Below are 53,458 nucleotides of genomic sequence, written 5' to 3'. Positions count from 1 at the left end.
AGGCGCCGTACTCAGCGCCGATGTCCAGTGTTTGACGATGCCGACGACGCGGTAGTCACCATTCGGACTCATCGCCTCTCCTGCCAGGAGGAGGTTGTTGTCCCGGTCCTCATCGGCGAGAATTTCGTCCGCACGTCGGAGCATGGCCGGGGTGTTCTGCGAGTGGACAACGACGAGGTAAGGGCCCAGAAGCGGCCCCAGCTCAGCATCAACGCGATCGACATCAGTGGCCGCGACAACGACTGCGAAATGCTCGGCGTCGTCCACCACGACGAAATGCAATGCTGCTTCTTTCTCGACCAGCTCCCCAGCGACCGACCGAGCGAGGGAGAGATCGATCCCGGCCCGGCTGCCAGCAGCGGAAGGCAAAGACAGAAGAGCCTGCGTACCCAATGACGGCGGCGGCGTAAGGACTGCGGCATCCTCAGCTACCGGAATGATGTCCCGGACCGCGACAGCTCCCTCGCGGACCCACACTCCTCGCACCTCGACGTGGCCGTGGGCCAAGCGACCGAGATCTGAAGTTGCTTCCAGGTGAATCCTGGCATCGTCCATAGCAAGGCGGGTCTCGGGTGATAGCGAGACCACCGGAATCAACCACGAGTTGGGTTCGTCTTGCCGGACGAGTCCGCGGACTGCAATGGTGTCCCCCACTGTCGCCTCTCTCGACATGTCTGACATCGTCACCATCTCCTTTCCTCGCACCGACGCTGGTGCAAGACCCTCCCAAGGTCCCACCGCTACCGTTCGGAGACGAGTTCTGGTCTTATTGACCACGCCCGAATGAAACACTGACGGCAACGAGCCTTCATCCTCCACGCCCACCGCGAGATCGTCTGTAGGCCATCTGGGGGACAGGATTCTCGCGAGCCGGCCTCATCGGCTCGTGCGCCACTGAATACACCAGTACCGTCCTTCGATGGAGGAGAACCAGCCGACGACGTATGCCGGTATGTAGCGCTGCTGGCCGAGATGTCGGTGCTCGGGCACGAGACTCAGCAGGTGCGTCGGGCTTCGGTTTCCCTCTTCCGAAACGAAAGAACCGGACAGTCGTGCGGAGCGCCTTTCAGCGCGCGGCTGCAGCTCAGGGCACGGCGACGAACCGCACCAGCGCCGGGTCGACCCGCAACCGGATCCGGTCGCCGACCGCCAGCCCTCCGGCAGCATCCAGCGACAGGTCGACCGCACCGGCATCCGTGTGCACGCGCGCGCCGCCCAGCGTGGGCTCGATGCGCGTCACCTCGGCCGGCCATGACTCCGGGCCCGCCTCGGCGACCCGCACATCGCCCGGCCGGAAGACCGCGGCAAGCCCAGCACCATCCGTCGCAGCGAGAGCACGCGACGCCGGATCGTCACTGGTCAGCAGCACCTCACGGCAGCGCCACGCACCCTCGCTCGCGATGCCCACCAGACGGTTGACCCCGGCGATCGAGGCGACGAAACCGGATGCCGGGGCGGCGAGCACCTCGCGCACCGGCCCCGACTGGGTGACGCGGCCCGCCTCGACGACGAGCAGCCGGTCGGCGAGGGCGACGGCATCCGCAGCATCGTGCGTGACCGCGACGGTCGTGGTCGAGGCGAGCTGGTCGCGCAGCATCCGCCTGATGTCTCCGGCCGTCTCGGGGTCGAGGGCGACGAGCGGCTCGTCGAGCAGCACGACGCGAGGCGATGCGGCGAGCGCCCGAGCGACGGCGACGCGCTGCTGCTCCCCTCCGGACAGCTCGTGCGGCATCCGCCCTCCGGAGCCGGGGAGCCCGACCCGCGCGAGCCAGTCGTCGGCACCGGCTCGCGCCGCACGAGCCTCGACGCCCGCGGCACGCGGCCCGAACGCCACGTTCTCGCGCACCGACAGATGGGGGAACAGCCGCGGCTTCTGCCCCAGCAGCACGACACCGCGGCGCATCGGCTCGGTGCGCACCCGTGGCTTCGCGACGCGGTCGACGACTCGACCTTCGACCGAGATCTCTCCGCCGCCCAGCGGCTCGAGCCCGGCGAGCGCCTGCAGCAGCGTCGACTTGCCCGCGCCGCTCGGCCCCATCACCGCGACCGTCTCCCCCGTCTGCACCTGCAGCGAGACATCGACCGTGAAGTGCTCCCGAGGCACGACCACCTGGGCGCGCAGGCCCTCCACGGCGCTCATCGCGCGGCCCCCGGACGCCAGCCGCGCACCAGCAGCAGCACGAGGATCGCGGTGGCGAGCAGCAGCAGCGCGAGGGCGACCGCCGCGCCCTGGGTGACTCCCGCGCCGTTGAAGGCCGTGTAGATCGCCAGGGGCATCGTCTGGGTGACACCCGGGCGGTTGCCCGCGAACAGCGCGGTCGCTCCGAACTCGCCGATGGCCCTGGCGAAGCACAGCACCACACCGGCGACGATCCCCGGTGCGGCGAGCGGCAGGGTGATGCGGCGCAGGATCGTCCAGCGCCCGGCGCCGAGGGCGGCTGCGGTGCGCTCGTAGTCGACACCCGACGTGCGAACGGCCCCCTCGACCGCGAGCACCAGGAACGGCAGCGCCACGAAGGTCTGTGCGAGGATGACGGCCGTCGTGCTGAACGACAGTCCGAGCCCGCCGAGCCATCCCGCCCGCCCGAACAGGTAGAGCAGGGCGATGCCGCCGACCATGGGCGGCAGGACGAGGGGGATCGTGACGGCCGCGCGCAGCACCGCGGCGAGGCGCGGGCCCGAACGAGCGATCGTCAGCGCCAGGGGAACGCCGATCGCGATGCACAGCAGGGTGGCGATGAGACCGGTGCCCAGCGACAGCAGCAGCGCCGAGCGCGCGGACTCCGACGTGACGTCGGCGATGAACGTCGACCACTCGACACGGGCGACCAGGGCCGCGAGCGGGAGGATGAGGAACGCGAGACCGATCAGGGCGGGGATGGCCAGGGCACGCGGCGCGTATCCGCGCGCTCCGGCGGCGCTCACGGTGCGCCGAACCCGAAGTCTGCCAGGATGCGCTGACCCTCGTCGGAGAGCACGAAGGCGACGAACGCCTCGGCGGCCGCGGGGTTCTGCGCCTCGGACAGCGCGGCGATCGGATAGTGGTTGACGACCTCGCCTGCACCGTCGGGCACGATCACCTCGACATCGTCGCGGTCGATCACATCGGTCGCGTACACGAGGCCCGCGTCCGCTTCGCCGGCCGCGACCTTGGTGAGCACGGCAGTGACGTTCTGCTCGAGGCTCGACGCCTCGACCGCGACACCGGCGTTCGAGAGCAGCGTGGCGGATGCGGCCCCGCACGGCACCTCGGGGGCGCACAGCACGGTGGTGACGTCGGCCAGGTCGGCGAGCGTCTCGACGCCGCCGGGGTTGCCCGTCGACACGGCGATCACGAGCGTGTTGGACGCGAACAGCGTCGGATCGACCGCGGCATCCTCGAGCTTCTGCATGTTGGCCTCGTCGGCCGACGCGAACACGTCGGCCGGGGCGCCCTCGCGCAGCTGCGTGACCAGCGTGGAGGAGCCGTCGTACACACCGCTGACGTCCACGTCGGGGTTCGCCTCGGTGAACGCCGCACCGATCTCGTCGAACGCGCCCGAGAGCGACGCCGCCGCGTAGACCGTGAGCTTGCCGTTCACGGTGCTCCCGGATGCGTCGGCGGTGGCGGTCGGCGTCGGCGACTCCGCACCGGCAGCGCACCCCGTGAGGGTGAGAGCCGCGGCGGTCAGGGCGACCATGACGATACGGCGGAGACGGCGGTTCATGGGTCAGCCCTTCGGCACTTCGACGACGACGTTCGTCGCCTTCACGGATGCGGTGGCGAGCGAGCCCACCTCGAGCTGCAGTTCGCGGGCGGCCTCGGCCGACATGAGCGACACGACGCGGTGGGGTCCGGACTGCAGGTCGACCTGTGCCATGACCCCGTCGATCTGCACACGGGTCACGATGCCGACGAAGCGATTGCGAGCGCTCGAGAGCGCATGGTTCGACTCCTGCGCCTCCTCGGCGAGCGCCACGGCGCGTGCGGCGAGCGCGTCTCCGGGGATCTCGGCCGGAACGGCGTCGGTCGTGGGCAGCAGACCCTGATCGATCCAGCGCCGCACCGTGTCGTCGCTCACGCCGAGCAGCTGTGCCGCGCGCGCGATCCGAAAGTTCTGCATGCGTGAACAGTACCGCAGAAGCGGATGCTCAGACAGTAAACAACCGCATTCGCGGAGGCGCGATGCTCGCCGAGCATCAGCCGCCTCCGAACTCCCAGCGAATCCCCGTGCGTCCGCTGCAACGGCGAGTCCCGGGCATAGCCTGGGGGCATGCAGCCGCTTGTCGCCCCCGCGCCCGCTCTCGACCCGGCCGAACTGGTCCGCACCGCCCGGCACGCGGTGCTCGCCGGCATCGGAGAAGAGGGACAGCGCCGCCTCGCCGCCGCCCACGTGACCGTCGTCGGCGCGGGCGGCATCGGCTCCCCCGTGCTCCTCGCACTGGCCGCCGCAGGGGTGGGCAGCATCACGGTGATCGACGACGACATCGTGGAACTGACGAATCTGCAGCGCCAGCTCGCCCACCGCGTCGAAGACATCGGCAGACCCAAGACCACCTCGGCGGCGCGCGCGATCACCGCGCTGTCGCCCGGGGCAGAGGTCGTCACCGCAGCCGAGCGGCTCGACTCCGAGAACGCCGAGCGCCTGTTCGCCGGGGCGGACATCGTGGTCGACACGAGCGACTCCTTCGCGACCCGACGCGATGTCGCCGCCGCGACCGAAGCCCTCGGCATCCCCCTCGTGTGGGGCGCCGTGCAGGAGTGGCACGCACAGGCGACCGTGTTCTGGTCGGATCCGCCGACAGCGGCGCCGGTGGTCCTGACCGACCTCTTCCCCCTCGGCACAGAGGGCGAGCCGCCGAGCTGCGCACAGGTCGGCGTGCTCGGGGCCCTGTGCGTGCAGGTGGGCGGGATGCTGGCGGGCGAGGTCGTGAAGCTCATCACCGGCGCCGGGGAGCCGCTGCTCGGTCGCCTCGCGATGATCGACGCCCTCACGGCGCGACAGCACGAGATCGCGATCCGTTCGTCGGTGGCGGCATGAGCGCCGCGAACGGCAGCCGCCGGACGGTCGAGGAGCAGCTCGCCCTGGTTCTCGATGCCGCGCTCGTCCTCCCGACCGAGACCCGTGCCGTGCGAGAGGCCGCACGGCGCACCCTCGCGGAACCCGCGACGGCGGCGCACGACATCCCGCTCTTCGACAACTCGGCGATGGACGGCTTCGCGGTGCGCGCAGCCGACGTCGCCGCAGCATCCGCCGAGAACCCGGTGGTGCTGCGCGTGGTCGCCGATCTGCCCGCCGGGGTCTCCGACGATCCGCCTCTGGATGCCGGTGACGCGGCGCGGATCATGACGGGCTCCCCGACGCCGAGCGCCGCTGATGCGATCGTGCCGTTCGAGGACACCGCCGGAGGACTCGCCGACTCGCTCGGCGAGGTGCGAGTGCTGCGCGCACCGGCGACACCGGGAGCCTTCGTGCGCCGTCGCGGCGCCGACCTGCACGCGGGGGACGCCGTCGTTCTCGCGGGCGAGCGCCTCGGAGCGTTCCAGCTCGCGGCCGCCGTCGCCGCCGGTGTGGACACCGTCTCGGTGACGCGGGCACCGCGCGTGGCCGTGGTCTCGACGGGCAGCGAACTGCTGTCACCGGGTGAGCCCGCCGCGCGTGGCCGCATCCCCGACTCGAACGGCCCCCTGCTCGAACTGCTCGTCGCGGATGCCGATTCCGAGGTCGTCCTCGTGACGCGTGTCGCCGACGACGCCGACGCCGTGCGCGCCGTCACCGCGACCGCCGTCGAACGCGGCGCCGATGTGATCGTCTTCACGGGCGGCGTCAGCGCCGGGGCCTACGAACCGGTGCGCGGCGCCTTCGACGGACGGGGGGCCGTCGAGTTCGCGAGCGTCGCGATGCAGCCGGGCAAACCGCAGGCGTTCGGGGCGCTCGACTCCGGGACGCTCGTGTTCGGGCTGCCCGGCAATCCGGTCAGCGTCGCCGTCTCCTTCGAGGTGTTCGTGCGGCCCGCTCTGCTCGCGCTGCAGGGGCGCACCGAGATCCATCGCGCCCGCGCATCCTTCACGGCGGATGCGGCGTGGACGACCCCGCCCGGACGCCGCCAGTACCTTCCCGCCGTCGTCGACCTCGCGACCCGCACCGTGCGCCCTGCCACCGCCGGCGGCTCGGGATCGCACCTCGCCGGCGGTCTCGCCAGGGCGCACGCGTTCGCGATCGTGCCGGCCGAGGTCGAGGCCGTCGCCGTGGGCGACGTGATCGATGTCATGCTGGTCGAATGAGTTTCACGCACCTCGACTCGTCCGGCCACGCGCACATGGTCGACGTGACCGGCAAGCAGCCGACCGTCCGCACCGCGACCGCGCGAGGATTCGTGCGCTGCAGTCCAGAGGTCATCGCGGCGCTGCGTGACGGCACCGCTCCCAAGGGCGACGTGCTCGCGGTCGCCCGCATCGCCGGCATCCAGGCGGCGAAGTCGACCCCGACGCTGCTGCCGCTCGCTCACGTGATCGGGGTGCACCGAGCCGGCGTCGAGCTCGACGTCGTCGACGACGGCGTGCACGTCGAGGCGACGGTCGGCACCGCCGACCGCACCGGCGTCGAGATGGAGGCCCTCACGGCCGTGTCGGTGAGCGCCCTGGCGATCGTCGACATGATCAAGGGGATGGACCGCTCGGTGGTCATCGAGGATGTGCGCATCGTCGCCAAGTCGGGCGGGCGCTCCGGCGACTGGGTGCGCGAGGGAGAGACCCGATGACCGCGATCCGGGTGCGCTACTTCGCCGCCGCCGCCGAGGCCGCGGGTGTCGACTCCGAGGAACGCGGCGAGCGCTCGCTGGCAGAGCTCCGCCTGGCGGTCATGGCCGAGCATCCGGATCTCGCCGACATCCTGCCGCGCTGTGCGGTCATGGTCGACGGCGTGCGTCGCGACGATGACCACGCCCTCGACGACGCCCAGCTGATCGACGTGCTCCCGCCCTTCGCCGGCGGCTGAGCGTCGCGCGAAGCTCGCGCAGCGCCGCGCCACACGGCGTGCGCACGGCGTGCGCACGGCTCCGGCTCAGCCGCCGATGCCCTTCCACGACGTGGTGCCGTCGGATTCGACCTGACGCTTCCACACCGGCAACGACGTCTTGATGTCCTCGATGACCGCGCGGCAGACGGCGAACGCCTCGGCCCGGTGCTCGGCGGCGACGGCGATCACGACGGCCGCGTCGCCCACATCGAGCCGGCCGATGCGGTGACTCACGGCGACGACGACCCTCGCGTCGCCGACGGCATCCGCTGCGGCATTCTGCGCGATCGTCTGCAGCGCCGTCTCGGCGTCGGGGTGCGAGCTGTACTCGAGCCCCACGACCGGGGTCTGCGCATCCGGGTCGTTGTCGCGCACCCGGCCGATGAACGTCGTGACTCCGCCGAGCGCGGGGTCGTCCACCGCCGCCAGGTGCGTCTCGACATCGAGCGGCTCGGTGGAGATGGCGGCGATCCGTACCTCGTTCACGAGTGGTCACCGCCCTCGACCTGGTCGACGACGTGTCTCGCGACGGTCAGCACCACGGGTACACCGGATGCCACGGCCCGCGTGGATCCGGGGAGGTTCACGACCAGCGTCCCGGCCGGATCGACGACACCGGCCAGCCCTCGGGACAGCACGGACAGCGGGGTGTCGGCGAGGCCGCTGCGTCGCAGCTCCTCGGCGATGCCGGGGACCTCGCGCGTGATCACGCGTCGGGTGCCCTCGGGCGTCTCGTCGCGGGGTCCGACCCCGGTTCCGCCGGTGGTCACGATCAGGCGCACCCCCCGCGCGACCGCACGCCGCAGCGCATCGGCCACGGATGTCTCGCCGTCGGCGATGACCTCGGCGTCGGGACAGTGCCAGCCCGCCTCGCGGAGCAGCCCGACGGCGATCGGTCCGCCGCGGTCCTCGCGCTCTCCGGAGAACGAGCGGTCCGAGACGGTGATCACACACGCGGGTAGCGACGTCATGGCTCCACGATAGGGGCTGGCCGAACCGGCCGCACCGGCATCAGTTCACCCGGACCAGAGAACGCTGCCATCCCGATGAGCCGTTCGGCGCGATCGGCGCCCGCTCCTCGATCTGCGTGTCGCCGTTCTTGTTGATCGCGCGCACGGCCACGTAGTGGGTGCCGGGGGTGGCATCCCACTCCATGAACCACTGCACCCAGGTGTTCTCGTTGATCGGCGCCGACAGCGTCGCCGGCATCCAGTCACCCTCGTCGATCTTCACCTCGACGCGCTCAATGCCCACGGTCTGCGCCCACGCGACGCCCGCGATCGGGATGCGCCCGGCATCGACGGCCTGCCCGACCTTCGGAGTGTCGACGCGCGAGGCGAACTTGATCGGCGCCTCGGCGCTGTATCCGCGGGGTGTCCAGTAGGCCTCGTCCTTCTCGAACGTGGTGACCTTGAGCTCGGTGAGCCACTTGGTCGCCGAGACGTAGCCGTAGAGCCCCGGTACCACCATCCGCACCGGGAAGCCGTGCTCGAGCGGCAGCGGCTCTCCGTTCATACCGACCGCGAGGATCGCGTCGAGATTGTCGTCGGTGAGAGCCGACAGCGGCGTGCTCGCCGTGTAGCCGTCGACGCTCTTCGAGAGCACCATGTCGGCGCCGGACTTCACGCCGGCCTTCTTCAGAACATCGCGCAGCGGCACTCCCAGCCACATCGCGTTGCCGACCAGTCCGCCACCGACCTCGTTCGAGACGCAGGTCATCGTGATCGCGTACTCGTCGAGACCCATGTCGAGGATGTCCTGGAAGCTCAGTTCGACGCGCTTGTCGACCATTCCGTCGATGACGAGGCGCCAGGTGCTGGGGTCGATCGTCGGCACCGTCAGGGCGGTGTCGACGCGGTAGAAGTCCTTGTTCGGCGTGATCAGCTTCGTGAGTCCCGGGATGTCGAGCTCCGCGCCCTTCGGCACCGTGACCTTCGACTTCGGAGCCGGCAGCTTGAGAGCCTCGCGGATCGTCGCCACTGACCCGACGGTCATACTGACCGTGCGCGAGGCGATGCCGACGATGACGGCCGAGACGCCGGCGATCCCGGCGAGCAGGAAGAACTGCCGACGGCCGAGGGCCTTCGAGGGCTTCGCATCGTCGGCGTCGGCCTCGGTCTTCTCGCCTTTGCGATCGACCATCTCGGCGGGAACGGCGGATGCCTTCCACGCCGTGAGGCGGCGGATGAGCAGGACGATGATGATCGACCCTGCGATCGTGCCGAGCACCGGAGGCAGGAACGCGAGCGCGGTGACGCCGGCCCTGGTCACGATCGCCGCGGTGGAGAGCGCGCCGGCGACCACCAGGGCGATCACGCCGAGCGGGGGACGCAGCAACTGCAGGATGCCGGCGATCGCCGACGCGATCACCACCGCGAGACCGAGTCCGACCAGCAGCGCGATCTTGTCGTACTCGCCGAATGTCGCGATCGCGAACTCCTTGAACGGCTGAGGGACGATGTCGATCACGAATCCGCCGACCGCGAGGATCGGGCTGGCCGACCGCGCGAAGATCAGCGCGAAGAGTTCGGCGGTGGCCAGGAACACCAGTCCGCTGATCACGCCCGAGAGCGCAGCCCAGAAGAGGAATCTCTTGCCGCCGCGGCGCCGGGTCTGTGTGCCGCGCTGTTCCGCGGTGCTGCGCTGTGCCATGGTCTGCTCCTTCGCACCGAGGACGGTGTGGTCGTCGGTTGTTCGGAGCCGAGCCGGGAACGGATGGTGTCAGAGCGGGCGAGCCGTGACCGTATCGCGTCCCTGGGTCTGGCGCAGGGTGCGCAGGCACCGTGAGCAGAGGATCTCGACGGTCCGCGGGTGATCCTCGGGGCAGACGCAGTCGATCGAGACGCGCCACTTCGCTCGGCGTCCGCACGCGGCATACGCCTCGTCGTCACCGTGATCGCACTCGCAGAGCTGGCGCCCGCGGTCGAGGCCGGCGATCTCTTCGACGGTGCGGTCGACGTCGACGACTCGTTCGGTTGCGATGTCGGATGCGTCGTGCGTTTTCACCACCTGCCGATGTTCCCAGGCTCGTGCGGCCGCGCGCAACACCGCCGCGCCCGGACGCGGGTCACAACTCAGCATGAATGGAACAGAACGAGCCAAGAACACGGGTCAGACGGCAGCTCCCTGGATCTCGTGCTGAATTGTGAACGGGGTCCGCGGGTAACTGCTCTCCCGAGCACCCCCAGATGCGGGTCAGACGCGCCCGGACGCGGGTCAGACCTGCACGACGTGCGGCGGAGGCGGCGGCGCGAGCTGACGCTGCGGCACGCCGTGGGCCTCGCGGTGCAGACGCTCCATGCGGCTGTCCAGCTCGGCCGCGGCCTCGGCCGCGTCGGTCAGGCTGTCGACGAGATGCGAGGGCACCTGGTTCGAGAACTTGTAGTAGATCTTGTGCTCGAGGCTGGCCCAGAAGTCCATCGCGATGGTGCGGAACTGCACCTCGACAGGCACCGATAGAGCACCCGTCGACAGGAAGACCGGCACCTCGATGATCGCGTGCAGGCTCTTGTACCCGTTGCTCTTCGGCGTCGCGATGTAGTCCTTGACCGTGACGACCGTCACGTCGTCCTGCGCCGTGAGCAGATCGAACAGACGATAGACGTCGGCGACGAAGCTGCAGGTCACGCGCACACCGGCGATGTCGGTGATCTCGGCACGAATGCGCGCGAAGTCGGGTTCGGCGATGCCCTTGCGGGCGATCTTCTCGACGATGCTGTCGGGAGTCTTCAACCGGCTCTTGACGTGCTCGATCGGGTTGTACGCGTGGTGGTGGGTGAACTCGTCACGAAGGATCGAGATCTTCGTCTCGACCTCCCGCATCCCGAACTCGTATTCGCGCAGGAAGCGCTGGAACTCATCGCGAAGCTCCCGAGTCTGCTGGATGGCGTCGTCGGTGACCTGGAGGGACGTCATGGATCCGACGTTACGCGCCGGTGATCGGAAGTGGCTGTGGATCGTCGATGCGAAAACGCGTGGATCCTCATTGACGATGTCGGAACCCCGGGATAGAACGGACGGCATGACGACAGCAGGAGAGAAGTGGACCGCAGCTTACGTCGAAGCCTGGACGTCGAACGACCCCCAGCAGATCGCGGCGCTCTTCAGCGAAGACGCCAGGTATCTGACGAGCCCCGATTCCGAACCTCGCGTGGGCCGAGCCGACATCGTCGCCGGCTGGCTCGAGGATCTCGACGACCCCGACACGTGGTCGTTCGAGTGGTGGATCGTCCGAGAGGACGCCGGTTTCGTGGTGATCGAGGGCCGCGCGAAGTACCCCGCCGAACGCGACTACCTCAACCTCTGGATCGTGCGCCTGGATGACGAGGGCCGGGCGACCGAGTTCACGGAGTGGTACATGCCGCGGCCGCACGAGGACTGATCGGTCGAGCACCCGTGCACCCACGCGTAAGGATTTCGTGAGGGACGCACGACACGCCGTAGGGATTCCGTGAGGAACGCGTGAGGGAAGCGTTCGTGGGCGTAATGTCGCCGGACGTGTCAGATGAATCCAGGGACAACACCGACGCTCCCCCTCGCGTGAAGCGCATCCTCATCGGCGACCCGCTCACGAGCGAGCAGGTCGACGATCAGCTGCTGCCGAAGAAGATGGCCCTGCCGATCTTCGCGTCCGACGCGCTGAGCTCGGTCGCCTACGCGCCGCAGGAACTCGTGATGATCCTGCTCATCGGCGGACTGACGTTCCTGTCGTTCACTCCGCTCGTCGCCGCCGCGGTCGTGGTGCTGCTGATCGTGGTGGTGCTGAGCTACCGCCAGCTGATCAAGGCGTACCCGTCGGGAGGCGGCGACTACGAGGTCGCGTCGAAGAACCTCGGCGAGATCCCCGGCGTCATCGTCGCGGCCGCTCTGCTCGTCGACTACGTCCTCACGGTGGCCGTGTCGGTGGCCTCCGGTGTCGACAACATCATCTCCGCCGTCCCCGGTCTCGACCCGCTGCGGGTCGAACTCGCGGTCGGCTTCGTGATCCTGATCATCATCGTGAACCTGCGCGGGGTGCGCGAGGCCTCCCTCGTCTTCGCGATCCCGACGTACGTGTTCATCGCCTCGGTCGGCTTCATGATCGTCACGGGACTCATCCGCACGTTCCTCGGCGACGCGCCGGTCGCGTCCAGCGCCGAGTTCGCGGTGCACTCCGAGAACCTCGGCCAGGCCGCGGTGATCCTGCTGATCCTGCGTGCATTCTCGAGCGGATGCTCCGCCCTGACCGGCGTCGAAGCGGTCTCGAACGGCGTTCCCGCGTTCCGCACGCCGAAGGTCCGCAATGCGCAGTCGACCCTCGTGCTGATGGGATCGATCGCCGCCTGCCTGTTCGCCGGCCTCACCGCTCTCGCCCTGATCACCGGCGTGCACTACGCCGAGAACCCCTGCGACCTGATCGGCTTCGACTGCTCGAACCCGCAGCCCAGCCTCATGGCGCAGATCGCGGCCGCGACGTTCGGCGGCGGCAGCATCCTCTTCTTCATCGTGCAGGCCGCGACCGCCTGCGTGCTGCTACTGGCGGCCAACACCGCGTTCAACGGGTTCCCGCTGCTCGGATCGGTCCTTGCCCGCGACGGCTACGCCCCCAAGTCGCTGAACACCCGCGGAGACCGCCTCGTGTTCTCGAACGGCATGATCGTGCTCGGCATCGCCGCGATCGCCGTGCTCGTGGTGTTCCAGGCGCGGCTGACCACGCTGATCCAGCTGTACATCATCGGCGTGTTCGTGTCGTTCTCACTGGGGCAGATCGGCATGGTGCGGCACTGGCGGCGCGTGCTGCGAGGCCCCGCCGAGACCACGCCGGGAGCCGGGATCGACGGCGCATCGGCATCCGATCGCCGTTCGGCCAAGGTGGGTCTCGTCATCAACTCGGTGGGTGCCGCGATGACGGTCGCCGTGCTGCTGATCGTGACCATCACGAAGTTCACGCACGGCGCGTACCTGGTGTTCCTCGCGATCCCGGTGCTGGCCTTCCTGATGATGGGCGTCAAGAGGTACTACCGCGACGTGGAGCACGAGATCGCGATCGACGACACCACGAAGTTCGGGGCGACGGGCGACCTGGCGATCGTGCTCGTCAACCGCCTGCAGAAGCCCGTCGTGAAGGCGATCGACTACGCCGTCGCCGCGAAGCACGGCAAGACGCTCGCGGTGCACGTGGCGGTGGCGACCGACGATGCGGCCCAGCTGCAGAAGGACTGGGCGGATCACCTCGTGCCGATCCCGCTCGTCATCGTCGAGTCGCCGTATCGGTCGTTCGCGCAGCCGGTGGCGCAGTTCATCCGGCAGTACCGCGAGAAGCACGGCTCGTCGGTCGTGACCGTCTACCTGCCGCAGTACATCGTGGGGCACTGGTGGGAGACGTTCCTGCACAACCGGCGCTCCCGCCGTCTCGCCAACCAGCTGATGCTGGTGCACGGGGTGTCGGTGACGCTCGTGCCGTGGCTGCTCGACTCGTCCGAGCTCATCTACGGCCGACGCTCGCGGCCGCTGCCGGGCCAGGAGCGCGCCGGACGTCCGGTCGTCGTGGCCGGGCGCCGCGCGCACCGCCCCGAGGGACCGCCCGAGAACTGAGGCACGGCGCGCAGCCGCTCAATAGGCTGGTGCGATGACCGCTACGCCGCACGCCGATGTCTGGCCCGTCCGCACCGAGCGCCTGCAGATCCGTCCGATGACCGCATCCGACATTGATGCGATGTGGGAGTGGCGGCAGCTCCCCGCGGTGAACCGGTGGCTCGGGCTCGCGCCCGACACGATCGAGGCGTTTCGCGAACGGTACCTCGACCCCGACCGGCTCGCGTCGATGCACCTCGTCGAACTGGTCGCGGAGAACGGTGAGGCGACCCCGATCGGTGACATCATGATCAGGATCGGCGACGGGTGGGGTCAACTCGAGGTCGCCGACCGGGTCAAGGGCGTCGAGGCGGAGCTCGGCTGGGTGCTCGATCCCGGCTACACCGGACGAGGCTATGCGACCGAGGCGATCCGCGCGGTGATCGATGTCTGCTTCGGCCCCCTCGGGCTGCGCCGCGTGCACGCCGGGTGCTTCGCCGACAACGAGCCGTCGTGGCGCCTCATGGAGCGCCTGGGCATGCGGCGCGAGGAGTTCAGCCGCAAGACGGCGCTGCACCGGTCGGGCGAGTGGCTCGACGGCATGAACTACGGCATCCTCGCGGAGGAGTGGCCGGTCACGGGTTCCTGAACACGTCGTGATCTCCGACCCGACGCCTGCGGATGGGACCTGTCAACCCGAGACGAGCGCGAGCACGAGCGTCGCCACCAGCACGGTCGGCACGGCCACGATCGCACCCCAGAGCATGAGGCTCCCCCAACGGATCTCGACACCGAGCGACACCACCCTGTGGTGCCACAGCAGGGTGGCCAGCGACGCCCATGGCGTGATGAGCGGGCCGAGGTTCACTCCGATCAGCAATGCCATCAGGGCGACCGGATCACCCGCCGTCGGCTCGAGGATCAGATAGGCGGGCAGGTTGTTGACCCCGTTCGCCGCGAGCGCGCCAGCCGCCGAGAGCCGCAGCAGCTCGCCGGGGGCATGGCCGCTCGTGGCCAGCACCGACAGGAAGTCGAGGAGCCCGTTCGCGTGCGCCGCTTCGACCACCACGAACAGCGCCGCCGCGAGGCCGATCGCCTGCCAGGGCACGAGCGACAGGCGCAGCACGTGACGGCGGCGAATGCCGAACAGGATGACGAGGATGACGGCGGCGACCGTGGCGGGGATCCACACCTCGTGAGTGAGGGCGAGCAGCGGCATGAGCAGCAGCAGCGTCGCGGCAGCGCCCCAGAACAGCACGCGGTCGGAGGGCTGTCCACCCGAGGGCACCCGGTAGTCGCCGAACAGGGTGCGTCGGTGGCGCAGGGTGAGGATCAGCACGGGCACGAGCACACCGACGAGCGTCGGCGCCCAGCTCAGCGCGAGGAACGACAAAGGGTCATCGCCGATCGCGCGCGCCGCCAGCAGGTTGGTGAGGTTCGAGACGGGCAGGGCCAGCGATGCCGTGTTCGCCAGCCACACCGTGACGAGGGCGAAGGGCAGGGGCGGGATGCCGACGCTCTGCGCGAGCACGACGACCACCGGCGTCACGATCACCGCCGTCGTGTCGAGCGAGAGGAACACGGTGCTGATGACCGCGAGCACCACCACCGACACCCACAGCAGGATGACCCGGCCATGCCCCCAGCGCGCGAGGCGCTGCGCCACGACATCGAAGACCGCCGCGTCCCGTGCGAGTTCGGCGACGATCGTGATCGCGATGACGAACCCGAGCACCGGAGCGATGCGGGCGCCGAGTGCCTCGGCATCCGTGGGAGGAAGGATGCCGGAGACGATGCACACCGCCGCCACGGCGATGAGCGCCAGAACGATGATCGTCCCCGTGCCGAGTCGGCGTCGCGTTGCACTCACTCGCTGAGTGTAGATCCGGTGGGCTCGCGTCGTTCACCGTCGATTCGTCAGGCGTGTCGTAGCCGAAGCCAGTGAGGGTTCCCCGTCAGATCCGGATGCCGGTGCTCGCCGTCGCGCGAAAGCCGTGTCGCGAAGTCTCGCGAAGAGTGCTCGAGGTCACTCATGGCCACTCGCACAAAGCCGGGGGCGTAGGACGTCGATATCTCGACGCGCTCCTCTGCTCGCGTAAAACGGATAGTGGCATCGGATTCGGTGAATGTCAGCACCGCTTCTCCCGTGCGTGCGAGATCCGCAAGGACCCATTGCATGGAGAGTGCAAAGTCGTAGACACTGATCCACCCCCACCTCGCGCTGAGATCGACGATCCCGTCGGTGAGAATCACATCACCGAGAAAGCAGTTGTATCGGAGATCACTCTCGGAGACGGTGGCCCAAGAGACGCTGCGCAGGTCCGTATCGATCCGCACCACGTATTCAAGCTGCATATCGGCTCCATTCAAAAAGGAAATGCGGTTCTCACAAAGCCATATTCGTCCACTACGACCCTCAGCCAAGGAGTTGCTTTATGGTCGCTATTAGTGCCAATCGGAGCGTCGAAGCGATAATCGTACACAGCGTTCGGTCGCCCTCCGGAGTTCAACGAGATCTTCCCTCGCTCAACGGTCGCTGTAATCAGATCCCGGATCTTCGCGGACGACGTGCCAGAGGCGAACTGGCCGGCGCCTGGTGCACCTGACAGATGACGGTTCATGATGTGCTGAAGTCTAGGGGCGACCAATACCGCAGTCCGACGGAACGGCATGATCTGCATACCTGGAGAGGTTCTCGCTGTCCGCGTTGATGAGGAAACTCGTGTTCCGAAGTAACTCTGAGTCGGTGCACTCAACGCCGGCATATTACCCCGAAGTGCCATGAGTGAGGGCACTCCGCCACACGCCCCACCATCGGATGAACAGGGGAGCCTTCTCTCACCGCTGAGGTCATGCGATCCAACCGGGTCGGGCGGCCAGACGTAGTCATTGTCGACACCGCCCTGGATCGGGTCGACCTGCAGGAACCGGCCGAGCGCGGGCACGTACAACCGGGCACGCATCTCGACCACCAGTGTCGAGCCCACCGACTCTGCCGGCTTCAACGCGCCCTGATGCCACAGCGAGTTCCCCGCAACCTGACCGGTGTCATTCGACGCCGCCGTACCGACCGCGAACGTGGTGGGGTCGACCGGCTGTCCGAACGGATCCCACAACAGCAATGCGCCGTTGGTCCCGCCGGACCGAGTCATCAACCCGTGCCCACCGAGATTCGGGAACGACCACGTCACCGTGCCCGCCTGATCCGTCCACGACACCCCGCCCGGCAACCCGAGACTGCGAGTCAGGGCAGTACCGACCTTCTGACCCCACGCCGCATCCCCCGCCGACGCGAACAGATACTTCGTCACGACCGCAGGAGCAGACCCCGTGGGGTCAATTGTCCGCGAGACGATCCGCCCCGTCGCATCCCGCACGATCACCACTGTCGAACCGTCCGCGTATGTCGTCCCGATGTGACGATTCGCCGCGTCATAGGAGAACTGCATGTCACCCAGACGCGTCGTATTGCCCCGCGCGTCGTAGACGATCTCCGTGGCCGGGACACCATCCGCCACATTCGACGCGCCAGGGATCGCCCCCGTCACCGCCGTCGACCGCAACCGGTCAGCCCAGTCGTAGCAATACGACGTCTGCGTGGTGACCGCCGTCTGACCCGGCGCTGTCCACACATCGGTCAAGCCTGTACGGTTCCCCGACTTGCCCGCCGACGTGTTCGGCCCGCATCCACCCGTCGCCGCGAACGCATACGACAGCTGATGACCAGGAATGGTCGCCGCCGTCAACCGACCGGCAGCGTCATACCCATACATGGACGAATACGAGGTCGTCCCGCTCGACGTACTCTGCTGCACGATACGACCCGACTGCGACCTGACGACAGCGTCCGACACCGCCTGCCCACCGATCGACCACGTCTGCGACAGCACACGCTGGGCCTGATCACGGCCAATCGCGCTGAGTGCAGACCCGTCCGGATACGCGACCTGCTGCATCCGCTGCAGCGCATCGTACGTCACGTTCGCGAGCTGCTGCCCGTCCACCATCGTGGTCTTCGTCTTGCCGTCGGCATCGTACGTGTATGCCGTCACCGATGCTGCACCACCGGCAGGCGTCGTGCTGATCTGCGTGACGCGTCCCGACGCCGGGTCGTAGGTCGGAGTCGTGACCGTGCCCCAGACATCGGTGTAGCTGACGGTGCGACCGAGCAGATCGGTCGCGGTCGTAACCTTCGATCCGTTCGGCGATCACGCCACCGCCACGCCACTGGTCGTAAAGGTGTACCCACCGCCCGTGACCCGAACGGCATCCGTGGTCGTCGTCGAGATGGTCGCGGTGCCGGTCGGGCCGACCGTCTTGCTCGATTCGACCTGACCGCGGTCGTCGAAGCCGATGCACGACCAGTCGGTGTCGCCCGACGACGTACGATGGCGGCCTGCAGGGGCTGCAAGCGACCTACTATGCCAATCCTCATCTCGCAGGCAAGCCGGGTCTGATCGGTCTGGGCATCGGGGGCACTGCAGGGGCGGTCGACCGTAACTGGGCCGAGGCGTCTCCCGGCTCGGGCATTCCTGTCGACAACTAGCTAAGAGATCGCGGATACTCAGCCTCGAGCGCGATAGACAGCACATCACGAACGCGTAACGGGGATGCGGAGGCCGTGAGCATCCCGCATGCATCGCGCTCACCGCCGTAGGGGAAGCGTGAGGATCGCACGATATCCCTCTGCACGGGAGTTGTATCGACTCTCGTGCTCGACATCATCTACATCGCGCTGACTCTCGCGCTGTTCGCCCTCGTCTCCTCGATCGCTGCGGGGGTGGAACGCCTGTGATCGTCTTCGAGATCATCGCCGCCGCCCTCGCCGTGGCCGCCGTCGTCTATCTCGTGGTGGCTCTCGTCGCCCCGGAGAAGTTCTGATGGGCGCCGGTATGTCGACAGGCGCCGAACTCTGGTTCGGCGCCCTGCAGGCCGCGGTCCTCCTCGTGGCGCTCTTGCTGCTGTACCGCCCGGTCGGCGACTACATGGCCCGCGTCTTCCGCACACCCCGTGACCTGAAGCTCGAGCGCGGCGTGTACCGCCTCATCGGCGTGAACCCGGAATCCGAGCAGACCTGGCGGGCCTACGCCCGCGGCGTCCTCGCCTTCTCAGTGGTCGGTCTGCTGCTCGTCTACGGGCTGCAGCGGCTGCAGGCATTCCTGCCCCAGTCGCTCGGGCTGCCGGCCGTGCCCGAAGGCCTCGCCTTCAACACCGCGGCATCCTTCGTCGCGAACACCAACTGGCAGTCGTACTCGCCCGAGCAGACGATGGGCTACACCGTGCAGCTCGCCGGCCTCACGGTGCAGAACTTCGTCTCGGCGGCCGTGGGCCTCGCCGTCGCCGTCGCCCTCATCCGCGGATTCGCTCGCCGCGGGTCGACGACGATCGGCAACTTCTGGGTCGACCTGATCCGCGGACTCGGCCGCATCCTGCTGCCGATCGCACTGCTCGCCGCGATCGCGCTGATCGCGGGCGGTGTCGTGCAGAACTTCGCCGGCTTCACCGATGTGACCACCGTCTCGGGTGGCACGCAGACCATCCCGGGCGGACCGGTCGCCTCGCAGGAGGCCATCAAGCTCCTCGGCACGAACGGCGGCGGCTTCTTCAACGCCAACTCCGCGCATCCGTTCGAGAACCCGACCGGGTGGACCAACCTGCTGCAGATCCTGCTGATCCTGGTGATCCCGTTCTCCCTCCCCCGCACGTTCGGACGCATGATCGGCGACCACCGTCAGGGCTATGCGATCGCCGCCGTGATGGGCACGATCTTCCTCGTCTCGACCTTCGCGCTCTCGGCGATCGAGCTCGCCGGCCGCGGTTCGGCACCCGAGCTCGCCGGCGCCGCGATGGAGGGCAAGGAGGTGCGCTTCGGCATCCTCGGCTCGACACTGTTCGGCAGCGCCAGCACGCTGACCTCGACCGGCGCGGTCAACTCGATGCACGACTCGTACACGGCACTCGGCGGCATGATGCCGATGCTCAACATGATGCTCGGCGAGGTCGCCCCCGGCGGCGTCGGCACGGGGCTCTACGGCATGCTCGTGCTCGCGATCATCGCGGTGTTCGTCGGTGGACTGTTGGTCGGCCGCACGCCCGAGTACCTCGGCAAGCGCATCGGCCCGAAGGAGATCAAGCTCGCGAGCCTGTACATCCTCGTGACGCCCACCCTCGTGCTGGCCGGCACCGCGCTGAGCTTCGCGATACCCGGCATCCGGGCGGATGTCGAGGCGACCAGCATCCTGAACCCCGGCGTGCACGGCATGAGCGAGGTGCTCTATGCCTTCACATCGGCGGCGAACAACAACGGCTCCGCCTTCGCCGGCCTCACGGCGAACACCCCGTGGTTCAACACCGCGCTCGGCGTCGCGATGCTGCTCGGACGATTCATCCCGATCGTGCTCGTGCTGGCTCTCGCCGGATCATTCGCCGCACAGCAGCGCGTGCCGGAGAACACCGGAACGCTGCCCACGCACCGACCGCAGTTCGTCGGCCTCCTCACCGCCGTCGCGGTCATCATCACCGCACTCACGTACTTCCCCGTGCTCGCACTGGGACCCCTCGCTGAAGGACTCGTCTGACATGACACTCATCACCACGCCCCCAGAACAGCAGGATGCTGCGGCATCCGCCCCCGCAGAACCGCCGCGCTCGTTCGGCTGGGCACAGCTGACGCAGGCACTGCCGGGTGCGCTGCGCAAGCTCAACCCCGCCTCTCTCGTGCGCAACCCCGTGATGCTGCTCGTCTGGGTCGGCGCCGCGTTCACCACCGTGCTCGCGATCGCCGAGCCGTTCCTCGGCGGCCCCGCCGACTCGGGCGGAACCCCCGTGCCCGCGCCCTTCACCTGGGGCATCGCGATCTGGCTGTGGCTGACCGTGCTGTTCGCCAACGTCGCCGAGTCGGTGGCCGAGGGCCGCGGCAAGGCCCAGGCCGCGAGCCTGCGCAAGACCCGCACCAGCACCATGGCCCGACGCGTCGTGCGGTATGACGCGACAGCGGATGCGACGGCCGAGCGCACCGAGACTGCGGACGTCTCGTCGGCCGAGCTGCAGCGCGACGACGTCGTGATCGTCACGGCCGGCGACCTGATCCCGGGCGACGGCGACATCATCGCGGGCATCGCCACCGTCGACGAGTCCGCCATCACCGGAGAGAGCGCCCCCGTCATCCGCGAATCCGGTGGCGACCGCAGCGCCGTCACCGGCGGCACCCGCGTGCTGTCGGATCGCATCGTCGTGCGCATCACCTCGAAGCCCGGCGAGACGTTCGTCGACCGCATGATCGCCCTCGTCGAGGGTGCCAGCCGTCAGCGCACGCCGAACGAGATCGCGCTGAACATCCTGCTCGCGAGCCTGTCGATCGTGTTCGTCGTGGTGGTGCTCGCGCTCAACCCGATCGCCTCGTACGCGGCGTCGCCCGTCAGCATCCCGGTGCTGATCGCCCTGCTCGTCTGTCTGATCCCGACGACGATCGGCGCCCTGCTCTCGGCCATCGGCATCGCCGGCATGGACCGTCTCGTGCAGCGCAACGTGCTCGCGATGTCGGGCCGCGCTGTCGAGGCCGCGGGAGACGTGACGACCCTGCTTCTCGACAAGACCGGCACCATCACCTACGGCAACCGCCGCGCCCACGACGTGCTGCGACTCGGTGGCGTCGAGACCGACGAGCTGCTGCGCATCGCGGCCCTGTCGTCGCTCGCCGATCCGACGCCGGAGGGGGCGTCGATCGTCGAGCTGGCGAGGAGCCGCGGCATCCACGTCGAAGAGCCGGCAGATGCCGTCGTCGTGCCGTTCACCGCGCAGACCCGCATGTCGGGTCTCGATCTCGCCGACGGCACCCAGATCCGCAAGGGCGCAGGCTCGGCGATCACCGCCTGGCTCGGACTCGACACGGATGCCGAGCTGACCGGCCTCGTCGACGGCGTGGCCTCGAGCGGCGGAACTCCGCTTGTGGTCGCCGTGAAGCGTGCGGCCGGCCCCGCCGAGGTCCTCGGCGTCGTGCACCTCAAGGACATCGTGAAGGACGGCCTGCGCGAGCGGTTCGAGGAGCTGCGCAGCATGGGAATCCGCACGGTCATGATCACGGGCGACAACCCGCTGACCGCCGCCGCGATCGCGAAGGAGGCGGGCGTCGACGACTTCCTCGCCGAGGCCACACCCGAGCAGAAGCTCGAGCTGATCAAGCGCGAGCAGCAGGGCGGCCGGCTCGTCGCCATGACCGGCGACGGCACCAACGATGCCCCCGCCCTCGCCCAGGCCGACGTCGGCGTCGCGATGAACACCGGCACATCGGCCGCGAAGGAGGCCGGCAACATGGTCGACCTCGACTCGGACCCGACCAAGCTCATCGACATCGTGCGCATCGGCAAGCAGCTGCTCATCACCCGAGGGGCGCTCACGACGTTCTCGCTCGCGAACGACATCGCCAAGTACTTCGCCATCATCCCGGCGATGTTCATGGGCGTCTTCCCCGGACTCGCGGCGCTGAACATCATGCAGCTGCATTCGCCGGCATCCGCGGTCACCAGCGCCATCATCTTCAACGCGATCGTGATCGTCTTCCTCATCCCGCTGGCGCTCCGAGGCGTGAAGTACCGGCCGGCGAGCGCGTCGCAGATCCTGCAGCGCAACCTGCTCGTCTACGGCCTCGGCGGGGTGATCGCGCCGTTCCTCGGCATCAAGCTGATCGACCTCGTCATCACCCTCATCCCCGGTTTCTGACCGTGTCCACGCCCTTCGTCTCGTCGCTTCGCTCCTCGCTCAGGGTGCGGGACTGGCGAAACCCGCTCAGGATGCCGACCTCCCGGGTCGCTCAGGATGCCGACCCCGGTCCCTGAGCGAGCGAAGCGAGACGAAGGGCCCACCTCCTTCACCCCCAGCGTCCCGGTCCTCGCTCAGAATGCGGACCCCATCCGCCCCACACACACTCTCGAAAGGCCATCCATGTCCTCCTCCCGCACCACGGCACGCACCGTCGGGGTCGCCGTCCGCACGATGCTCGTGCTCACCCTCGTGCTCGGCGTCGGCTACACGCTCGTCGTCACCGGCATCGGCCAGCTGCTGCTGCCGTTCCAGGCCAACGGCTCGCCACTGGCCGACGGAAAGGGCAGTTCGCTGATCGGACAGTCCTTCACGGATGCCGACGGCGAGGCCCTGCCGCAGTACTTCCAGTCGCGCCCCTCCGCCGCCGGCGACGGCTATGACGGCGCCGGATCGAGCGGCAGCAACCTCGGCCCCGAGAACCCCGACCTCGTCGCATCGATCGGCGAGCGCAGGGCGGCCATCGCCGCGCGCGAAGGCGTGGCGGAGGCCGACGTGCCGGCCGACGCCGTGACCGCATCCGGCTCGGGCCTCGACCCGCACATCAGCGTCGCCTACGCCCTGCTGCAGGTGCCGCGGGTCGCAGCCGAACGCGGCCTCGACGAGCAGAAGGTGCGCGACCTCGTGGAGTCTAGGATTCAAGGGCGGGATCTGGGATTCCTCGGCGAAGAGCACATCAACGTCGCCGAACTCAATCTCGCGCTCGACGAGCAGGAGGGCTGATGACGGCAGAGCGGATGCCGCGACGCGGCCGACTCCGCGTGCTGCTCGGCGCCGCCCCCGGTGTCGGCAAGACCTTCGAGATGCTCGTCGAGGGCCGACGGCTGATCGACGAGGGGCGCGACGTGGTGATCGCGATCGTCGAGACGCACGACCGTGCCGCGACGGCCGCGCAGACGATCGGCATCCCCGAGGTCCCTCGACGCACCGATCTGCACCGTGGGGTGCCGCTCAGCGAGATGGATCTGGAAGCCGTGCTCACGCGACGCCCCGAGATCGCCCTCGTCGACGAGCTCGCACACACCAACACCCCCGGATCCGCGCACCCGAAGCGCTGGCAGGACGTCGACACACTGCTCGACGCCGGCATCGACGTCGTCACGACCGTGAACGTGCAGCACATCGAATCGTTGAACGCGGTGGTCGAGAAGATCACCGGCATCGCGCAGCAGGAGACCATCCCGGATGCCGTGGTGAGGGCAGCCGACGAGATCGAGGTCGTCGACCTCGCGCCCCAGTCGCTGCGCGACCGCCTCTCGGCCGGTCTCGTCTATCCCGCCGAACGTATCGACGCCGCCCTGTCGAACTACTTCCGGCTCGGGAACCTCACCGCGCTCCGTGAGCTCGCCCTGCTGTGGCTCGCCGACGAGGTCGACAGCGCCCTGCGCAGCTACCGCGCCGATCACGGGATCGAGGGCACGTGGCAGGCGCGCGAGCGGGTGGTCGTCGCCCTCACCGGAGGCACCGAAGGCGAGACGCTGCTGCGCCGCGGCGCCCGCATCGCCGCGCGGTCGGCCGGTGGAGAGCTGCTCGCCGTGCACGTCGCCACCCAGGACGGACTCCGCGACCAGACGCCGGGAGCCCTCTCCGCCCAGCGCGCCCTCGTCGAGTCGCTCGGCGGCAGCTTCCACCAGATCGTCGGCGACGACATCCCCGGCACGCTCGTCTCGTTCGCACAGGGAGCGGATGCCACGCAGCTCGTCATCGGCGTCAGCCGCCGCGGACGTGTCGCGGCCGCCCTCACCGGTCCGGGCATCGGCTCAGAGGTCATCCGCCGCTCGGGCGACATCGACGTGCACATCGTCACGCACGCCGCCGCGGGCGGTCGCGTCGCCCTGCCCCGCATCACCGGCGGTGCGCTCGGCTGGCGGCGTCAGGTGCTCGGGCTGGCGGTGGCCCTCGTGTTCGGTCCCCTGTTGTCGTGGCTGATGTTCACGTTCCGCAGCCCGGAATCGATCACCTCCGAGGTGCTCGCCTACCAGCTGCTCGTCGTCGTGGTCGCGCTGATCGGCGGCATCCGCCCCGCGGTCTTCGCAGCCGTGCTCTCGGGCATCACCCTCGATCTGCTGTTCGTCGCGCCGCTGTTCACCATCACGATCGCGCATCCGCTGCACGTGCTCGCCCTCATCCTGTACGTCGTGATCGCGATCCTCGTCAGCATCATCGTCGATCAGGCGGCGCGGCGCGCCCGCACCGCCCAGCGCGCCGTCGCCGAGGCGGAGCTGCTCGCTGCGGTCGCCGGCAACGTGCTCCGAGGAGACAACGCCGTGCTCGCCCTGGTCAGTCGCACCCGCGAGGCGTTCGGTCTCAGCGGCGTCCGCCTGCTCGCCCCCGACGGCGAGGTGCTCGCGAGCGACGGCGAACCCGTTCCCGACGGTCGCGCGACGACCGTTCCCGTCGGCTCGGGCGGCTCGGCCCCCGCGCTGCTCGAACTGCACGGGGAGCCGCTCGACACCCCCGCACGGCGACTGCTCGACGCGATCGTCGCGCAGCTCGCCGCCGCGATCGAGCACACGGATCTGCGCGCCACCGCCCGCGAGGTCGCCGCCCTCGCCGAAACCGACCAGGTACGAAGCGCCCTGCTCTCGGCGGTCAGCCACGATCTGCGCCGCCCGCTCGCCTCGGCCGTCGCGGCGATCGGCGGGCTGCGCGGGGCGCACGGCCTGTCGGCATCCGATCGCGACGAGCTGCTCGCGACGGCCGACGAGAGTCTCGCCACCCTGTCGTCGCTCGTCACCGATCTGCTCGATGTCAGCCGCGTGCAGGCCGGGGTGCTCGCGGTGTCGAGCATGCCGCTCGACGTGGCCGGCCCCGTGCTCGCCGCGGTCGACGAGCTCGGCCTCGGCCCCGCAGATGTCGAGCTCGTGCTCGACGGCGAGCTGCCGCCGGTGTCGGCCGACCCGGTGCTGCTGCAGCGCGTGCTCGTGAACGTGATCGCGAACGCGCACCGTCACGCCCCCGCCGACAGCCGCGTGATCGTGTCGACGAGCTCGCTCGCCGAGCGCGTGGAGATCCGCATCATCGACCGGGGTCGAGGCGTGCCCGCCGAACAGCGCGACCGCATCTTCCAACCGTTCCAGCGGCTGGGCGACACCGACAACACCACCGGTCTCGGGCTCGGCCTCGCCCTGTCGCGCGGATTCGCCGAGGGCATGGGCGGTACTCTGACACCCGAGGACACCCCCGGCGGTGGACTCACCATGGTCGTCTCACTGCCGCGGGCAGAAGACCCCGATCCCCTGCAGGAGGAGACGGAGTGAAGCTCCTCATCGCCGACGACGATCCGCAGATGGTGCGCGCCCTGCGCATCACCCTCGCCGCGCACGGGTACGAGGTGGTCGTCGCGTCCGACGGCGCCGCGGCCGTCGCGGTCGCCGCGCAGACGCACCCCGACCTCATCATGCTCGACCTGGGGATGCCGAGACTCGACGGCATCGAGGTGATCCAGGCGCTGCGCGGATGGACGAACGTGCCCATCATCGTGGTGTCGGGCCGCACCGGATCCGCAGACAAGGTCGATGCCCTGGATGCCGGCGCCGACGACTTCGTCACCAAGCCCTTCCAGGTCGACGAGCTGCTGGCGCGTCTGCGCGCCCTGTCACGACGGGCTGTTCCGGTGGGCGGCGAGTCGACCGTCGGGTTCGGCGACGTCGTCGTCGACCTCGTAACGAAGACCGTGACGCGGGCCGGCGCCCGGGTGCACCTGACGCCGACCGAGTGGCGGATGCTCGAGCACCTCGCCCGGCATCCCGGCGCCCTCGTCACCCGACAGGACCTGCTGAAGGAGATCTGGGGCAGCGAGCAGGTCTCGGACTCCGGCTACCTGCGCCTGTACATGTCGCAGCTGCGCAAGAAGCTCGAGGCGTCGCCGAGCAACCCGGTGCATCTGCTCACCGAGTCGGGCATGGGCTACCGGCTGGTGCTCTGACCTCGATCTCGGCCGGGGAGCGTTCACGTCTCAGCATGGATCCTTCACGAGGCAGCAATCAGCGGGCCGCGGCCGTGCTCCTCGGGGGTCTGTGCTGAATCGTGAACGGGTCGTGGTCGGAACCGCGGAGTGACTAGACCGCGACGTCGGCGCGAGGACGCCGCAGAACTCCCCAGGCACCGGCGGCGACGAGCGCGACGGCGACGATGATCGCCGCGATTCCGGTGATCATGCTCTCGGGCTCTCCGGTGAAGCGGCCGACGGCGAGCCAGCCGAGACCCCACGCCGTCGCAAGGGCAGGGGCGATGCGCTTGGTGACGATCGCCGCGGTGACGCCGATCACGAGCACGACCGCGAGCACGGCGACGGCCCAGATGTCCGCCTGATCGGCCCAGGCCGCAGGAGCGATCTGCGTGAACCACGCGCTGGCGTTGGCGACGGTCGCGATCGTCACCCATCCGAAGTGCAGGCCGTTGGCTCCGTCGACGACGATGCGCTCGGGCCAGGTGCGGGCGCGGCTGCGTCCGAGGATCACGATCACCCTGGCGAGCGTCGCGAGCAGCACGGCGATCACGAGCACGGTCAACGGCAGCGACAGGAACTGCGCCGTCACGAGCCAGAGCCCGTTCAGGATCATCGACGCGGCGATCCATCCGCCGACCGCACGCTGACGCTCATCCGCCCGCTGCGCAGGAAGTGCCTGCCACACCGTGTATGCGATGAGGCCGACGTAGATCAGCGACCAGATCGAGAAGGCGGGACCGGCCGGGGCGAGGTACGACCCCTGCGCCGAGAGAGCTCCATCCTGCAGCTCACTGACCGAGGTGCCGCCGAACGCACCGGATCCGACGGCCGCGGCTATCAGCATGAAGGTGGCCGAGGCGATGATGACCGACTGACGCGCGATGTCCTGCATCCGGGATTCCATGGTCGAAACCTACGCGCGTGCGGGCCGATGCGCACGAGCCTTGACACTGCTCGCCTGAAACGCTAGCCAAGCTAGCAAAAAGCATCCCTGCCCCTGCGGTCACCCGCCACGCGTCGGGCGGAGAACACCCTGTAGGGCGGAGCCTTGCGCAGCATCCGTCCGCCCGACGCCGAGAGTTCCGCCCACCGGGGCGCTCAGGCCGGGGCGCTCAGGTCAAGGCACCCAGGTCAGGCCGCTCGGGTCAGGCCGCGACGGCGACGTCGATCAGCACCTCGGCGGCGTTGCGCGCCTGCACGGCGACCTGCGGATCGGCGGCGATCGCCGCGGTGCTCTGCGCGCCCTCGGCGAGGATCGACAGCTGAGCGGCGAGAGCGGCCGGAGCTCCGGCATCCACCACGAGCCCCGCCATGTACGCCTGGAACGAGGCCTTGTGGTCACGCACGATCTGGGCGACCTCGGGATTCGTGCCGCCGAGCTCGCCGAACGCGTTGATGAACGCACAACCCCGGAAGTCGTCGGTGCAGAACCAGTCCTCGAGATAGCCGTAGACGGCGAGCAGGCGATCGCGGGGGTCGGCGCCGGCATCCGCCACCGCACCAGTCAGCCCCATCTCCCACTCCGCATGCTTGCGCGCGAGAACCGCCGCGACGATGTCGGTCTTCGACGGGAAGAGCGCGTAGAGGCGGCGCAGCGACACACCGGCGGCCGTGCGCAGCTCGTCCATGCCCACGGCCGCGTATCCCTTGCGGTAGTAAAGCTCATCCGCCGCCGCAAGGATCTGTTCACGCACTGTTCCGTCGGTCATGATCTCAGTGTACTTGACATGAGAACGATCGTTCTCTACTGTGGGACACATCAGCCGAGAACGATCGTTCTCGTCGGAACCGGAAGGATCAGGATCATGGGTTACATCACCGTCGGAAACGAGAACAGCACCCCGATCGAGCTCTACTACGAAGACCAGGGTTCGGGCCAGCCCGTCGTCCTGATCCACGGTTACCCGCTCGACGGACACAGCTGGGAGCGCCAGACCCGCGAGCTCCTCGCCCAGGGCTACCGCGTCATCACCTACGACCGCCGTGGGTTCGGCCAGTCGTCGAAGGTGAACGAGGGCTACGACTACGACACCTTCGCGGCTGACCTCCACACCGTGCTCGAGACTCTCGACCTGAGCGATGTCGTGCTCGTCGGCTTCTCGATGGGCACCGGCGAGCTCGCCCGGTACGTCGCGAAGTACGGGCACGAGCGCGTCGCCAAGCTCGCCTTCCTCGCCTCGCTCGAGCCCTTCCTCGTGCAGCGCGACGACAACCCCGAGGGTGTGCCGCAGGATGTCTTCGACGGCATCGCGGCCGCGGCCAAGGGCGACCGGTTCGCGTGGTTCACGCAGTTCTACAACGACTTCTACAACCTCGACGAGAACCTCGGGTCGCGCATCAGCCAGGAGGCCGTCACCGGCAGCTGGAACGTCGCGATCACGAGCGCCCCCGTCGCCGCCTATGCCGTCGTCCCGAGTTGGATCGAGGACTTCCGCGGTGACGTCGAGGCCGTCGCCGCCGCCGGCAAGCCCACCCTGATCCTGCACGGCACGAAGGACAACATCCTGCCGATCGACGCGACGGCACGCCGCTTCCACCAGGCGGTGCCCGAGGCCACCTATGTCGAGGTGGAGGGCGCCCCGCACGGTCTGCTCTGGACGCACGCCGACGAGGTCAACGCCGCGCTGAAGGACTTCCTCAGCAAGTAGTCCTCCGTTCGCCGAGCGACGAGACGAGACGCGGCACTGCGACCCTCCGCCCGTTGAGCGAGGAGACGCGGCACTGCGACCCTCCGCCCGTTGAGCGAGGAGCGCAGCGACGAGACGAAACGCGGTGCGGATGCCGGAGTTCACCACTCTGCAATCCGCGGACGCGTTTCGTCTCGCTCCGCTCGCTCAACGAGCGGGACACACAGACGGAACGCGTTTCGTCTCGCTCCGCTCGCTCAACGGGCGGAACGCGTTACGTTCCGCTCAACGGGCGGGGCGCACCCGACAGACGGGACGCGTTTCGTCTCGCTCCGCTCGCTCAACGGGCGGGACGCGTTTCGTCTCACTGACGACACACCACTCCTCGCCCGTTGAGCGAGGAGCGCAGCGACGAGACGAAACGCGGTACGGATGCCGGAACTCAGCGCGTGACCGTCACCGTGAGGGCCTTGCTCTCGGTGCTCCCGGCGGCGTTCACGAACTCGACGCGGTAGGTGTGCGTCCCGACCGGCCGCCCGTCGACCGCGACCGTGACCCGCTGGGCGGCGGGGCTGTGCGCGACCACGTCGCCCTCGGCGAGCAGCACGCCGTCCTCGTAGAGACGGTACGAGGTCGCATTCGTGCCCCACCACATGTCGGCGGTGAGCGTGTACGAGCCGTCGCCGTCCCAATTGTCGGCCGAGAGCACGGGCGTGCCGGGAGCTGCATCCGTCACCGTCACCGTCACGGGCTGCACCACGGTCACCCCGCGCGAGTTCACGAGCTCACCGGTGTACTCGTACGAGCCGTTCTTCTTGCCGGTCACGGCGACCCGCGCCGTCTGCGCGGCCGTCCCGCCGAAGGTCAGCGGCACGGTCTCGATCAGCGTGCCGTTCTCGAACACCCGCAGCGCTGTGGCGTTCGAGCCCCACCACAGGTTCATGGTCACCGTGTAGTCGCCGTCGAGCAGGCCGGTGTCATGGCCGTTGTCGTGCGACAGCACACCGCGCGCCGGCACAGCCGTCGCAGCATCCTTCAGCACGAGCGCATCGACCGCAGTGTCCAGCGCATCCGACGCTCCCGCGACCGCAGACGCACTCGGGCTCACCGCGGCCAGCACGATGTCGGCCCGAGCGATCGCCCCGGGCAGGGCGGCCGCCGAGGACTCGACATAGGCCGCCAGGTCGAGGGCAGCGGCAGCATCCCGCCGCTCCCGCAAGACCGAGGTGTCGGCACCCGCCACCGGTTCGCGCACGAGCTCGAGGTCGTCGATCGTGCCCCACGCCCCGGCAGGCAGAGCAGCCGCGACCCGCACGACAGCCGTGCCCTCCGCGCCCACCTGCAGCGCCGCGGTAGTCGGCGTCGACCACACCCGCCACCCGTCGAACCCGAACGCCGCAGCAGCGCCGGCCACCGACGGAGACGAGAGAGACAGAGACGCCCGCCCGTCAGCGCCCTCGCCGTCGCCCTGCAGCGACGCGCGCGCGACGTACGACCCGGCGGGGAGCCCCGTCACGGTCTGGGACAGCTCGAACGAGTACGCGGATGCCGCATAGAAGTGGGCCGAGTGGGTGCCGTTTCGCGGGTCGTCCCAGGCACGCAGGGTCAGGCCGGATCCGCTCGTCCGCCACATGCTCGTGTCGGCATCCTCGAACCCGGGATTGCGCAAGAAGTTGCGTGCAGAGACGGTGACGGTGGCGGTGGCCGCGAGGCCGGCATCCGTCGTCCCCGTGATCGTGTACTCGCCGACGCCCTCGATGAACTCCGCGCCCGGCGACCAGGTCACCGCCTGGCGCTCCGATGATCCGTCGTTGTAGAGCACCGTGACCTCGCTCGGCAGCTCGACGACATCACCCTCGGTCACCGGCAGCGCGACGGGCTGCACCGACTCGACCGCCCGGGGAGCCTGAGCGCCCGTGCGCACGTACGAGAAGATGTTCAGCGCGTCGGATGCCGTGCCGTCGAAGCCGAACAGCGCCTGGTTGTCCCACGCGGATCCGCCGAACCAGTGCCCGGCGTCTTCGGGCTCGTACTCGCCCGCGAAGCTCGACGCCCACCCGGATCCGTCACGCTCCCACAGTGCCTTGTTCTGTTCGAGCTGCACCGGAGGGCCGACCGGCAGCCATGCGGGCTCCCAGTAGTAGACGCCGATCCCGGCATCCCCCACGTCGGCGACGGCCTGCACGACCGCGCGCACCGCGTCGGCCTGACCCTGCACGCTCACCGGATACTGCGTCGCCTCGGACGGCAGATCGATCACGTTGCCGTGCCCGTCTCCGTCGTCGAGCGTGAACGCCCATGAGGTCTCGGCGACCATGACCTTCTTGTCGTAGGTCTCGGCCACGTGCGAGAGCACGGCCGTGAGATTCTCGGGGGTGCCGTGCCAGAACGGGTAGTACGACGACGCGAACACGTCGTAGTCGACGTCGCGGCGGTCGAGCTGCGCGGCGACGTCGGCGTAGAAGCCGGCGCGCTCGGGGTTGGTGAAGTGCAGGGCCACGAGCGTATCGGGCGACTCGGAGCGCACGGCTGCCGAGCCGGCCGAGAACACCTTCGCCATGTCATCCCAGCCGCGCACCCCGGCGACGCCGCCGTTGGTCTCGTTGCCGACCTGCACCATACGCAGGTCGACCCCGGCATCCACCAGGCGCCGCACCGCATCGCGGGTGAAGACGCCGACCTCGGCGGCGACCTCCTCAGCGGTCAGTCCTTCCCAGGCCTTGGGCGCCTGCTGCTTGGCGGGGTCGGCCCAGAAATCCGAGTAGTGGAAGTCGACGAGCACGCCGAGGCCGGCATCCGTCGCACGCTGCGAGATCTCGATCGCCCGGTCGACGTCGACATCACCGCCGCCGTAGCCGTTGCCGTTGGCGTCGAAGGGATCGTTCCAGACGCGCACGCGCACGTCGGTGACCCCGGAATCGGCGAGGATCTCGAACAGATCGCCCGGTGCGCCCCCGGCGTCGCGGAAGACCACACCCGATGCCTCGAGAGACAGCACCGACGACACATCGACGCCGCCGATGAAGTCGGCGGGCAGGTTCTCGACGCGCGGGACGGTGATGGTGGCGTCCACCGGGTCGGATCCCGCGACGGCCGCAGACACGGATGCCGGCGACGGCGCGGCCGAGGCGGGCAGCGCCACCCCGATCAGGGCGACGGCGGTGACCGCGCCCAGGGCGGTGGAGAGAAGGGAACGCGTGCGACGGTGCATGACGGCCTTTCGAGCGGTGGAGGTGAGGGTCAGCCCTTGACGGACCCTTGGGTGAGGCCGCCCACGATGTACTTCTGCAGCGAGAAGAACAGCGCAAGCACGGGAACGGCGGCGACGACGACACCGGCGGCGAACAGCCCCCAGCGCGAGGTCAGCTGGTTCGAGACCCACTGGTACATGCCGACGGCGAGGGTCCAGTTGTCCTCGGAGGTGAGGATGATCTTCGACAGGATGAAGTCGCCGAAGGCCGCGAGGAACGCCAGCAACGCGACGACCGCGAGGATCGGCACGACCAGCGGCATGATGAGCCGCCAGAAGATCTGCGCGTGGCTCGCACCGTCGATCTTCGCCGACTCGTCGATCTCGACGGGGATCGTGTTGAAGAAGCCGTACATGAGGAACGTGTTCGCGCCGAGGGCGCCGCCGAGGTACACGCAGATCAGGGCGATCTTCGAGTTGATGCCGAGGGCCGGCACGACATCGCCGATCGTCTGCAGCATCAGGAAGATCGCGATGAACGCGAGCGCCTGCGGGAACATCTGCAGCACGAGCAGCGTGGTGAGGCTGGCACGCCTGCCGCTGAAGCGGAACCGCGAGAACGCGTATGCACCGCAGGCGCCCATGAGCACCGATCCGACCGCGGTCACGCCACCGATCAGCAGGGTGTTGCCGAACCACACCCAGTAGCGGCTCTCACCGAGTGCGATGTAGTTCGCGGGATCGAAGGCGCTGAACAGGGCGCTGGATGCCGCGAGGCTGCCGTTCGGGTTGAGCGACGCCGACAGCACGTATACGAGCGGGAACGCCGCGAAGAACAGCACCACGACGGCGAGGATGTACTTCCAGCCGACATCGCCCCACCACCGACGCCGGCGCGCACCGGCGCGGGCGGCCTCGGCATCCTTCGACGAACCGGTCACGATGACTCTGGTCTCACTCATCACTGGTACTCCTCGAGCTTGCGGGTCTGTCGGAAGCTCAGTGCCGAGATGAGACCGACCACGATGAAGGCGATGATCGACAGGGCACTCGCGAGGCCGTAGTCGGCCGCGCCCCCCGAGACGCCCGAGACGTCATAGATGGCGGAGACGAGAATGTCGGTCGAGCCCAGTGCATACGGCGCCCCGGCGATGGCCGGCCCGCCGTTGTTGAAGGTGTAGATCACGGTGAAGTTGTTGAAGGCCACCGCGAACGAGGCGATCAGCAGCGGGGCCGTCGACACGAGCAGCAGCGGGAGCACGATCGCGCGGAAGCGCTGCAGCTTGTTCGCGCCGTCGATCTCGGCGGCCTCGAGGGTCTCCCCCGGCAGCGACTGCAGGGCACCTGTGCACACGAGGAACCAGTACGGATAGCTGAGCCACACGTTGACGAAGATCACCGCACCGCGGGTGAGCCACGGGTCGCCGAGCCAGTTGATGTGCGAGCCGAAGAACAGCAGGTCGTTGATCACACCGAACTCGGCGTTGAACATGCCGCGGAAGAGCAGTGCGGCCATGAACGCCGGGAACGCGTACGGGAGGATGAACAGCGCCCGCAGGAACCGGCGCCCCTTGACCCGAGGGTCGTTGTAGACGATCGCGAGACCGAGACCGACGGCGAAGCTCAGCACCACCGACAGGATGGCGAACGCGAAGGTCCACACCGTCACGCTCAGCAGGGTGCCCGCGAGCCCCGAGTCGGTGAAGAGGGTGACGAAGTTCGCGAAGCCCACGTTCACCGACCAGCCGGTCGGCAGCGCCGTGCCGTCGTCGGCGACGAACGCGCCCAGATCCGTGGCGGTGTAGACCGTGCCCGACTGCGTGTCGGTGATCGTCTGCGCTCCCGCATCCCACACCAGGGTCGGCTCGTACACCGAACCGGTGGATCCCTCGCGCGTGCGGATCGAGCCGTCGTTCGGGTCGTCGGAGACGGGGACGCGCAGATCCTTGATGCTCGCCCCGAGCGTGGGGTCGGTGAGGACCGTCGCGCGGGGGATGACCGTCCAGCCCGGCACGGTGCTCGGGGCGCCCGTGGCGCCGACCTCGGCGCCGGAGACATCGGACAGCGGTTCGGTCGCGGATCCGACCTGCACGTCGCCGTCGTCATCGACGATCGCGAAGCCCAGCTCGCCGCCGCGCTCGACGATCGAGAGCGGATAGTCGGCGGATCCCTCGACACGGCGCTCGCCCTGGATCAGGGCGGCGTCGACCGCCTGCTCCTGGGTGCCGACGTGTCCGGTGCCGTAGTTCGTGAACGCGATGTAGGCCGTGTATCCGAAGATGAAGATCTGGAAGACGAGCAGGAAGATCAGCCCGGGCATCAGGTACTTGAGCGGCAGCGCTCGGCGGGTGAAGTACACCCAGTCGGCGATGACGACCAGCAGCACGACGACGCCGAGGACGATCCACGACTCGGCGCTCCATGCCGAGATCGCCGTCATGATGCCGAAGGCGTTGACCAGCGCCATAAGGGCGAGCTTGATGAGGAACCCCCAGCCGAGGCCGCGGAAGCGGCGGGCGTGCGGTTCACCCGTGGGCTTCACCACAGGGGTGGGGGCTGATGCCGGTGAGGGCGGGGCCTGGATCGTCATGTGTGCGTCCTGTCTGCGGATCGGTGGGGCCCTTCGTCTCGTCGCTGCGCTCCTCGCTCAGGAGACGGCCGTGACAGAACCGGCTCCTCGCTCAGGAGACGGCCGTGACAGAACCGACTCCTGAGCGAGCGAAGCGAGACGAAGGGCCCCGGCAGAATCAACCGGCGAGCGTCGTCTCGAGGTCGCTGACCATGGTGTTCCACGTCGACGAGGGGTCGGCGCCGTTGATGATCTGCACCTGGGCGGCGTTCCAGAGATCCCACACCGAGCCCATCTCGGGGATCGACGGCATCGGCACGCCGCCCTGAGCGGAGGCGACGAATCCGGCGGTGATCGGGTCGGACGAGACCTCCTCGGCGAGAGCGGTCCAGGCGGGGATGCGCGGGTCAGCCTCGTAGAGCGCGCGCTGCGCGTCTTCCGTGCCGAGGTAGTTCACCAGGAACTCCTGCGCGAGGAGCGCGTTCTTGCTCTTGCTCGACAGGTAGAAGCCCTGCACGCCGACGAACGGCGCGGCGGCCTCGCCACCGGCCGAGGGGATCGGGTTCACGGCGACGTTGACCCCGTCGAAGGCGCTGATCGCCCACGGGCCCTGGATCGTGTACGGAGCCTTGCCCGAGGCGAACAGCTCGTTGTTGATGTCGTAGTCGATCGTGGTCGAGATGTACCCGGTGCCGTTCGAGCCGTTGGCGCCGAGCCAGTTCGCGAAGGCCTCGCCGGGCGCACCGCCCATGCCGACCTCGGTCGTGTACGACCCGGTCTCGTCCTGCACGAAGACCGGAGCGCCGAACGAGGTCTGCAGACCGTACATCGTGTATCCGTCGCCGGTCTCGCCCGCGGTGTTGATGACGACCGGACGCTCGGTGCCCGCGGCCAGGCCCTTGGCGATCAGGTCGTCCCAGGTGGCCGGTGCCTCCGCGCCGACGAGGTCGACGTTCTGCACGAGGGCGATCGTCTCGAGCGAGTACGGCATCGCGTACAGCTGGCCGTCGTAGGTCATCGCGTCGAGCGCGACCTGCTCGAACTCCGAGGACTTGTCGCCGAGGTCGATCGTGTCGACGACTCCGGCCGCGACCAGCGCGCCGAGCCAGTCGTGGGCGCCGACGGTGATGTCGGGCCCCTCGCCGGTGGGGACCTGGGCGATGAAGTCGTTGCGGAGGTCCTCGAAGTTCTTCTGCACGAGGGTGACCTTGGCTCCGGTCTCCTCCTCGAAGGCTTCGGCGGCTGCGGTGATCGCGGCTTCGCGCTCGGCATCCGTCCAGATGACGAGCTCGGCTCCTTCGCCGGTCGCGGCGTCGTCGCCGCCGTCGGGTGCGCCGGCCGAGCAGCCCGCGAGGACCACGGCCGCGGCGAGAGCGAGTGCGCCGACTCCGATGTGCTTGCGCATGCGTTTTCCTATCTGTTGTGGCCGACGATGCGCTTCGCGTCATCGCGACCGGTGGTTTTTCGGTGTGCGGTTGTGTTGTGGTCCCGACCCGCGCCCTGAGCGGGCGGAGCGAGACGTCGGGCGATCAGTGGGAGGTGCGGATGACGGCGACGCCGCCGGCTGCGATCGTCAGGGCGCCCGAGACCTCGGCGCCGGTGAGCAGCTCGACACCGGAGGCGTCGAGCTCGACGGCGTCCTCACGGTGGTTGACGGCGATGCGGTAGTCCGCATCGGCGCCGTGCCGGGTGATGACTTCGAGGCCGTCCGGCGTGCCAGCCGGGGCGATGCCGGCATCGGCGTAGACCTCGTGAAGGAGGGCGCGCATGCCCGCGGGGTCCAGTCGGGTGGCGACGTACCAGCCGGTGCCCGACCCGTGGATGTTGCGAGTGATCGCCGGCTCGCCCTCACCGGGTCCGCCGGCGAAGTTGGCGATGACCTCGGCTCCTTCGAGCGCGATGTCCTCCTGCCAGACGTCGGCGATGATGCCCTCGTGGTCGACCCAGTCGAGCCCGTGGCTCTCCCCGTCGCGCAGCGGCAGGAACTCCTCGACCGTGAGGCCCAGCGCATCGCGCAGCGGAGCGACGAAGCCGCCCTCGTGCACGGCGTCGTTCTCGTCGACGATCGCCGAGAAGAACGACACGAGCAGCGTGCCGCCGCCGTCGACGTACGCGGTGAGGTTCGCGGCATCCGCGGTGCTGAGCAGGTACTGCGCGGGGGCGACGACCAGGCGGTAGCCCGAGAGGTCCTGCCCCGGCAGCGCGAAGTCGACGGTGATGCCGTCGCGCCAGAGCTGCTCGTAGAAGCGGCGCACCTGGGCGGCGTGCGTGACATCCTCCGAGGGGCGCCATTCGAGATCCTGGGCCCAGAACGACTCGAAGTCCCAGAGGATCGCGACATCGGCCTTCACCGTGCTGCCCTGCACCTCGTCGAGGCGGCCGAGCGCCGCACCGAGGTCGACGACCTCGCGGAAGACCCGCGACTCGGTGCCGGCATGCGGCAGCATCGCGGAGTGGAACTTCTCGGCGCCCGAGCGTCCGGCCCGCCACTGGAAGAAGAGGATGCCGTCGGCTCCGCGCCCCAGATGCGTCAGCGAGTTGCGGGCCATCTCACCGCGGCGCTTCGCGATGTTGCGCGGCTGCCAGTTGACGGCCGAGGTGGAGTGCTCCATCAGGATCCACGGCTTGCCCCCGCCGACCGAGCGGCTGAGGTCGGCGGCGATCGCGAGCCCGATGTGCGCGTCCTCATCGGCCGCCCACAGGTAGTGGTCGTCCGAGACGATGTCGACCTCGCGGCCCCACGCCCACAGATCCGTGGTCCAGCTCTGGTTCGCCATGAAGTTCGTGGTCACCGGCTGGTCGGCGTGCGCGCGGATCGCATCGCGCTCGGCGATGAAGCACGCACGCAGCTGGTGGTCGGTGAAGCGGGCGAAGTCGAGGCGCTGGGCCGGATTCACGACGCTCGGGGCGATGGCCGGGGCACCGACGTGCTCCCATGCCGAGTAGTGCTGGCCCCAGAAGGCGGTGCCCCAGGCGCTGTTCAGCGCCTCGAGCGTGGCGTACTTCTCCTGGAGCCAGAGACGGAAGGCGGCGACCCCGTGCGGGGAGTAGTCCTCGCCCACGGGGACGCCGTATTCGTTGTGCACGTGCCAGAGCACGACGGACGGATGCTGCGCGTAGCGGGACGCGAGAGCATCCGCGATCCGCACGATCGCCTCGCGGTAGGCCGGCGCCGAGTGCGAGGCCATGCCGCGGGATCCGAAGCCCATCGTGCGTCCCTCGCGATCGATGACCCGCGCGTCGGGGTGGTTCGCGAAGAACCAGGCGGGCGGCGATGCGGTCGGGGTGCCGAGATCGACGGCGATGCCGTTCTCGTGCAGCAGGTCGAGCAGCTCGTCGAGCCAGGCGAAGTCGAACTCCCCCTCGGCGACCTCGACGAGCGCCCACGAGAAGATGCCCACGCTGACCAGGTTCACTCCGGCCTCGCGCATCAGGACGACGTCCTCGCGCCAGGTCTCGGGCGACCACTGCTCGGGGTTGTAGTCGCCGCCGTAGGCGATTCCGCGCAGAGCGGGCCAGGCGTGGGGGGAGGTCATCGGCACTCCATCGGGTCGGTGCGGTCGTGGTGCGTGTCCCGTGCTGCTGTCGCTCATTCGACTGGGACCGGTCTCAGCCTGTCACAGGAACATGACTGGGACCGGTCTCAGTTCTACCCCAGGTCTCGTCTCGATCACAACACCCGTTACCGAACTGAGACCGGTCCCAGTTCGGACTACCGCCGCAGCGGATGCTGTGGGTAGAGTCACAGGCGATGAGTGATGTCAGCGCGAAGCGCAAGCCGACGATCCGCCAGATCGCGGCGCAGGCGGGGGTGTCCCGCAGCACGGTCTCGCGCGTGATCAACGGCGGGCACTGGGTGTCCCCTGACGCCAGGCAGGCCGTCGAAGAGGCGATCCTCGCCACGGGGTACACCGCCAACCATCACGCCCGCAGCCTGGCGACCGGTCGCGCAGGATCACTCGCCTTCCTGCTCACCGAACCTCAGCAGCTGCTGTTCGACGATCCGACCTTCGCATTGCTGCTGCGCGGCGCCGCCGAAGCCCTCGCCCAGCGGGCGATGACCCTGGTGCTGCTCGTCGCCGGAACACCCGCCGAGCGCGCGAGCGTCGCGCAGTTCCTCAGCGCCGGACACGTCGACGGCGTCATGCTGATCTCGTCGCACGAATCCGACCCGCTGCTCGATCAGCTGATCGAGGTCGGCATCCCCACGGTCTGCTGCGGCGTCCCCCTCGGCCACGAACGCGACCTCTCGACGATCTCCGTCGACGAGATCGCCTCGGCTCGTGCGATGGCCACGCACCTCGTGTCACAGGGACACCGCCGGATCGGCATGATCGCCGGCCCCGACGACACCCCCGGAGGGCGCTACCGACTGGTCGGGTTCCGCGAGGAGCTCGGCGACCTGTACGACGAGGCGCTGGTCGAGCGGGGCGACTACTCGTACGAGTCGGGTCTGAACGCGATGACCCGGATGCTCGACCACGACGTCGACCACGACGTCGACGCCGTGTTCGCCGCCTCCGACCGGATGGCCGCAGGCGCCATCGCCGCCGCCCGCCGCGCCGGACGCCGCGTGCCTGAAGACATCGCGATCGCCGGCTTCGACGACTCGGGCCTCGCCGCCACTCACGAGCCGCCGATCACCACCATGCGTCAGCCCTGGGATCAGATCAGCGCGCAGATGGTCGCCGTACTGCTCGAAGTCATCGCGGGCGCGCCCGCCCGTTCCGTCATCCTCGACACCGAGCTCGTGGTGCGCGCGAGCGCGTAGATCTTTCCGCGCTCTGCTCCTGTCGTCGTCTTCTCGCTCAGCCCAGCAGGGGGAACCAGTGCCGGTCGCGCAGGACGGACCCACCGCCGACCGCGACCCAGGATCCCTCGATGACGGGAGCACCCTCCGACATCCACACTCCGAAGTGGGCGTGCGGCGTCGGCCAGGGGTAGTCGTCCTGGGGCGAGTCGACGACATTTCGCACCGCGCCCGCGAACGTCGGCGGCTCCCGGGATCCGGTCACCTGCTCGGCAAGTTCGACGATCGCGCTCTCTCCGGTCGGGTCGCCCACACCGACGATCCGATGCGGCAGATCGATACGACCGTCTTCGCGTCTCGGCACGCAGAAGACCCGGTCATCCTGTCGCAGGAGCAGCCGGACGATGCTCATCGGGCGAGGAGGGGTGCGGCGGCGAATCACCTCGGCCCTGCCGTGGCGGGGCAGCCACGCGGCATCCGATGTCACGTGGATAACGGTCTCGTCGTCTGTGGTCACCCCGCGAGCGTAACCGCAGGATGCGGAGCGCGCGGCTTCTAGAGGGGCCGGTAGACATCCGCACGATGCGCGATGCGAAGCACGTACACGACGTGGGCATCTTCATCGACTCGAACGACGACACGATAGGCGATCCCCACATACCTGCTGCGCTGACCTTCGAGTTCCGCCCCGAGCGGCTTCGTGACACGAAGAGGATTCTCCGTCAGCGGCCCGTCGAGAAACCGCAAGACAGCGTCGGCGAACTTCGGCTCCAAGCGCTGCAGCGCGCGAAGTGCTGGACGGGTGACCTGGACGTCGTATGGTCGGGGGCTCACCGACGCGCCAGCTGCTCGCGCACCTCGTCGAGACTCAGCGTTCGACCCTCGCGGATATCTGCATCCGCCTCGGCGACCTCTGTGGCATGCTGCGGATCGTGAAGCAGCGCCAATGTCTCCTGAAGCGCTTCGAGATCGTCGACACTGAGCATGACGACTGCGGGCCTGCCGTGACGAGTGATCGTGACGGCATCATGGGTGGTGTCGATCGACTCGACCAACTGCGAAAGCCTGTCTTTCGCCTCACTCACGGAAACTGTCTGCATACCCGGATTCTAGCCGATATTGCGGCCGAAAATATAGCCGATAATAGAGCCGAAAAGAGCTACGCCGCGCGCTCGCGGTGAGCGAGAAGCAGCGCGTCAGGCGGTCGGGAAGCGCGGGTCGAGAGCGTAGTCCTTCTGCCGCAGCTCGAGCGCCGCGGCGACCTGGGCGGGAGCATCGTCGCCGACGAGCACGCGAAGGCGTGGGCCGTCTGCTGCGGCGACTCGGGCGAGGATCGCCCGCGCGGCATCCTCGGGCGTCGTGCCGCCGCTCGACTCGCCCGCAGGCCAGGGAACCTCCGCCGTGCCGAACATCTCGATCCGCTGCTCGTCGTAGGCATCCAGGGGCGAACTGAACCGCATGCTCGCACCGGCCCACTCCGTATCCAGCGCCCCCGGCTCGATCAGGGAGACGCGGATGCCGAATCGCTCGACCTCCGCGGCCATCGCCTCGCTGAATGCTTCGAGGCCCCATTTCGTGGAGTTGTAGAGGCCGAGCAGCGGCATGGTCCCGACGGCTCCGACCGTCGAGATCTGCACGATGTGTCCGCCACCCTGGAGACGCATGATCGGGACGACGGCTTGACTCAACCAGAGGGGGCCGAGCAGATTCGTGTCGACGATCGCCCGGACGTCCTCTTCCGACGCCTCTTCGAGCGCTCCGATCATGCCGTAACCCGCGTTATTGACGAGGACGTCGATTCCTCCGAGCAGGTCGGCGGCACGCTGAACGGTCTCCTGCGCCGCATCGCGGTCGCGTACGTCGAGGGTCATCACGGTCAGCCGCTCGTGGTCGGGCAGCGCGTGGTCGCCCCTGACCGTCGCCACGACGGCGTGACCCGCGTCGAGGGCGGCAGTGGTGAGCGCTCGCCCGAGGCCCCGACTGCTGCCGGTGATGAACCATGTCTGCGGTGAAGTCATGGGAAGACTGTAGCGTGAACTGGACGCTCCGTCTCGTTTACTCGAGTATCGTTGTCCGCATGGCCCGTGAACGAACCCGCACCAAGGTGCACGCCGCTGCGCTCTCTCTGGCCGGCGAGCGTCAGGTGGCGGCGATCACGATGGAGGGGATCGCCGCACGAGCGGGAGTCAGCAAACAGACGCTCTACCGGTCATGGTCCTCGACGGGCGAGATCCTGTTCGACGCGCTCCTGGCTCGCAGCCTCGACGAGAACGGCAGGATCACCGTGCCGAACTCCGGCGATCTCGCCCTCGACCTCGCGGCGCTCGCGACCGGCATGATCGACGAGCTCGTCGACCCCACGCAGGAACGGCTGCTCAGAGCCGTCACCGCTGAGCTGCAGTCGGACGACGGCCTCGCAGCGCAGTATCGCGACCTGCTGCTCGAGCCGCAGGTGAGCGGGATCTCCGACCGCCTGCGCCAGGCGAGAGTGCGCGCCCCTGAGGATGTGGCAGAGCTGTTCGTCGGACCGATCTTCCACCGCTGGCTGCTGCGCAGCCGACCGTTCGATGCGGAATGGGTCGCCGCTCACGTCGAGCGCGTCATGCGAAGCGCCGGCGCGCGGTGACAGTCGGCGACGACGACCGCCTCACTCGCAGGTCGTGAGGGCGAGGGCGATCAGAGGCAGGCTGTCTCGAGAGACGACCGTCGTGCAGACGACGTTCTCCTCGACGCGGAACCCGACCGCGTAGACCAACGGATCGGTGTCGATGTGGAGAGCGTCCCGTTCGCTGCCGTCCACGTCGACGGATGCTCGGGTCACCGCTGAGAGCCTCGGCTCCCATCCGCCGTCCCCGTCGCTCGGCCCGTCGGGGAGCCCGAGCTCCTCGCGGAAGCCATTGCGCAGCACGTGGCTGGTGTGGTCAACGAGCTGCTGCGCGAGCGAATGCCGTTCGGGATCCGGCGATGCCTGCCAGCTGGTGCGCACCGCCTCCCACAGCATCGGGTACTTGAAGACCTGAGCCTGCTCGATCAGCCAGGCAGGGCGACCCCAGGGCGGCTCCTCCTCCAGTGATCGTCGGGTCGCGGCATCCAGCTCGACCTCATTGCGAGGGTCGGAGTGATCCTCCGGATGCCGCCACAGCGTGTAGCTGAACGACGCCGACGACTCCGTCACGCCTGTCGGCCCGATGCTCTGCATGAATCCCGCGCCCGATATGCGCGTGAGCGCCAGCTGCGGGCGCAACTGGAACACCGGGAAGGTGAGATCCCGGACGCGAGCTTCGGACTCGTCTCTCGGGTCTGGGGCGTCCATGGGCACTACTCCGGCGAACTCCATCCGCCCAGTCTGATCGCTGCCGTGATCGACGTCCACCGTGAGCGCCGCAGCCGGCGGAGAACAGCACGACCCGGGCAGAAGGCCTCAGCCGCGCATGGCGACGCCGCGGCGCCAGTAGCCCATGAAGGCCACCTGCCCGCGGTCGATGCCGAGGTCCTTGACCAGGTGCCGGCGCAGCGTCGTCACGACGCCGCTCTCGCCGGCGATCCAGAAGTAGCGCTCCGCGGGAGCATCCGCCGCCGCGATGTCCTCGCCGAGACCCGAGTAGTCGGGCGTCTCCCAGAGCAGATCTTCGGACTCGATGTCCTTCACGTCGATCTCGTCGGCGGCATCCGCATCTCCGAGGTAGCCGAGCACGGCAGGGATCAGACGCACGCCGTGGGGTTCGCCGATGTCGCGGGGCAGCCAGCGCACCTCGACACCGACGGGGGCGTCGATGCGCAAGACATCGGCGGGCGACGGAACCTCGATGAACGCGCAGCCGCGCAGGTCGCTCGGGGCATCTTCGAGGATGCGGGCGATCGCCGGAGCGGCGGTCTCGTCGCCCACGAGCACGACCGAGGTGGCCGAGCCCGGCTCGTATTCGGCTCCGCCGTGGGCTGCGGCGGCCACACCTCGACGCGGCCCGACGAGGAACAGTTCCTGGCCCACCTCAGCCGTACTGGCCCACAGCGACGCGGGCCCGGTGAGTCCGGGAGCGAGATGCAGCACGAAGTCGACGTCGACCTCGGTGCCCGCGTCGGTCACGCGAAGGTCACGCACCGAGTAGGTGCGCATGGACCCGCGCTCGCCCTCGGGAACGGCGAGGAAGGATCCCCACCAGTCGTCGGTATCGCGGTCGAGATCGGGCAGGATGCCGGATGCCGGCGGGAAGACCAGCTTGATCCGGGAGTCGAAGACGTCTCCCGGCGTGGCGAACTCGAACAGGTCGTCGCCCCCGAAGGTCACGCGCACGAAGTTCGGCGAGACCCGGGCGACGCCGCGCACCTCGGCACGCGCCAGCACGTAGGTGGGGCGTTCGGTGGTGGTCTCAGCGGACATGGTGCCTCCCGATAGGTGTGACCATCGGCTTTCCGGAGACCGGATCCGTGGTGATCTGATTGGCGAGGTCGAAGACCTCTTCGACGAGTTGGGCGGTCACGACATCCTGCGGAGCACCGGTGGCGTGCACCCTGCCCTCCTTCATCGCGACGAGCTCGTCGGAATAGCGCGCGGCCAGGTTGAGGTCGTGCAGCACCATGACGATCGTGGTGCCGCGCGAGACGCTCAGATCGGTGAGCAGGTCGAGCACCTCGACCTGGTGCGCGACGTCGAGGAACGTGGTCGGCTCGTCGAGGAGCAGGATGTCGGTCTCCTGCGCGAGCGCCATCGCGATCCAGACGCGCTGGCGCTGACCACCCGAGAGCTCATCGACGCTGCGGTCGGCGAGCTCGGTGGTGCCGGTCGCGGCGAGCGCATCCGCCACGACCTCGTAGTCGTGCGCGCTCCAGCGGGCCAGCATCTTCTGGTGCGGATGCCGGCCGCGACCGACCAGGTCGGCGACTGCGATCCCCTCGGGCGCGACCGGCGACTGCGGCAGGAGCCCGAGAATGCGTGCGACCTCCTTGGTCGGACGCGCGTGCACGGACCTGCCGTCGAGCACGATCTGCCCATCGGTGGGCGACAGCAGGCGGGCGAGCGCACGCAGCAGCGTCGACTTGCCGCATCCGTTCGCCCCGACGATCGTCGTGATCTTGCCCGGAGCGATAGCGAGGTCGAGCCCGTCGATGATCGTGCGGTCGCCGTAGGCGAGGGTGACGGACTCTGCCGTCAGGGTGTGCGCCTCGGTCACAGGGAACCTCCCGAGCGGTTGGTGCGGATGAGCAGGTAGATCAGATACGGGGCGCCGAGCACTCCGGTGACGACACCGACCGGGTAGCGGTCGCCGAACGCGAACTGCCCCAGCAGGTCGCCGCCCAGCACCAGCACCGCGCCGATGAACGCACTGGGGACCAGCAGGTTCGCCCCGGGGCCGGTGATGCGGGCGGCGATGGGACCGGCCATGAAGGCGACGAACGCGATGGGTCCGGTCGCCGCGGTGGCGAAGGCCAGCAGGGCCACCGCCCCGAGGATGTACAGCAGTCGCGTGGTGTTGACCCGCACGCCGAGCCCGGAGGCCGAGTCGTCGCCCAGCTGCATCGCGCCGAGGGCGCGCCCCTGCAGCAGCATGAGCGGCACGATCACGACCGATGCGAGGGCCAGCGGCATCACTCGTTCCCAGGAGGCGTTGTTCAGGCTGCCGGTGAGCCACTGCATGGCGGTCTGGATGTCCCAGCTCGCCGCCCGCGACAGCACGTACGAGATCACGCTCTGCAGCATCGCGGCGACACCGATCCCGATGAGGATCAGGCGGGTGCCGGCGAAGCCGTTCTTGATCGACAGCAGGTAGATGACCCCCGCCGTCACGACCGCGCCGGCGAGGGCGAACAGCGACACGAGGGGCCCGTCGAGCGACAGCACGACGATGCCGACGACGGCCGCGGCACCCGCGCCGTTCGAGATGCCGATGATGTCGGGGGAGGCGAGCGGATTGCGCAGCAGTGTCTGGAACGACACACCCGCGATGCCGAATGCGAAGCCGGCAAGGATGGCGAGAATCGCCCGGGGCAGCCGCAGCTCGCCGACCGTGAACGATGCGCCGGGCACGGTCTCGCCGAGGATGACGCGGATCACCGCATCGAGCGGATAGAAGGTGTTGCCGATCATCAGCGCGGTGGTGAAGAGCGCGACCAGCAGAGCGCCGAGCACGATCGTGGCGACGGAGTGGCGACGATGGCGCGATCGACGTCCGGCGATGATCGCGTCGACCTGGGCGCGGGCGTCGTCGGCGCCCGGGGTCATCGGGGCGGCGGGGCGGTCGATGGTGCTCACAGTTCACGCACCTTCTGGCGACGGACGATCCAGATGAAGAACGGGGCGCCGATGATCGCGGTGATGATGCCGACCTGGATCTCCTCCGACGACGGGGAGATCACGCGGCCCACGACGTCGCTCGCGAGCAGGAGCGCGGCTCCGGCGACGGCCGAGAACGGCAGCAGCCAGCGGTGGTCGGTGCCGATCAGCATCCGGCACACGTGCGGGATGACGAGGCCGACGAATCCGATCGGACCGGCGATCGCGGTGGCGGCTCCGGCGAGGATCACCGCGCCGACGGCCGACATCAGCCGCGTGCGGAACACGTGCTCGCCGAGGCCCTTCGCCATGTCGTCGCCGAGCGCGAGGGAGTTCATGCCGCGTGCGCTGAGGACGCAGATGAGCGCCCCGAGCGCGAGCACAGGTGCGGTGATCGCGATGCGCGGCCATTCCGCGCCCCCGACTCCGCCGATCTGCCAGGACTGGAACGACTGCAGCAGATCGACGCGGGGCAGCATGACCGCGCTGATCAGAGAGGCGAAGGCGGCAGAGGTCGCCGCCCCCGCGAGCGCGAGCTTGAGGGGGGTCGCGCCGCCTCTGCCGAGCGACCCGACGGTGTAGACGAACACGGCGGCGAGGGCCGCCCCGAGGATCGCCAATGCCATCTGGCTGTACGCGTCGGTGAGGCCGAGGAAGGCGAGTCCGATCACGACGGCCAGTGAGGCGCCGTTCGAGACGCCGAGGATGCCGGGGTCGGCGATCGGGTTGCGGGTGACCGCCTGCATGGTCGCGCCCGACAGCGCGAGGGCCGCGCCGACGAGGATCGCGAGCAGCGTGCGCGGGAGGCGCTTGATGATCGCGGCTTGGGCGAGCGTGTCATCCTGACCTGCGAGCGCGGCGAAGACGTCGTCGATGCTCACCGCGCGCACGCCGAAGCAGATCGACAGGACGCAGAGCACGAGCACGACGCCCACTCCGACGAGCAGCCAGAGCGAGCGCGCCCACGCCGGGCGCCGCAGGTCTGCGGTGCCCGGCGTGGGGAGGGTGACAGCGGTCACGGGGATTCAGTGCGAGAAGGTGACGCCGAAGGTCACTTCGTGAACGGCGACGCCAGCAGGGCGAGGTAGTCCGACAGACCCCACTGGATCGACAGCGGCGACGGGTTCGCCGATGCGGCGAGCGGAGTCGAGTTCGGGAGGATGACGACGTTGCCGGCGGCGACGGCCGGGATCTTCGACAGCAGCGGGTCGCCCTGCAGCATCGCGAGCGTCGAGTCGTCGCCGTACGTGACGAACACGTCGACGTCGTCGAACTTGTCGGCCTCCTCGGCGCTGACCGTGAGCGAGAACTCGTCGCTGTCAGCGTTGTCCTCGACGAGCTTCGGCAGCGGCAGACCGAGGTCGTCGTGCAGGTAGCCGGGGCGCGTGTCGACGGCCGTGTAGTAGCCGACCTGGCTGAGGTCGCTCGGGTCGAGGTAGGCGAACAGCACCTTCTTGTCCTTGAGTGCGGAGTTCTCGTCGAGCGCCTTCGCGGCGTCGGCGTGCAGCTCCTCGATCAGGGCCTCGCCCTGCTCTTCGAGTCCGAGAGCCTTCGAGTTCATCTCGATCATCTCGTCGACCGGGGTGCCCCAGGCGACCTCAGGGTAAGCGACGACCGGAGCGATCTTCGAGAGGGTGTCGTACTCCTCCTGCGTCAGTCCGGAGTATGCCGCGAGGATGACGTCGGGGTTCGTGTCGGCCACGGCCTCGTAGTCGATGCCGTCGGACTCGTCGAACAGCACGGGTGCGTCGGCGCCGAGCTCGTCGAGCTTGTCCTCGACCCAGGGCAGGATGCCGTTGTCGTCGTCATCGCCCCAGGTCGCCTTGCTCATGCCGACCGGCACGATGCCGAGGGCCAGCGGCACCTCGTGGTTCGCCCAGGCGACCGTCGCGACGCGCTCGGGCTTCGACTCGATCGTGGTCTCGCCGTACACGTGCTCGATCGTCACGGGAAAGGCGCTGTCGTCGGCGGGGTTTCCACCGGCCGAGTCCGACGCGTTGTCGTTCGAGGAGGTCGCGCAGGCGGTGAGGCCGATGGCGAGCGCCGCGGCGACACCGGCGGCGAGGAGACGAGAGGTGCGCACAGGCATGCCCTTCGGGTTGGCGTGGGGGTGTGCGGCGCGAGTGCGCCGGGCTTTGGTAAGCCTCGCCTAATCTAACAGATTGTTAGGCGACCCTCATCTCGGCATTCTCCTGTCGCGCTCCTCCTTCGCCTCCGCGCCGGGCGGCTCAGCATCCAGATGCCGAACTGATCCGGCACCGCTCTGGCGAGCGGCGTCGAGCGGGGCCAGTTACGCATCGCGCTGCTGAGCGGGGCCAGTTGCGCACCCCGCACGGGCGAGTCGGATGCCGAACTGACCCCGTCCAGCATCCGGATGCCGAACTGACCCCGCACCGCGCCCGGAGTCGGGCGGGATCGAACGGGGCCAATCGCGCACCGCCCTGCCGAGCGGCGTCGAGCGGGGTCAATTGCGCACCGCGCTGCCGAGCGGGGCCAGTTGCGCACCGCGAACGGGCAAATCGGATGCCGAACTGACCCCGTCCAGCATCCGGATGCCAAACTGACCCCGCACCGCGCCCGGAGTCGAGCGGTATCGATCGGGGTCAGCTGAGCACCCCACCGGCGAGCGGAGTCGAGCGGGGCGAGTTGCGCACCGCGCTGCCGAGCGGGGCCGATTGCGCACCCCGAACGGGCGAATCGGATGCCGAACTGACCCCGTCCAGCATCCGGATGCCAAACTGACCCCGCACCGCGCCCGGAGTCGAGCGGTATCGATCGGGGTCAGCTGAGCACCCCACCGGCGAGCGGAGTCGAGCGGGGCGAGTTGCGCACCGCGCTGCCGAGCGGGGCCGATTGCGCACCCCGAACGGGCGAATCGGATGCCGAACTGACCCCGCACAGCATCCGGATGCCAAACTGACCCCGCACCGCGCCCGGAGTCGAGCGGGATCGATCGGGGTCAGCTGAGCACCCCACCGGCGAGCGGAGACGAGCGGGGCCAGTTGCACACCCCGAACAGCCGAATCGGATGCCGAACTGACCCCGCACAGCATCCGGATGCCAAACTGACCCCGCACAGCATCCGGATGCCGAACTGACCCCGCCCCACACCAAAGCCCCCCGGGCATAGAAAAACCGGCCGGATCCGTGAGGATCCGACCGGTTTCAGGAAGCCTATGCGCGCTCAGAGAGCGCGGATGTTCGCCGCCTGCATGCCCTTGGGGCCACGCTCAGCGTCGAATTCGACCTTCTGGTTCTCACGGAGCTCCTTGAAACCGGAGCCGGTGATTGCCGAGTAGTGGGCGAAAAGGTCGTCCGTGCCGTCATCGGGAGCGATGAAGCCGAAGCCCTTTTCCGCGTTGAACCATTTCACAGTGCCAGTGGCCATGTGTTTTCTACTTTCTGTTTTCAAAACGGCCGCTTACGCGACCCGCGCCGTGCCGGAACGTCCGACATACGCGCATGCTCAACGTATCACGGCTCCCTGACCATCCGCCCTTAACCGCCGCTTCTGTTGCACGACAGCAGCCTCGGTGCGCGTGCCGACCTCGAGTTTGCGCAGCACGGCCGACACATGGACGCTGACGGTCTTCGCGCTGATGAAGAGCCTGTCGCCGATCTGGCGGTTGCTGAGCCCCTCGGCGATGAGCTCCAGCACCTGCAGCTCCCTGGCGGTGAGCGTATCGAGCGGGTCATCGGACCGCCCGGACCCGGATGCCGTCGCGAGCCCCGTCGCGAGCCCGGCCGCCGCGGAGAACTCCCCGACGACCCGCGCCAGGGGCACGTGTCCGAGACGCTCCGCCTCATTCCGCGCCTGCGCCATCACCGCAGCGGCCTCGGCGCGCGCACCCGTGTCCACGAGCAGACGACCGAGCTCGAGCCGCGTGGTGATGCGGAAGGTCACCGGCACGTCGTCGCCGTCGGCGAGGTCGACCGCCTCATGCAGGGCCGGGATCGACGGCGAGAGCAGTGATTCGAGGATGATCCCCCATCGGTCACCGAGAAGCTGCGGCGACTGCGCGAGCCAGGCTGCTCGCACCTGCTCCGCGGCATCGCGCACGTCGTCTCCGGCCGCCCGACGCTCGGCGATCAGCCATGCGGCCTCGAGCATGAGTCGGCGCTGGTGGAGGAAGACCGGCCCCTCGTCGGCGAGCATGGCCCTGATCTCCGCGAGAGCACCGGCATGGTCGGCACGGGCCTCGGCGACCGCGACGCGCATCATCACACCGTCGTACCAGATCTGGCGTTCCACGCGACCGGTCTCCTCGAACGACGGCAGCCACTCGCGCAGCAGGTCGGCCGCGTCGTCGTATCGACCGCGCCACGACAGCACCCGCACGCGTGTCATCGTGGAGTACATGTGCGAGATCCGGAGCGTCCGCTGGGCGAGCTCCCGAGCCAGCATGCCCTCGACGCGCTCGACCTCGCCGAGTTCGAGCAGCGGCACCGCCATGTTCTGGGTCATCAGCGCACCGGTCGTGCGCTCCACGCCGAACGCCCGTGCCGGAGCCAGCCCGTCTTCGGCGACGTGCACCGCATCACGGTAGCGTCCCAGAAGGCCGAGCAGATCGGAGTAGTTGACGCGATAGCGCATCTCCGCGTTGGTCCCGCGAGCGAGCCGAAGCGCCAGCGCGTACTCGCGGTGCCCGGCCTCGAGGTCGCCGAGGTGGGCACGCGCACCTCCGCGCACGTTCGCGGCGATCGACGCCTCGTCGTCGGATCCCGCGCGCACCGCCCGCTCCCCCGCCTCCGTGGCGAGCTCGATCGCCTCCTCGAGCCTCCCCGTGATCATGAGACGGCTCGCGAGCTGGTTGAGGATCGACCCACGCAGGCGGTCGTCATCGACCGCGCCGTCGAGGATGCCGAGAGACTGCTGCAGCAGCCCGATCGACCCCGCGCGCCCGAGGTTCATCAGATAGTAGGCCCGGTCGCGCAAGAGGCGCGCGTGCATCCCCGCATCGATCAGAGCAGGATCGACCTCGGCGAGCGCGGCGTCGACCACCGCGAGCGCCCGCTCCCCATCACCGGCGTTGCGCAGCACCGAGGCGAGGGTGCGCAACAGCTCGAACCGATCGAGATCGATGACATCCTCGGCGTCGGGCAGTCGGCCCCAGAGATCGAGGGCGAGCTCGCCGAAGCGCGCGGCGCTGGCGAACGCGAACCGCGACTTGGCGTCGAGCATCGCGACGACGGCGGCGGCGAGCGCTCGGCGATCGTCCTGCGCGAGCTGCCAGTGGTACGCGAGTGCCGCGGCATCCGCCCCCTCGGCCCCCTGGCCGCGCTCCTCGAGCGTCTCGGCGTACGACCTGTGCAACCTCGCACGCTCGCCAGGAAGAAGGTCGTCGTGCACGGCCTCGCGCAACAGCGCGTGGCGGAAGCGGTAGTCGTCGTCGACCACGACGAGGATGCCGCTGCGCGTGGCCTCACGCATGGCATCGTCGAACCGGGCCTCAGGGAGCCCGGCGAGCCGCATCACGAGCGGATGCGGGAGCGGCCGCTCGGCACCCGACGCGACCTGCACGACCCGCTTCGCATCGTCACCGAGTCGGTCGAACCGCGCGAGCAGCAGGTCGCGCAGGCTTCCGGGAAGCGGACCGGTGGAGCATCCCGCGATCTCCTCGACGAAGAACGGCACCCCCTCGGCACGCTGGTGGATGCGATCGAGCGCGGCATCGGACAGCGGCGCCCCGATGATCCCCTCGGCGAGCTGCCTGACAGCCGACGGGTGGAGCCGGTCGAGCGCGATCCGTTCGAGAAGCCGCGCACGCGTGGACTCCCCGATGAACCGACTCACCGCATCACCGCGTCGGACGTCGTCGCTGCGGCAGGTGATGACGAGGAGGATGCGCGCGCGGGTGAGCGCCCGCAGCAGGAACGAGAGGAGTGCGAGCGTGGATTCGTCGGCCCAGTGCAGATCTTCGACGAGCAGCACCTGCGGTGCGCGCTCGGCCGCCGCCTCGATGAGCGAGGCGATCGCGTCACGCAGGCGGTCGGGGCTCGTCTGCGAGCGCTCGGCGCGAGTGAGCTCCGGCAGGAGCATGCCCAGTGCCTCCGCTCCGGCGCCGAGCCCCTCGCGCACGCTCTCGGCGCCCATCCTCGCGACGATCGAGCGGAGGATGCCGGTGACCGGTCCGAACGGCGTGCGGGATGCTCCGAGGTCGAGGCACCAGCCGACGTGCACATCGGCCCGTCCGTGCACCGCTGCGGAGAACTCGCGCAGCAGTCGGGACTTGCCGATGCCGGCCTCGCCCTCGACGAGCAACGCCGTCGGAGCACCCTCCAGAACGCGCTCGAAATGCCCGCGCATCGTCGCCAGCTCGGCGTCGCGGCCGACCATCGCTGAGCTCGGAACGGAAGGGGGCACGGATTCATCGTGCCACTCCCCTTCGACCTCGTGCCCGGTTCTGCCATCGGTCGCCGAGGACGCGCGGCTCACCGCGCGGGTGCCGGCTCGCAGCCGGCGACCGACGGACGGTCGATCGGGTTGTGACCGACGGCGTCCGGGGTGCGGGAGCCCGAGCTCACGCGGCGCGTGGACGTCGCGCGAGCGGAGCCGATGGACCCTAGCATCCGCTGTCCGAGTCGACGGAGCGGCCCGGCTGCCCGGGGGACGATCTGGTCGGCGTGCTCGATGAGAAAGCGGCGGCGATCGGCGGCCTGCTGGATCTCGGCGCGAGGTCGGGGGTTCGCAGGTTGCGAACGGGGAGGTAGGCAGGCATGGCAAATGCATTAAATATGCAAATTAGCATTTGCCAACCCCAAAAACTCCCGTCACTATCCGCGTTATGCAAAAACGCAACGTTTCTATCGTCTTAAGAGAATTGCTGGACCGCGACCGGATCTCCCCCACGGAGCTTCACCGGCGTACCGGCGTGCCTCAATCCACACTGTCCCGGATCCTCAGCGGCAAGATCGTCGATCCGTCGGACAAGCACATCTCGCGCATCGCCGAGTACTTCCGCGTCAGCACCGACCATTTGCGCGGGCGCGCGGCAGTAGGGGCTTTGCGCGATGACGGGCGCGACCCGATGCATTCGGAACTCAAGGACATAAGCCTGTGGGACGACGACACCCCCGTGAATGACGACGAGGTGTCGATCCCTTTTCTGCGCGAGGTTGAATTGGCTGCTGGATCAGGAAGATTCGTCATCGAGGAAAGCGAGAAGGCCAGCCTGCGGTTCGGCAAGCGCAGCCTGCGGCATAACGGGGTGCAGTTTGACCAGGCCAAATGCGTGACGGTGCGCGGCAACAGTATGTTGCCGGTGCTGCGCGATGGCGCGACGGTCGGTGTGAATGCGGGTAAAAGCGCCATTGGTGATATCGTCGATGGCGACTTGTACGCCATCAATCACAATGGCCAGTTGCGCGTCAAACAGCTCTACCGCCTGCCTTCCGGGATTCGCCTGCGCAGCTTCAACCGCGATGAGCACCCGGATGAGGACTACAGCTTCCAGGATATCCAGGATGAACAGATCAGCATCCTCGGTCATGTGTTCTGGTGGGGCATGTACGCTCGTTAACCTTCTTCAGTAAGACAAAGCCCGCCAACGTGCGGGCTTTTTTTCGCCTATCGAAAATCATCAAACCCACAGCCCACAAGGCCGAAAATGCATGCATGCATTTCAATCGGCAAAATAAATGCATTTGTGCATTGACTGTATATGCATACATGCATATTCTTCATCTCAAGCCAGTCAACAAGGCCTGGTGGAGGCGGCAAGGATGCTGCCAAGGA

At 68.8% G+C, this 53,458-nt stretch carries 49 protein-coding genes; 17 read left to right on the top strand and 32 right to left on the bottom strand.

From position 1 onward, the window contains the following. The 5 genes from ABTZ43_RS05800 to ABTZ43_RS05780 all read right to left on the bottom strand — a co-directional run. A partial coding sequence (locus tag ABTZ43_RS05800) for a hypothetical protein (protein ID WP_350538143.1) occupies positions 1-690 on the bottom strand: 690 nt, incomplete at its 3' end. Positions 691-1,084: 394 nt separating this feature from the next. Further along, on the bottom strand, positions 1,085-2,140 hold the full coding sequence (locus ABTZ43_RS05795) for a sulfate/molybdate ABC transporter ATP-binding protein (protein ID WP_350538142.1): 1,056 nt from the start codon (positions 2,138-2,140) through the stop codon (positions 1,085-1,087). Further along, positions 2,137-2,925: an ABC transporter permease gene (locus ABTZ43_RS05790; protein ID WP_149424074.1), complete on the bottom strand. Its 789-nt coding sequence runs from the start codon at positions 2,923-2,925 to the stop codon at positions 2,137-2,139. Before ABTZ43_RS05790 ends, ABTZ43_RS05795 begins: the two co-directional genes overlap by 4 nt. Next, entirely contained in the window at positions 2,922-3,707 is a 786-nt protein-coding gene (modA, locus tag ABTZ43_RS05785) for a molybdate ABC transporter substrate-binding protein (protein WP_350538141.1), read from the bottom strand. The genes ABTZ43_RS05790 and modA overlap by 4 nt, the downstream gene beginning before the upstream one ends. Positions 3,708-3,710: 3 nt before the next feature. Continuing rightward, positions 3,711-4,103: a TOBE domain-containing protein gene (locus tag ABTZ43_RS05780; protein WP_056418998.1), complete on the bottom strand. Its 393-nt coding sequence runs from the start codon at positions 4,101-4,103 to the stop codon at positions 3,711-3,713. Between the two features lie 150 nt (positions 4,104-4,253). Here ABTZ43_RS05780 and ABTZ43_RS05775 point away from each other — a divergent pair, with 150 nt between their 5' ends. The 4 genes from ABTZ43_RS05775 to ABTZ43_RS05760 are packed head-to-tail and all read left to right on the top strand — an operon-like array spanning position 4,254 to position 6,977. Next, complete coding sequence (locus ABTZ43_RS05775) at positions 4,254-5,021, top strand: HesA/MoeB/ThiF family protein (RefSeq protein ID WP_350538140.1); 768 nt, start codon at positions 4,254-4,256, stop codon at positions 5,019-5,021. Next, positions 5,018-6,265: a molybdopterin molybdotransferase MoeA gene (locus tag ABTZ43_RS05770; RefSeq protein ID WP_350538139.1), complete on the top strand. Its 1,248-nt coding sequence runs from the start codon at positions 5,018-5,020 to the stop codon at positions 6,263-6,265. Before ABTZ43_RS05775 ends, ABTZ43_RS05770 begins: the two co-directional genes overlap by 4 nt. Beyond that, positions 6,262-6,741, top strand: coding sequence for a cyclic pyranopterin monophosphate synthase MoaC (gene moaC, locus ABTZ43_RS05765; RefSeq protein WP_350538138.1), 480 nt, complete (start codon positions 6,262-6,264; stop codon positions 6,739-6,741). Before ABTZ43_RS05770 ends, moaC begins: the two co-directional genes overlap by 4 nt. Beyond that, the gene (locus ABTZ43_RS05760) at positions 6,738-6,977 is read left to right on the top strand and encodes a MoaD/ThiS family protein (RefSeq protein ID WP_350538137.1); all 240 of its coding nucleotides are present in this window, start codon (positions 6,738-6,740) and stop codon (positions 6,975-6,977) included. Before moaC ends, ABTZ43_RS05760 begins: the two co-directional genes overlap by 4 nt. A gap of 66 nt (positions 6,978-7,043) precedes the next feature. Here the strand turns inward: ABTZ43_RS05760 and ABTZ43_RS05755 are convergent, their stop codons facing one another. From ABTZ43_RS05755 to ABTZ43_RS05735, 5 genes are all read right to left on the bottom strand, one after another. After that, a complete protein-coding gene (locus ABTZ43_RS05755) occupies positions 7,044-7,484 on the bottom strand; it encodes a molybdenum cofactor biosynthesis protein MoaE (RefSeq protein ID WP_056413634.1) in 441 nt (146 codons plus the stop codon). Further along, entirely contained in the window at positions 7,481-7,969 is a 489-nt protein-coding gene (locus tag ABTZ43_RS05750) for a MogA/MoaB family molybdenum cofactor biosynthesis protein (RefSeq protein WP_056413637.1), read from the bottom strand. The genes ABTZ43_RS05755 and ABTZ43_RS05750 overlap by 4 nt, the downstream gene beginning before the upstream one ends. A gap of 40 nt (positions 7,970-8,009) precedes the next feature. Beyond that, entirely contained in the window at positions 8,010-9,650 is a 1,641-nt protein-coding gene (locus tag ABTZ43_RS05745; protein ID WP_350538136.1) for a molybdopterin-dependent oxidoreductase, read from the bottom strand. A 69-nt stretch (positions 9,651-9,719) separates the two neighbouring features. After that, positions 9,720-10,007 carry a hypothetical protein gene (locus ABTZ43_RS05740; RefSeq protein ID WP_350538135.1) on the bottom strand — a complete coding sequence of 96 codons (288 nt, stop codon included), beginning with the start codon at positions 10,005-10,007 and terminating at the stop codon, positions 9,720-9,722. Positions 10,008-10,214: 207 nt separating this feature from the next. Continuing rightward, positions 10,215-10,913 carry a GTP pyrophosphokinase gene (locus tag ABTZ43_RS05735; RefSeq protein WP_056413646.1) on the bottom strand — a complete coding sequence of 233 codons (699 nt, stop codon included), beginning with the start codon at positions 10,911-10,913 and terminating at the stop codon, positions 10,215-10,217. A 106-nt stretch (positions 10,914-11,019) separates the two neighbouring features. Between ABTZ43_RS05735 and ABTZ43_RS05730 the strand changes: the two genes are divergently transcribed. The 3 genes from ABTZ43_RS05730 to ABTZ43_RS05720 all read left to right on the top strand — a co-directional run bounded on the left by ABTZ43_RS05730 (position 11,020) and on the right by ABTZ43_RS05720 (position 14,199). After that, positions 11,020-11,379, top strand: coding sequence for a nuclear transport factor 2 family protein (locus tag ABTZ43_RS05730; protein WP_350538134.1), 360 nt, complete (start codon positions 11,020-11,022; stop codon positions 11,377-11,379). 104 nt (positions 11,380-11,483) lie between these two features. Then, complete coding sequence (locus tag ABTZ43_RS05725; RefSeq protein WP_253386618.1) at positions 11,484-13,571, top strand: APC family permease; 2,088 nt, start codon at positions 11,484-11,486, stop codon at positions 13,569-13,571. Between the two features lie 34 nt (positions 13,572-13,605). Beyond that, positions 13,606-14,199 (top strand): GNAT family N-acetyltransferase, encoded by a 594-nt coding sequence (locus ABTZ43_RS05720; protein WP_350538133.1) that lies wholly within the window; start codon positions 13,606-13,608, stop codon positions 14,197-14,199. 42 nt (positions 14,200-14,241) lie between these two features. On the opposite strand, the gene ABTZ43_RS05715 is transcribed toward ABTZ43_RS05720, so the two are convergent. From ABTZ43_RS05715 to ABTZ43_RS05705, 3 genes are read right to left on the bottom strand one after another with little or no spacing between them, the layout of a single operon-like run. Beyond that, a complete protein-coding gene (locus ABTZ43_RS05715; RefSeq protein ID WP_350538132.1) occupies positions 14,242-15,420 on the bottom strand; it encodes an SLC13 family permease in 1,179 nt (392 codons plus the stop codon). A gap of 47 nt (positions 15,421-15,467) precedes the next feature. Next, positions 15,468-15,905, bottom strand: coding sequence for a hypothetical protein (locus tag ABTZ43_RS05710; RefSeq protein WP_350538131.1), 438 nt, complete (start codon positions 15,903-15,905; stop codon positions 15,468-15,470). An 11-nt stretch (positions 15,906-15,916) separates the two neighbouring features. Then, positions 15,917-17,722 (bottom strand): RHS repeat-associated core domain-containing protein, encoded by a 1,806-nt coding sequence (locus tag ABTZ43_RS05705; RefSeq protein WP_502885333.1) that lies wholly within the window; start codon positions 17,720-17,722, stop codon positions 15,917-15,919. 619 nt (positions 17,723-18,341) lie between these two features. Here ABTZ43_RS05705 and ABTZ43_RS05700 point away from each other — a divergent pair. The 6 genes from ABTZ43_RS05700 (at position 18,342) to ABTZ43_RS05675 (ending at position 26,295) form a co-directional block, all read left to right on the top strand. Continuing rightward, positions 18,342-18,431 (top strand): potassium-transporting ATPase subunit F, encoded by a 90-nt coding sequence (locus ABTZ43_RS05700; protein ID WP_056276367.1) that lies wholly within the window; start codon positions 18,342-18,344, stop codon positions 18,429-18,431. Then, positions 18,431-20,128 carry a potassium-transporting ATPase subunit KdpA gene (gene kdpA / locus ABTZ43_RS05695; protein WP_350538129.1) on the top strand — a complete coding sequence of 566 codons (1,698 nt, stop codon included), beginning with the start codon at positions 18,431-18,433 and terminating at the stop codon, positions 20,126-20,128. Before ABTZ43_RS05700 ends, kdpA begins: the two co-directional genes overlap by 1 nt. Before the next feature lies 1 nt (position 20,129). Continuing rightward, entirely contained in the window at positions 20,130-22,268 is a 2,139-nt protein-coding gene (kdpB, locus tag ABTZ43_RS05690; RefSeq protein WP_350538128.1) for a potassium-transporting ATPase subunit KdpB, read from the top strand. A gap of 222 nt (positions 22,269-22,490) precedes the next feature. Next, positions 22,491-23,090, top strand: coding sequence for a potassium-transporting ATPase subunit KdpC (gene kdpC / locus ABTZ43_RS05685; RefSeq protein ID WP_350538127.1), 600 nt, complete (start codon positions 22,491-22,493; stop codon positions 23,088-23,090). A gap of 14 nt (positions 23,091-23,104) precedes the next feature. Continuing rightward, complete coding sequence (locus ABTZ43_RS05680; protein WP_350538145.1) at positions 23,105-25,627, top strand: ATP-binding protein; 2,523 nt, start codon at positions 23,105-23,107, stop codon at positions 25,625-25,627. Next, positions 25,624-26,295, top strand: coding sequence for a response regulator (locus ABTZ43_RS05675; protein WP_056413674.1), 672 nt, complete (start codon positions 25,624-25,626; stop codon positions 26,293-26,295). The genes ABTZ43_RS05680 and ABTZ43_RS05675 overlap by 4 nt, the downstream gene beginning before the upstream one ends. A 133-nt stretch (positions 26,296-26,428) precedes the next feature. Here the strand turns inward: ABTZ43_RS05675 and ABTZ43_RS05670 are convergent, their stop codons facing one another. Then, on the bottom strand, positions 26,429-27,223 hold the full coding sequence (locus ABTZ43_RS05670; protein ID WP_350538126.1) for a TspO-related membrane protein: 795 nt from the start codon (positions 27,221-27,223) through the stop codon (positions 26,429-26,431). 241 nt (positions 27,224-27,464) lie between these two features. Next, entirely contained in the window at positions 27,465-28,028 is a 564-nt protein-coding gene (locus ABTZ43_RS05665; protein ID WP_350538125.1) for a TetR/AcrR family transcriptional regulator, read from the bottom strand. Positions 28,029-28,124: 96 nt separating this feature from the next. Between ABTZ43_RS05665 and ABTZ43_RS05660 the strand changes: the two genes are divergently transcribed. Beyond that, positions 28,125-28,967, top strand: coding sequence for an alpha/beta fold hydrolase (locus tag ABTZ43_RS05660; RefSeq protein ID WP_253385295.1), 843 nt, complete (start codon positions 28,125-28,127; stop codon positions 28,965-28,967). Positions 28,968-29,388: 421 nt separating this feature from the next. Here the strand turns inward: ABTZ43_RS05660 and ABTZ43_RS05655 are convergent, their stop codons facing one another. The 5 genes from ABTZ43_RS05655 to ABTZ43_RS05635 all read right to left on the bottom strand — a co-directional run bounded on the left by ABTZ43_RS05655 (position 29,389) and on the right by ABTZ43_RS05635 (position 38,241). Then, a complete protein-coding gene (locus tag ABTZ43_RS05655) occupies positions 29,389-32,157 on the bottom strand; it encodes a glycosyl hydrolase 53 family protein (protein ID WP_350538124.1) in 2,769 nt (922 codons plus the stop codon). Between the two features lie 29 nt (positions 32,158-32,186). Continuing rightward, positions 32,187-33,098, bottom strand: a complete 912-nt coding sequence (locus tag ABTZ43_RS05650) for a sugar ABC transporter permease (protein ID WP_350538123.1) — start codon at positions 33,096-33,098, stop codon at positions 32,187-32,189. After that, positions 33,098-34,726, bottom strand: coding sequence for an ABC transporter permease subunit (locus tag ABTZ43_RS05645; RefSeq protein ID WP_350538122.1), 1,629 nt, complete (start codon positions 34,724-34,726; stop codon positions 33,098-33,100). The genes ABTZ43_RS05650 and ABTZ43_RS05645 overlap by 1 nt, the downstream gene beginning before the upstream one ends. Before the next feature lie 157 nt (positions 34,727-34,883). After that, positions 34,884-36,110 (bottom strand): sugar ABC transporter substrate-binding protein, encoded by a 1,227-nt coding sequence (locus ABTZ43_RS05640; protein WP_350538121.1) that lies wholly within the window; start codon positions 36,108-36,110, stop codon positions 34,884-34,886. Positions 36,111-36,234: 124 nt separating this feature from the next. Next, complete coding sequence (locus ABTZ43_RS05635) at positions 36,235-38,241, bottom strand: beta-galactosidase (protein ID WP_350538120.1); 2,007 nt, start codon at positions 38,239-38,241, stop codon at positions 36,235-36,237. Positions 38,242-38,456: 215 nt separating this feature from the next. Here ABTZ43_RS05635 and ABTZ43_RS05630 point away from each other — a divergent pair, with 215 nt between their 5' ends. Beyond that, positions 38,457-39,476, top strand: coding sequence for a LacI family DNA-binding transcriptional regulator (locus ABTZ43_RS05630; RefSeq protein ID WP_350538119.1), 1,020 nt, complete (start codon positions 38,457-38,459; stop codon positions 39,474-39,476). A gap of 37 nt (positions 39,477-39,513) precedes the next feature. Here the strand turns inward: ABTZ43_RS05630 and ABTZ43_RS05625 are convergent, their stop codons facing one another. From ABTZ43_RS05625 to ABTZ43_RS05610, 4 genes are all read right to left on the bottom strand, one after another. Continuing rightward, positions 39,514-39,972 carry an NUDIX hydrolase gene (locus tag ABTZ43_RS05625; protein ID WP_350538118.1) on the bottom strand — a complete coding sequence of 153 codons (459 nt, stop codon included), beginning with the start codon at positions 39,970-39,972 and terminating at the stop codon, positions 39,514-39,516. Positions 39,973-40,010: 38 nt separating this feature from the next. Then, positions 40,011-40,289 carry a type II toxin-antitoxin system RelE family toxin gene (locus tag ABTZ43_RS05620; protein WP_350538117.1) on the bottom strand — a complete coding sequence of 93 codons (279 nt, stop codon included), beginning with the start codon at positions 40,287-40,289 and terminating at the stop codon, positions 40,011-40,013. Beyond that, positions 40,286-40,555, bottom strand: coding sequence for a type II toxin-antitoxin system Phd/YefM family antitoxin (locus tag ABTZ43_RS05615; protein WP_253385292.1), 270 nt, complete (start codon positions 40,553-40,555; stop codon positions 40,286-40,288). Before ABTZ43_RS05615 ends, ABTZ43_RS05620 begins: the two co-directional genes overlap by 4 nt. Positions 40,556-40,651: 96 nt before the next feature. Beyond that, positions 40,652-41,473, bottom strand: coding sequence for an SDR family NAD(P)-dependent oxidoreductase (locus ABTZ43_RS05610; protein ID WP_350538116.1), 822 nt, complete (start codon positions 41,471-41,473; stop codon positions 40,652-40,654). Between the two features lie 59 nt (positions 41,474-41,532). Here ABTZ43_RS05610 and ABTZ43_RS05605 point away from each other — a divergent pair, with 59 nt between their 5' ends. Beyond that, positions 41,533-42,081: a TetR/AcrR family transcriptional regulator gene (locus ABTZ43_RS05605; protein WP_350538115.1), complete on the top strand. Its 549-nt coding sequence runs from the start codon at positions 41,533-41,535 to the stop codon at positions 42,079-42,081. 21 nt (positions 42,082-42,102) lie between these two features. Here the strand turns inward: ABTZ43_RS05605 and ABTZ43_RS05600 are convergent, their stop codons facing one another. From ABTZ43_RS05600 to ABTZ43_RS05565, 8 genes are all read right to left on the bottom strand, one after another. Next, positions 42,103-42,768, bottom strand: coding sequence for a hypothetical protein (locus tag ABTZ43_RS05600; protein ID WP_350538114.1), 666 nt, complete (start codon positions 42,766-42,768; stop codon positions 42,103-42,105). Between the two features lie 108 nt (positions 42,769-42,876). Continuing rightward, positions 42,877-43,833: a siderophore-interacting protein gene (locus tag ABTZ43_RS05595; RefSeq protein WP_350538113.1), complete on the bottom strand. Its 957-nt coding sequence runs from the start codon at positions 43,831-43,833 to the stop codon at positions 42,877-42,879. Continuing rightward, positions 43,823-44,623, bottom strand: coding sequence for an ABC transporter ATP-binding protein (locus tag ABTZ43_RS05590; RefSeq protein ID WP_056413698.1), 801 nt, complete (start codon positions 44,621-44,623; stop codon positions 43,823-43,825). Before ABTZ43_RS05590 ends, ABTZ43_RS05595 begins: the two co-directional genes overlap by 11 nt. Then, positions 44,620-45,672 (bottom strand): FecCD family ABC transporter permease, encoded by a 1,053-nt coding sequence (locus ABTZ43_RS05585; RefSeq protein ID WP_350538144.1) that lies wholly within the window; start codon positions 45,670-45,672, stop codon positions 44,620-44,622. Before ABTZ43_RS05585 ends, ABTZ43_RS05590 begins: the two co-directional genes overlap by 4 nt. Before the next feature lie 26 nt (positions 45,673-45,698). Then, positions 45,699-46,748, bottom strand: coding sequence for a FecCD family ABC transporter permease (locus tag ABTZ43_RS05580; protein ID WP_410477446.1), 1,050 nt, complete (start codon positions 46,746-46,748; stop codon positions 45,699-45,701). Between the two features lie 26 nt (positions 46,749-46,774). Further along, positions 46,775-47,806: an iron-siderophore ABC transporter substrate-binding protein gene (locus ABTZ43_RS05575; RefSeq protein ID WP_350538112.1), complete on the bottom strand. Its 1,032-nt coding sequence runs from the start codon at positions 47,804-47,806 to the stop codon at positions 46,775-46,777. 1,101 nt (positions 47,807-48,907) lie between these two features. Beyond that, entirely contained in the window at positions 48,908-49,111 is a 204-nt protein-coding gene (locus ABTZ43_RS05570) for a cold-shock protein (protein WP_042538190.1), read from the bottom strand. 78 nt (positions 49,112-49,189) lie between these two features. After that, positions 49,190-52,087 carry a helix-turn-helix transcriptional regulator gene (locus tag ABTZ43_RS05565; RefSeq protein ID WP_350538111.1) on the bottom strand — a complete coding sequence of 966 codons (2,898 nt, stop codon included), beginning with the start codon at positions 52,085-52,087 and terminating at the stop codon, positions 49,190-49,192. Between the two features lie 421 nt (positions 52,088-52,508). Here ABTZ43_RS05565 and ABTZ43_RS05560 point away from each other — a divergent pair, with 421 nt between their 5' ends. After that, a complete protein-coding gene (locus tag ABTZ43_RS05560) occupies positions 52,509-53,243 on the top strand; it encodes a LexA family transcriptional regulator (RefSeq protein ID WP_080758221.1) in 735 nt (244 codons plus the stop codon). Positions 53,244-53,458 lie beyond the last annotated feature (215 nt).

Source organism: Microbacterium sp. NPDC097977, assembly GCF_040302605.1.
GTDB lineage: Bacteria > Actinomycetota > Actinomycetes > Actinomycetales > Microbacteriaceae > Microbacterium.
Note: the sequence above shows the minus strand (reverse complement) of the source record. Positions and strands in the feature narration are given on the sequence as shown.

What these genes read in the sequence shown, in the direction of transcription:
- modA (WP_350538141.1), bottom strand. Translation starts at nt 3,707, where the DNA reads ATGAACCGCCGTCTCCGCCGTATCGTCATGGTCGCCCTGACCGCCGCG.
- ABTZ43_RS05655 (WP_350538124.1), bottom strand. Translation starts at nt 32,157, where the DNA reads ATGCACCGTCGCACGCGTTCCCTTCTCTCCACCGCCCTGGGCGCGGTC.
- ABTZ43_RS05630 (WP_350538119.1), top strand. Translation starts at nt 38,457, where the DNA reads ATGAGTGATGTCAGCGCGAAGCGCAAGCCGACGATCCGCCAGATCGCG.
- ABTZ43_RS05750 (WP_056413637.1), bottom strand. Translation starts at nt 7,969, where the DNA reads ATGACGTCGCTACCCGCGTGTGTGATCACCGTCTCGGACCGCTCGTTC.
- ABTZ43_RS05670 (WP_350538126.1), bottom strand. Translation starts at nt 27,223, where the DNA reads ATGGAATCCCGGATGCAGGACATCGCGCGTCAGTCGGTCATCATCGCC.
- ABTZ43_RS05610 (WP_350538116.1), bottom strand. Translation starts at nt 41,473, where the DNA reads ATGACTTCACCGCAGACATGGTTCATCACCGGCAGCAGTCGGGGCCTC.
- ABTZ43_RS05795 (WP_350538142.1), bottom strand. Translation starts at nt 2,140, where the DNA reads ATGAGCGCCGTGGAGGGCCTGCGCGCCCAGGTGGTCGTGCCTCGGGAG.
- ABTZ43_RS05660 (WP_253385295.1), top strand. Translation starts at nt 28,125, where the DNA reads ATGGGTTACATCACCGTCGGAAACGAGAACAGCACCCCGATCGAGCTC.
- kdpA (WP_350538129.1), top strand. Translation starts at nt 18,431, where the DNA reads ATGGGCGCCGGTATGTCGACAGGCGCCGAACTCTGGTTCGGCGCCCTG.
- ABTZ43_RS05615 (WP_253385292.1), bottom strand. Translation starts at nt 40,555, where the DNA reads ATGCAGACAGTTTCCGTGAGTGAGGCGAAAGACAGGCTTTCGCAGTTG.
- ABTZ43_RS05730 (WP_350538134.1), top strand. Translation starts at nt 11,020, where the DNA reads ATGACGACAGCAGGAGAGAAGTGGACCGCAGCTTACGTCGAAGCCTGG.
- ABTZ43_RS05600 (WP_350538114.1), bottom strand. Translation starts at nt 42,768, where the DNA reads ATGGACGCCCCAGACCCGAGAGACGAGTCCGAAGCTCGCGTCCGGGAT.
- ABTZ43_RS05720 (WP_350538133.1), top strand. Translation starts at nt 13,606, where the DNA reads ATGACCGCTACGCCGCACGCCGATGTCTGGCCCGTCCGCACCGAGCGC.
- moaC (WP_350538138.1), top strand. Translation starts at nt 6,262, where the DNA reads ATGAGTTTCACGCACCTCGACTCGTCCGGCCACGCGCACATGGTCGAC.
- ABTZ43_RS05595 (WP_350538113.1), bottom strand. Translation starts at nt 43,833, where the DNA reads ATGTCCGCTGAGACCACCACCGAACGCCCCACCTACGTGCTGGCGCGT.
- kdpC (WP_350538127.1), top strand. Translation starts at nt 22,491, where the DNA reads ATGTCCTCCTCCCGCACCACGGCACGCACCGTCGGGGTCGCCGTCCGC.
- ABTZ43_RS05725 (WP_253386618.1), top strand. Translation starts at nt 11,484, where the DNA reads ATGTCGCCGGACGTGTCAGATGAATCCAGGGACAACACCGACGCTCCC.
- ABTZ43_RS05635 (WP_350538120.1), bottom strand. Translation starts at nt 38,241, where the DNA reads ATGACCTCCCCCCACGCCTGGCCCGCTCTGCGCGGAATCGCCTACGGC.
- ABTZ43_RS05710 (WP_350538131.1), bottom strand. Translation starts at nt 15,905, where the DNA reads ATGCAGCTTGAATACGTGGTGCGGATCGATACGGACCTGCGCAGCGTC.
- ABTZ43_RS05585 (WP_350538144.1), bottom strand. Translation starts at nt 45,672, where the DNA reads ATGACCCCGGGCGCCGACGACGCCCGCGCCCAGGTCGACGCGATCATC.
- ABTZ43_RS05605 (WP_350538115.1), top strand. Translation starts at nt 41,533, where the DNA reads ATGGCCCGTGAACGAACCCGCACCAAGGTGCACGCCGCTGCGCTCTCT.
- ABTZ43_RS05665 (WP_350538125.1), bottom strand. Translation starts at nt 28,028, where the DNA reads ATGACCGACGGAACAGTGCGTGAACAGATCCTTGCGGCGGCGGATGAG.
- ABTZ43_RS05640 (WP_350538121.1), bottom strand. Translation starts at nt 36,110, where the DNA reads ATGCGCAAGCACATCGGAGTCGGCGCACTCGCTCTCGCCGCGGCCGTG.
- ABTZ43_RS05745 (WP_350538136.1), bottom strand. Translation starts at nt 9,650, where the DNA reads ATGGCACAGCGCAGCACCGCGGAACAGCGCGGCACACAGACCCGGCGC.
- ABTZ43_RS05780 (WP_056418998.1), bottom strand. Translation starts at nt 4,103, where the DNA reads ATGCAGAACTTTCGGATCGCGCGCGCGGCACAGCTGCTCGGCGTGAGC.
- ABTZ43_RS05570 (WP_042538190.1), bottom strand. Translation starts at nt 49,111, where the DNA reads ATGGCCACTGGCACTGTGAAATGGTTCAACGCGGAAAAGGGCTTCGGC.
- ABTZ43_RS05735 (WP_056413646.1), bottom strand. Translation starts at nt 10,913, where the DNA reads ATGACGTCCCTCCAGGTCACCGACGACGCCATCCAGCAGACTCGGGAG.
- ABTZ43_RS05645 (WP_350538122.1), bottom strand. Translation starts at nt 34,726, where the DNA reads ATGACGATCCAGGCCCCGCCCTCACCGGCATCAGCCCCCACCCCTGTG.
- ABTZ43_RS05650 (WP_350538123.1), bottom strand. Translation starts at nt 33,098, where the DNA reads ATGAGTGAGACCAGAGTCATCGTGACCGGTTCGTCGAAGGATGCCGAG.
- ABTZ43_RS05560 (WP_080758221.1), top strand. Translation starts at nt 52,509, where the DNA reads ATGCAAAAACGCAACGTTTCTATCGTCTTAAGAGAATTGCTGGACCGC.
- ABTZ43_RS05760 (WP_350538137.1), top strand. Translation starts at nt 6,738, where the DNA reads ATGACCGCGATCCGGGTGCGCTACTTCGCCGCCGCCGCCGAGGCCGCG.
- kdpB (WP_350538128.1), top strand. Translation starts at nt 20,130, where the DNA reads ATGACACTCATCACCACGCCCCCAGAACAGCAGGATGCTGCGGCATCC.
- ABTZ43_RS05680 (WP_350538145.1), top strand. Translation starts at nt 23,105, where the DNA reads ATGCCGCGACGCGGCCGACTCCGCGTGCTGCTCGGCGCCGCCCCCGGT.
- ABTZ43_RS05770 (WP_350538139.1), top strand. Translation starts at nt 5,018, where the DNA reads ATGAGCGCCGCGAACGGCAGCCGCCGGACGGTCGAGGAGCAGCTCGCC.
- ABTZ43_RS05775 (WP_350538140.1), top strand. Translation starts at nt 4,254, where the DNA reads ATGCAGCCGCTTGTCGCCCCCGCGCCCGCTCTCGACCCGGCCGAACTG.